Below are 56,626 nucleotides of genomic sequence, written 5' to 3'. Positions count from 1 at the left end.
TGCGCCAGCTCGCCAAGGTCGACGCGCAGGACTACTTCGAGCGCGGCATCGAACTGGCCATCGAGCAGAACGGGCTACTCTTTGAGCCCGTGGACATCTCCGACCTCTACGCCGTCGAGGTCGACTTCGCCGAGGACCTGGAGCGCGCGAACCTCTTCGTGTGACCGGGGCCCGCCCCGTCGGCCGGGATGTCCCCCGAGACCGAGGACACCCGTGAGCACAGCCCTGGCCGATCGTCCCCGGCGCACCGGGGCCGCCCGCTACCGCCAGACGCTGTGGCTGCTGACCAGCCGCGACCTCAAGGTCCGGTACTCGACGTCCGCGCTCGGCTACGTCTGGTCGATCCTCGATCCGCTGGTGATGGCGGGGATCTACTTCTTCGTCTTCCAGGTGGTCTTCCAGCGATCGGTCGGCGAAGACCCGTACATCGTCTTCCTGCTGAGCGGGCTCCTCCCGTGGATGTGGTTCAACGGAGCGGTCTCCGACAGCACCCGGGCCTTCATCCGCGAGGCGAAGCTGGTGCGGTCGACGAAGATCCCCCGGACGATCTGGGTGTTCCGCCTGGTCGGCTCGAAGGGGATCGAGTTCGCCCTGAGCCTGCCGGTGCTCGCCCTGTTCGCGGTCCTCGGCCGAGCCGAGCTGCACTGGCAGGTGGTGTTCCTGCCCCTCGCCATGGTCATGCAGACCGTGCTCGTCGCCGGAGTGGGGCTGATCGTCGCCCCCCTGGTCGTGTTCTTCCGCGACCTCGAGCGCGCGACCAAGCTCGCCCTCCGGTTCCTCTTCTACGCGTCCCCGATCATCTACGGCACCCGCGACCTGCCCGAGAGCCTGCACGTCCTCGCGGCCTTCAACCCGCTGAGCGGGATCTTCGGCCTCTACCGGTCCGCGTTCTTCCCCGAGCAGCTCGACCTGCTCGAGGTCCTCGTCGGAGGCGGCATGTGCCTGCTCCTCCTCGCCGTCGGCCTCGCGGTGTTCCGGGCCAGCGAGCGCGCCGTGCTGAAGGAGATCTGATGACTCCCCCCACCGGCGACCAGCCCGTGATCCGCGTCGAGGGCGTCGGCATCCGGTTCCGCCGCAACCGCCGCGGACGCCGCTCCTTCAAGGACCTCTTCTCCGACTCGAGCCGGCGGTCCCGCCCCGGCGAGTTCTGGGCCCTGCGCGACGTCTCGTTCGACGTCCGTGCGGGCGAGGCGATCGGGGTCGTGGGCCGCAACGGGCAGGGCAAGTCGACGCTGCTCAAGCTCGTGGCCGAGGTCATCCTCCCCGACACGGGGTCCGTCTCGGTCTCGGGAGGCGTCGCCCCCCTCATCGAGATCACCGGCGGCTTCGTCGCCGACCTCACCGTGCGCGAGAACGTGTACCTGACAGCGGGCCTGCACGGCATGCGCCGGGACGAGATCGACGAGCGCTTCGACGAGATCATCGACTTCGCCGAGATCGCCGCGTTCGTCGACACCCCCTACAAGCACCTCTCGAGCGGCATGAAGGTCCGGATCGCGTTCGCCGTCATCTCCCGGCTCGAGGAGCCCGTCATCCTCGTCGACGAGGTCCTCGCGGTGGGCGACAAGGCGTTCCGCGAGAAGTGCTACGGGCGGATCGAGCAGATGCTGGCCGACGGCCGCACGCTGTTCCTCGTGTCGCACAACGAGCGCGACCTCAAGCGCTTCTGCGCCCGGGGCCTCTACCTCGACAAGGGCGAGCTGGTGTTCGACGGCCCGCTCGACGAGGCCCTGGCCCGCTACTCCTCCGATCATCCTCCCCGGCCCGCGGCGTAGCATCCGGTGATGCCCGATCGCCACGTCTCGCCCCGTCCCGCCGAGGACGACATCGTCCGCATCGATCCCGCCACCGGGTCTCCCGAGCCGTACCGGGCCGCGTCGCAGGACGGCCAGGTCGTCGACTCGGCGTGGCTGCGCCGTCTCGACCGCCTCCTCGCCGTCCAGCGGCCCGTGGTCGTCAAGCACGTCGCGGCCCTGCGGCGCCGCCACCGCAAGGCCGACCCGGCCAAGCTCATCCGCATCCTCGAGCGCGAGTACCTGACGGCCGTCACGTCCGGCGGGGCGGCCGTCGGGGCGAGCGCGGTCATCCCCGGCGTCGGCTGGGGCATCTCCCTCGCCCTCTCCGGGGTGGAGACCGCGGGGTTCCTCGAGGCGAGCACCCTGTTCGCCCAGTCCGTCACCGAGGTGCACGGCATCGCCGTCACCGACCCGGAACGCGCCCGGGCACTCGTCATGACGATGATGATGGGCGCCCCCGGCGCCACCCTCGTCCGGCAGTTCGCCGGGGAGGCGCTGGGCACGGCCCCTGCCCGCAGCGCGTTCTGGGGCGAGCTGGTCACGCAGAAGCTCCCCAAGACGGCCATCAGCGGGCTGACCGACACCGTCCGCAAGCACTTCGTCCGGCGCTTCGCCGCGTCGCAGACCGCCACGGTCCTCGGCAGGGCCGTCCCGTTCGGGATCGGCGCGGTCGTCGGCGGCACCGGAAACCACCTGCTGGGGCGCAAGGTCGTCGCGAGCGCGAGGGACGCGTTCGGACCGGCTCCCGCCTCCTTCCCGGTCGAGCTCGGGGCCTGACGCACCTGCCGGCCCGACGGTCCGCCGCGACCTCGTCGTGCGGCGGGAGGTCGTTCCTCCCCCGACAGGGCGCAGTCCACAGGGCGGAGCGGGAAGGGTCGGGGGTCCGACCTACCGTCACGGCATGACCGTGACAGCTCCCACCGCCTACAGCGTCCCCTTCCGCCTCGACCGCTCGCGTGGGCCGCGGATCCTCCGCCTCGTCAACGACGGCAGCGAGACCGTGTCGTCCCTGAGGGTCACCCTGCTCGGCTCCGGCCTCCTGGTGCCCGTGAGCACCGGCACCCTGGCCCCCGGGCAGTCCCTGGCCCTGAGCGTCATCGGCCCCGAGCTCGTGGCGAGCTCGATCGCCGTCGTGCGGTGGTTCCGGCCGTCCCGGGAGGAGTACCTCTGGCGGTTCAGCTTCTGACGGCGCGGGCGCGACGCTCCGCCACGTAGTCGGCAGCCGAGAACGCCTCGAGCACGGGCGGCAGGTGGTCGCCCGACATGCCGCCGACCAGCACGGCCGGGTCGACGCCGAGCACCGCCGCGAGTCGCACGATCGTGTGGAGGACGGGGTTGCCGACGCCGCGCTCGATCTTGCCGTAGTTCGACACGTTCATCCCCGCGAGGTGGGCGACCTCGTCCTGGCTGAGCCCGAGGCGCTGACGCTCGCCGCGGACACGTTCACCGAAGAGCAGGGCGGCGGGAGACGAGGGATCGGGCATGCCTCATGGATACGCCCCTCAGCGATGCGGTGCCAGATTCCAGACGCCTGGATGCCACGGCCACGAGCGCTGCATGCCTCCGCCCTCGGCCGAGGACCGAGCCTAGGAGGCGGTCTCGCCGCCCGAGGACTCGGTGTCCGATGCGTCGATGTCCGTCGCATCGGCGCGCCGGGCGAAGTCGTCCCTCCGCTCGACGAGCCGCAGCACCGCCTCCTCGAACCGCCTCGTGGCGGCGCCGGGAGTCGTGTCGCCGAAGTACCGGCGGACCCAGTGCTCGAGGCGTCGACGAGCCTCCGGGTCGTCACGGACGCGGTCCACCACGTCGACGACGTCGCCGGCCTCCGCGGCCTCGAGCCACTCGGCGGCCCCGAGGTAGCCTCGTTCGTCGACGTCGGCCTCGGCGGACGCCGGCCTCGTCACGAGGAGGGGCCTGCCCGTCGCGAGGCGGTCGTAGATCATCGCCGAGACGTCGGTGATCGCGACGTCCGCCGTCGTGAGCTGCCAGCCGAGCTGCGGACTGGTGTCGTAGATGTGGCCTGCTCCGGGCGCCGCCGCGTTCGCGGCCTCGATCGCCGCCACGACGGCCTCGTGCGCGCGCCGGTAGTCACGGTCGACCACCCCGCTGCGAGGGTGCGGGCGGTAGACGAGCCGGTGGCGCCCCGACGCCAGCAGCGCCTCGGCCAGACGGACGCCGTGCGTCGCGATGGACCCGTAGGTGGCCGCCGGGCGATCGCCCTCCCAGGTCGGGGCGTAGAGCACGACGATGCGGTCGTCCGGCTCGAACGGGGGCGTCCCCGCAGCGTGGTCGGCCTGGGGCCGGCCGATGGGCACGGCACGACGGTCGAGGTCGTAGTCCCAGAGGGCGGCCTCGAGCCGTGCCCGGGCGGCGTCGCCCGCGATGAAGGCGTAGTCGTACGCCTTGAACTGGTTCGTGGTCATGTACATCTTGTCGCTCTCGCCGTGGTTGACGAAGACGTGCCACATGCGCCCGTAGCGCATCATCTGGAAGTTCTTGGCATTCTGGTTCACGTACAGGGTCATGGCCAGGGGCTGCGACCCGACGAAGTCCTCGAGGTCGACGACCTGACGGGCGTAGACGACGGGGACGGGCGACTCCTCCAGGAGGGCGAGCATGGCGCCGGGCGAGCGCGCGACGATGGCGACGGGGACGGTCTCGGCGAGATGGGCCAGCGGCCCGTACCACTGCCTGATCTGGTACATGTTGACCGCCGTGTCCGCGAAGTAGACGGCGACGCGGACCGTCCCGGGCGCCGGGCGCCGGCGGTCGTCGCCGAGACGCTCGAGCTGCCGGCGCTGACGCCGCGACTTCCAGGCACGCGAGGCCAGTCCCCTGGCGAGCGAGAGATCCCGTTTCAAGGGCACGGAGGGTCCTCCTGTGGTGCTGATGTCCCCGACGACCGTCGCGCACCGGGGTGTCCCAGGCTAGATCACCGGCGGTCGGCCGGACCTGGACATGCGCAGGACCGTTACCCAACCGATGGACCGACGGCCACCGGGAGACGTGCGCCAGCCCTCGGCCCAGCCGCCGAACCAGGCCCCGAGGCGGGCCGGCGTCGAGGCCCAGCGCAGCACCTGCACCGCCGTCCAGCTGCCGACGTACACGGGGACGAGCGGCCACGGCAGGTTCCGCTTGGCGAGCCACACCCGGTTGCGGGCGTTGAGCCGGTGGTACTCGGCGTGGCGCGCAGGGTCGATCGCGGGGTGGTGCGCCACGAGTCCGCCCTCGTAGCGGACCCGGAGGCCCTGCGCCCAGACTCGCCACGCGAGCTCGATGCCCTCGTGGGCGTAGAAGTAGGGCTCGCCCCAGCCCCCGCAGGCGTCGAAGACCCGGCGAGGCATCACCGTGGCGCCCTCCCAGACCGAGAAGACGTCGCTCGACACCGCAGGGTCGCCCTTGCGCAGCCGCGGGATCCAGCGGCGGGGCGAGGTGGCCCCGGAGGCGTCGACGACCCGGGGCTGGACGAGCCCCACGTCGCCCTCGTGCCGCATCAGCTCGATCGCGTCGGCGAGGAACGTCGGGGAGGGGATGCTCGCGTCGTCGTCGAGGAAGAACACCCACTCGCCCGACACGCGCTCGGCGCCGCGGTTGCGACCCGCGGGGATGCCGACGTTCTCGGGGAGCGTCAGGACCGACACGCCCTCGGGCACGGGGCCGGGGCCCCCGCCGTTCCCGACGCACACGACGTCGACCTCGACGCCGACCTGCGCGAGGACGCTCTCGAGGCCGCGGCGCAGGTCGGCGGGCCGGCGGCCCTGGGTCAGGCTGACGACCCCGACCCGAGGTGTCGACCCAGCCGCCTCGCCGCTCAGGAGCGGACCCTCTTCGACGCCATGATGGCCACGAAGTGGCCCACGAGGGCGACCACGGACAACGGCAGCAGCAGCGACACGAGCACGCGGTCCGCGAGGGGCTCGCCGACGACCAGCCCCACGAGGGCGGCGACGAAGGCGAGCATCGTCAGCTCGACGGAGTGGTAGAGCCGGTGGAACGGGACGAAGCGGGCGGCGGAGCGGAGCCGCGACAGGAGGCGCCCGCTGGGGACGGTCGCGCCGCCGCGCTTGTCCTCGAGGCGGGTCAGGCCGGCGTTGGCCCGGGCCACGTGCACCATGTCGTTGAGGGCCTTGTTGAGGACGATGACGAGCGCGAGCGCCGTGCCGAGCGTCGTCCAGAGCCAGTCGGCGGGCACGTCGAACGGCCAGCCGGCCGCCCGGACCCCGAGCGCCACGGGGATGAGGGCCTCGGTCGAGTAGTGCCCGACCTTGTCGAGGAACACCCCGGCCGGTGAGCTCGTCCCCCGCCACCGGGCGACCTCGCCGTCGCAGCAGTCGACCAGCATCTGCAGCTGGCCGAGGACGAGGGCGAGCATCGCGCCGCCGATGCCGGGCACGAGCAGCGCCGCGGCGGTGGCCCAGCCCGTGAGGATCATGAGCCCGGTGACGCCGTTCGCGGTGACGCTCGTCTTGAGCAGCCACCACGTGAGGTAGGGCGAGACGTCGCGCAGGTAGAGCGAGGCCGTCCAGTGCTCGGCGTTGGCACGGCTGCGGACCTCGGGCGGCTGGGCCACCCGTCGCAGCTCGGCGATGGACGTGGGACGCGAGGGCAGCGCGGTCATGGCGTGAGGCTATCTTCCCGTGTGCGCGGTGATGTTCCCCGTCAGGTCGAGGAACCCCGCCACGAAGCCGAGCCCCCAGCCGAAGTGGATGGAAGGCAAGACTACGAGAAACCACAGCCGCGTGCGGAGACCGTCGCCCCGGGCCACGAGGACGGCGGCCAGCACCACGAACGCGACGTAGAGACCCGGCACGACGAGCCCGAGCAGCGCCCAGGCCGCCGCCGTCCCCGTCAGCGCGCCGACGAGGCCCACCAGGCCGGCCAGCACGCCCAGGGCGACGCCCACCACCATCGCGGGCGGCACGAGGTAGCGGAGCGTGTTGGCCTTGGGGAACCGCCGCGCGAGCTCGCCCCGCCACAGCCCCGTGGCGACGAACTGCCGGGCGAGCTTGCGGAGGCTGGGTCGCGGACGGTACGTCACCACGAGCTCGGGCGTGAACCAGACGATGCCCCCGGTGGCGCGGAGGCGGCGGTTGAGCTCCCAGTCCTGGCCGCGCTTGACGCCCTCGTCGAACAGTCCGACCTCGAGGAGGCGGTGGCGCAGGAACACGCCCAGGTAGGCCGTCTCGGTCGGCCCCTCCGCACCTCCGACGTGGTGGGGGGTGCCGCCGAGCCCGACCCGGCTGCCGTACGCGCGGGCCACGGCCTTCTCGAAGGGCGTGCGCCCCTCCGCCAGCATGATGCCGCCCACGTTGTCGGCGCCGCTGCGGCGCAGCGCGTCGACGGCCAGCCGCGTGTAGTCCCGCGGGAGCACCGAGTGCGCGTCGACCCGCACCGTGATCGGGTGCACGCTGGCGCGGATGGCCACGTTCAGGCCCGCCGGCGTGGAGCCGACCGGGTTCGGCAGGGTGCGGATGCGGGGATCGGCGGCCGACATCGCCGCGACGACCTCGTTGGTGCCGTCGACGCTCGGGCCGAGGGCCAGGAGGACCTCGAACGGCCCCTCGTAGTCCTGGTCGACGAGGCTCTCGACCGCGGCACGGATCTCTCGCTCCTCGTTGAGCACGGGCATGACGTAGGACACGCCGGGCGCCGGGCTGTCGGGGAAGGTCATGGAGGTGCCTCGGGATGCGGCGCTGACGCGCTGACGGACGAGACCGGAGCCCCGCGGAGATCCTGCCGAGCCTACCAAGGCCGCAGGGCGGGCCGGGGCAGCAGGTGCCCCGGTCCGCCCTGAGGAGGAGCCGTGTCGTCCCCGAGGTCAGCTCGTGAGCGTGTCCAGGGTCACCTGGGCGGTCGCCTCCGCGCCGTCCCGCACGTACGTCAGCTCGGCCGTGGCGCCCCCGGCGAGGAACCGGACCTGGGCGGTCAGGTCGGTGCGGCTCGTGACCGCGATGCCGTTGAACTCGGTGACCACGTCGCCGGCACGCAGGCCGGCCTCCTGGGCCGCGCCTCCCTGGCTGATCTCGACGATGAGCGCTCCGACCCGGTCGGCGCCCTGCGCCGTGGCCGCGTCGTCGACGCTCGCGCCGAGGAGGCCGTGGGTGGCGCTCCCGTTCGCGATGATCTCCTTCGAGACCCGCTGCACGAGGGCGGAGGGGATGGAGAAGCCCACGCCGATGCTGCCCGAGGACGAGCCGGAGCTGGCGATCGCCACGTTCAGGCCGATCAGGTCTCCCTTGGCGTCGAGCAGCGCGCCGCCCGAGTTGCCGGGGTTGATCGACGCGTCCGTCTGGATGACCGGCAGCGAGATCACGCTGCTCGCCTGGTTCTGGGTGCTCCCGTCGCCGTTGTTGAACGAGAACGGGCCCTGGCCGTTGTTGTCGCCCTGGTCGCCCTGGTCGCTGCCGTCGCTCGGCGCGGCCGAGGACTGGACGGTGATGCTGCGGTTCAGGGTCGACACGATGCCGTCGGTCACGGTGTTCGAGAGCCCCAGGGGCGCCCCGATGGCCACGGCGGTGTCGCCCACGTTGAGCTTGGACGAGTCGGCGAACGTGATGGGCTTGAGGCCCGTGGCGTCGACCTTGAGGACGGCGAGGTCGACCGTGGGGTCGAGGCCCACGACCTCGGCGGGCAGGATGTTGCCGTCGCTGAGGGTGACGGTCACCGTGCCGGAGGCGCTCGCGCCGTCGAGGGTGACGACGTGCGTGTTGGTGACGATGTAGCCGTCGTCGGAGACGATGACGCCCGACCCCGTGCCGCCCGACGATCCGCTCGCGACGTTGATGGTGACGACGGACGGCGTGGCCTTGGCCGCGACGGCCGTGATGGCCGTGGCGTCGTCGTAGTCGTTGACCGTGAGCTCACGGGACGGGCCGCTCGAGGCGGTCGTGCCGCCGCGTCCGTCGGCGACCACTCCTCCCACGACCCCGCCGAGCGCGCCGCCCGCGATCAGGCCGACGGCGAGGGCGGCCGCGAGGACGCCCTTGCCGCCGCGGCGCTTCGTCGTCGTCGAGGGGGGAGGCGCCCAGGAGGCGGCACCCTGAGGAGCTCCGCCCGCGGCGGGCCGCCCGAAGGCGTCCGTCTGCGGCGACGACGCCTGCGCGTACTGCGACCCCTGCGGCGCCTGCTGGTACGACGAGGGCTGCTGGTAGGAACCAGGCTGCTGGTACGACGCAGGCTGCTGGTGGGCCGCGTGCTGCTGGTACGACGCAGGCTGCTGGTGGGCTGCGGGCTGCTGGTACGAGGCGGGCTGCTGGTACGAGGCGGGCTGCTGGTAGGACGCGGGCTGCTGGTACGAGGCCGGCTGCTGCTGGTGGGACGCGGGCTGCTGGTACGACGCCGGCTGCTGGGAGGACCCAGGCTGCTGGGGCGCGGCAGGGCGCCCGTTGGCCGAGCCGGCGCGCGCGGCCGCCTCGTCGGCGAGGGATCCCGGCGTGCTGCCCGGCAGGGGCGGTGCGCCGAACGTCACCGGGGGCTCCTGCCCGCGCGGAGCGGTGGCGGCCGTCTCGGGAAGGCCTGCGGAGTCCGGTCGGTCGGCCCGCGCCTCCTCGGCGGGGCCCCCGGTCGTCGGCGCCTCGTTCGTCGCGTCGGCGTCGTGGTCGTGGTCGGGACCGACGTGGTCGTCCGCGCCTCGGGGGGTCTCGTTCATGAGGGTGTGCTCCTTCCAAGCCCTGACAGCCTGGTCGCGCAAGCTGTGCAGCGCATAAGACCCGCCTGGGAGCGGGCTGCGGTCAGCTTATGCGTCCGCCGGTGAGGGTCGGCCTGCCCCCGCAGAGGTGACCGGTCGTGCGGGTACCGTGACAGCACCATGACTGCACCTGCCCCCTGGGAACGCGCCGCGCGCGGCGCCATGCTGCTCGACGGTGCCGGCCGCGCCGCGCCCACCGTCTTCGCCGAGATGTCCGCGCTGGCGGCCCGCACCGGGGCGATCAACCTCGGCCAGGGGTTCCCCGACGAGGACGGGCCCCGGGTCGTGCTCGACGCCGCCCACGCCGCCCTCGAAGCCGGCCTGAACCAGTACCCGCCCGGTCGCGGCAGGCCCGAGCTGCTCGAGGCCGTCGCCGAGCACCAGCGGCGTTTCTACGGCATCGAGCTCGACCCGGGACGCGAGGTGCTCGTCACGGCCGGCGCCACCGAGGCCCTGGCCGCGACGGTCCTCGCCCTCGTCGACGACGGTGACGAGGTCGTCACCCTCGAGCCGTTCTACGACGCCTACGGAGCCGTGATCGGCCTCGCCGGCGGGGTGCACCGCACCGTCCCGATGCGCGGGGCCGAGTTCGCGGTGGACCACGCCGAGCTTCGCGCGGCGTTCTCCGACCGCACGGCCCTCGTGATCGTGAACGACCCGCACAACCCGACGGGCACGGTGCTCGACGCGGCGACGAGGCAGCTCGTCGTCGACCTGGCGCGCCGCCACGACGCCGTCCTCGTCACGGACGAGGTGTACGAGCACCTGCTCTTCGACGGTGCCGCACACGTGCCGCTCTCGACCCTGCCGGGCGCCGCGGAGCGCACGCTGAGCATCTCCAGCGGCGGGAAGACCTTCAGCACGACGGGCTGGAAGATCGGCTGGCTCACCGGCCCCGAGCACCTCGTGTCGAAGGTGATGACGGTCAAGCAGTACCTGACGTTCGTGAACGGCTCGGTCTTCCAGCCCGCGATCGCCGTGGGGCTGGGCATGCCCGACGAGTGGTTCGCGGGGCTCGCCGCCGGCCTGCAGCGCAAGAGGGACGTGCTGGCTGACGGCCTCGCCGCCGCCGGCTTCTCGGTCGCGCCGTCCCGCGGCGGCTACTTCGTCGTCGCCGACGCCGCCCCGCTCGGCTTCCCGGACGCCGCCGACCTCTGCCGGCGACTGCCCGAGCTCGCCGGCGTCGTCGGCGTCCCCGTCAGCGCCTTCTGCCACGAGGAGGCGGCGGTCGAGCACGCGTCGCGCATCCGGTTCGCGTTCTGCAAGCGCACGGAGGTGCTCGAGCAGGCGGCTCGTCAGCTGGCGGCCCTGCGCGTCTGAGGCACGAGCGGGGCGCCTCCTCGGCTCACGGGGTCTTGCCGGCCGCACCGGCCGCGTCGCCCGCGCCGGCCGTGTCGCTGCGTGCCGTGGTGCGCTCGGCCAGCACGGCGCCGGCCTTCGCGAGCCACCGCTGCGGCTCCGCCCGCGAGGCGGCGGCTCCCCCGGCCAGGACGGACGTGTCGACGACGTCCACGAACCCGGCCGGGTCCGCTGCCACCTGGCCGGCCACCAGGGCGACCGGCACGTCGAGGGCACGAGCCGAGGAGGCGACCCATGAGACGAGCTTGCCTCCTGCCGTCTGCTCGTCGAACCGCCCCTCCCCGGTGACGACGAGGTCGGCCTCGGCGACCAGGCGGTCGAGCCCCACGGCCTCCGCGACGGCCTCCGCGCCGGAGACGACGGTCGCGCCCCAGACGAGGAGCCCGAAGCCCGTCCCGCCCGCGGCCCCGGCGCCCGGCCTCGACGGATCGGCGTCGACCAGCACGGCGAAGCCCTCGAGCGCGCGCTCGAGGGCGAGGACGTCGTCGGCAGTGGCGCCCTTCTGTGGACCGAACACAGCAGCAGCGCCGCGCGGTCCCAGCAACGGCGCCGTCACGTCGGACCAGATCTCGACACCGCCCGCGGGCAGGGGCCGGAGACCGGACAGGTCGACCCGCACGGCCGCGGCCAGCCCGTGCGACCCGTCGACCACGGGCTCGCCCAGGGAGTCGAGGAGGCGCGCGCCGAGCTCCGTGAGGAGCCCGGCGCCCCCGTCGGTCGACGCGCTGCCGCCCAGCCCGACGACGAGGCGCTGTGCACCTGCGTCGAGCGCGTCGGCGAGCACCCGGCCGAGGCCGCGCGTGTGGGCGTCGTGGGGCGCGGGTGCCGACATCAGCCCGAGGCCGCTCGACGACGCGAGCTCCGCCACGGCCGTGCCGTCGGGGAGCATCAGCCAGGACGCGGTGACGGCCCGACCGTCGGGGCCGGGCACGACGACCTCGTGACGTGTGCAGGTCGGGAGCACGGACTCGAGGGCGTCGAGGGTGCCCTCCCCGCCGTCGGCCAGGGGCAGCTCGGTCACGTGGTCGCCCGGCCGCACGGAGCGCCAGCCCTCGGCGACGGAGGCGGCCACGGCGGCGGCGCCCGCGGTCCCCTTGAAGGAGTCGGGCGCGACGACGACGGCGAGGCCTGGCACAGGGACATGCTGGCACACCGGGCGCCAGGCACGGGAGGGTCGGACACCGGGAACGACAGAAGCCCTGATCGACTGATCAGGGCTTCTGTCGTGGTGCGGCGTTGGTTGCGGGGGCAGGATTTGAACCTACGACCTCTGGGTTATGAGCCCAGCGAGCTACCGAACTGCTCCACCCCGCGGCACGAGAAGAAACTTATCACGGCAACTGACGCTCCACAAATCGAGGCCGCGCGAGGTGCTGTCGGGCGAGCCTGGTCACCCGCAGAGCGCCTGCGGAGACGGCGACGGCCGCCCCTCGACGAGTCGAGAGGCGGCCGTCGCCGTCAGGTCGTGACGTCACTGGCCGCTGGCGGCCACCGCGTCCTCGAGGGCGGTCTGGAGGCGCTGGTCGGCCTCCGCCGCCGCCACCAGGTCGTTCGACGCGTACGCCGCCGCACGGTCGTCCAGCGCGGACTGAGCGTCGGCCAGGGCCGCGTTCAGCGCCGAGTTGCCCGTGGCGGTGCCCGCGTCCGGAGCGGGCGTCGCCGTGCCCGGGTCGGTCGTCCCCGAGTCGGTGCCCGTGTCGCCGCCGGTGTCCGTCGACGTGCCGTCGTCCGTCTCGGGCACGGCGTCGTCTCCGGCCACCGCCCCGGAGTTGCCGCCGAACAGCGAGTCGAGCGCGCCGTTCAGGGTGTCCTCGAAGGCGATCTTCTCGCCGAACGAGACCAGCACCTTCTGCAGCACGGGGTACGACGTCTCGGAGTTCGACTTCACGTAGATCGGCTGCACGTAGAGCAGGCCGCCGCCGACGGGGAGCGTGAGCAGGTTGCCCCGCACGACGCTCGTGTCGCCCCGGGTGAGGAGCGCCAGCTGGTTCGCGACCGCCGTGTCGGTGTTGAAGTTGTTCTGCACCTGTCCGGGGCCGGGCACCGTGTCGGTCTTGGGCAGGGTCAGCAGCGAGAGCTTCCCGTAGTTCTCCGAGATCTCCCCCGGTGTCGAACCGGCGTCCGCGTTGGCCGCCAGGTAGCCGGTCAGCACGTTCCTCGCGTTCTCTCCCGACTGCTGCGGGATGTACGTCGAGTAGATGGAGAAGGCCGGGTCCTGGTCGGGAAGCTGGAGCGTCAGGTAGTACGGCGGCTGCAACGGCGGGCTGGCCGCGTTGCTCGTCGGCTCGTTGGGCGTGACCCACGCGTCGTCGCTCGAGTAGAACGAGTCCGCGTCGGTGACGTGGTACGTGCCGAGGATGGCGCGCTGCACCTTGAACATGTCCTGCGGGTAGCGGACGTGCTGCATGAGCTCGACGCTCATGTCGCTGAGCGGGCTGACCGTCGACGGGAAGATCTTCTCCCAGGTCTTGAGGATCGGGTCCTCGGTGTCCCAGGCGAAGAGGTCGACCGACCCGTCGTAGGCGTCGACCGTCGCCTTGACCGAGTTGCGGATGTAGTTGATCTCGTTCGACGCGTAGACGGGACGCTCGGTGTAGGTGTCGGCGATCGCGTCGGACAGGGCCTGCGGCTTCGAGTACGGGTACTCGCGCGTCGTCGTGTAGGCGTCGACGATCCACTTGACCTTGCCGTCGACCACAGCCGGGTAGGGCGCGCTGTCGATGGTCAGGTACGGAGCCACCTTCTGCACCCGCTGCGCCGGGTCACGGTCGTAGAGGATCTGCGAGCCGTCGTTGACGGCGTCGGACAGGAAGACCTGCTCGGACTGGAACTTGATGGCGTAGATGAGCTTCTTGAAGGCGCTGTCGAGCTTGGGCCCGCCGTCGCCGCTGAAGGTCGTCGTCTGGTTCGTGCCGTTGTCGTTGCTGCCCGAGGGGTAGTCGAGCTCGATGTCGTCGCCGCCCTCGCCGCCGACGATCGAGTAGGCGGGCGACTCCTGGCCGAAGTAGATCCGCGGCTCGTACTCGTCCGCGTCGCCGAGCGCGCCGTTGACGGGGATGCCCGACTCGAGGAACACGGGCTGGCCGTCGGCCGAGCGCTGGTTGCCGTAGGCCGCGACGACGCCGTAGCCGTGGGTGTAGACGAACGTCGTGTTGTAGGGCGTGGCCGAGCTGCCGAGCTGGTCGGTGTTGAGCTCGCGCACGGCGATCACCGTGTCCTGCGTCGCTCCGTCGATCGTGTAGCGGTCCACGGAGAGCTGCTCGGGGAAGCTGTAGTACTGACGGTACTGCTGCAGCTGGGCGAAGGCGTCGGTCACGAGGGCCGGGTCGATGATGCGGATGTTCGCGGTCGTGACCGCGTCGCCCGCCAGGGCGCCCGCCTCGGCGTCGGACACGGCGTCGTACGGCTGCTCCTCGACGTCGGAGACGCCGTACGCGTCCCGGGTGGCCTGGATGTTGCGGTCGATGTACGTCGACTCGACGGTGCGCTCGCTGGGCTCGACCTGGAAGCGCTGGACGATCCACGGGTAGATGCCGCCGACGATGATGCTGATGATGATCAACGCGGCGGTGCCGATGACCGACAGGCGCCAGCGGCCGATGATCGCGGTCACGACGAACAGCACGGCGACGACCGCCGCGGCGAGCGCGAGGATCTGCTTGCCGGGGATGCCGGCCGCGACGTCGGTGTAGGTGGCACCCGTGATGAGCTTGTTGGTGCCGTCGGAGAGCGTGGCGTACTGGTCGAGCCACAGGCTGACGCCCTGGAGCAGCAGGTAGACGGCGGCGGTCACGGCCAGCTGGATCCGCGCGACCCGCGAGATGCGGACGTCGCGGCCCGAGAAGCGGAGCGCTCCGTACAGGTAGCTCGTGGCGACCGCGGCGATGCCGCTGATCAGCACGACCGCCGACGCGAAGCCGACGACGCCTTGGTAGAAGGGCAGCTCGAACACGTAGAAGCCCACGTCGAGGCCGAACTGCGGATCGGTCTGGCCGAAGGGCGTCCGGTTGAGCCACTGGAGGGTCGTCTGCCAGTTGGTGGACGTGGCGATGCCGGCGAACAGACCGAGGACCACGGGGACGCCGATGACGACGACACGGCGCAGCGGCTCGATGACCTGCTGGTAGCGGTCGAGCTGCGAGTTGAGCTTGGCGTAGACCGGCCGGAACCGGAACGCGACCTCGATGCTCACCCACACCGGCACGGCCATGGCCACGAAGCCGACGAAGAACATCGCCGCCCCGGCCAGCCACTGGGTCGTCAGCACGTTGGCGAAGCCCAGCTGGTCGTACCAGAGGTAGTCCGTCAGCAGCGACGAGAAGATGAAGAAGGCGATGACCAGGGCGGCGAGGACCGCCACCGTCACCAGGACGGGCAATCGGGGCGAGCGTCGTACGGGTCGCGACGATGCAGGTGACGTCAAGTGGTTGCTCCTGGATCAGGGGACGTGGACGGCCATCCTACGGGGGCCGCTCCCGAACAGGCTGCGAGCCCGCCCATCGTCCTCGACACGTCCAAGAGGGAGCTGGACGCGCCTCCTCGTGCCTACTGTGCCGAGCAGGTGGGCAGGGCCCCGGTGTCGCCTCCGTCGGCCACGGTCTCGAGCGCCGTCACGGCGTCGTCGAGCGTCGCGACCGAGTAGACGTCGAGCCCGTCGGGCACGTGGCCGACGACCTCGTCGCAGTTCGAGCGGGGCGCGAGGAAGACGGTGGCGCCCGCGTCGAGCGCGCCGTAGAGCTTCTGGCGGATGCCGCCGATCGGGCCGACCGTGCCGGAGGCGGTGATCGTGCCCGTGCCCGCGACCCGCTCGCCGCCGTTGAGCTCGCCGGGCGTCGTCTTGTCGATGATGCCGAGGGCGAACATCATTCCGGCGCTGGGGCCGCCCACCTTGTCGAGGCGCAGGGTGACGTCGAAGGGGAACGTGTAGTCGACGCTCACCCCGACCCCCAGCAAGGAGGTGCCCTGCACCTCCTGGGGCGTGATCCGCTCGGTCTCGCGCTGCCCCGACCTCTCGACCACCACCTCCGCCGGGGACGTGGCCCCGTTGTCGGCCACGATCGAGCGCAGGGCGTCGACGTCGCCGTTCGTCGTCAGGTCCTGCCCGTTGACGCTCACGAGCACGTCGCCCTCCTCGAGCACGCCCTCGGACGGACCGCCGGGCGAGACCTGGCTCACCGACACCGTGCTGGGGACCTGGTACCCCTCGTGCACCAGGGCGGCCGCGACGGCGGACTTCTGGGAGTTCTGCATGTCGACGGCGTTCTGCTCGTCGACCTGCTCGTTCGAGACGCCGGAGGGGTAGATCGCCTCGACCGGCACGACGGCCCGGCTCGGGGAGAACCAGGAGCCGACGACCTCGATCCAGCTCGGGCGGACGGACTCGTTGCCCTGGACGCTCACGGTGAGGAGGTCGAGGGAGCCCGCCGTGGGGTAGGTCTCCGCACCGTCGACGGTGATCAGGGGGGCGTCCTCGCCCTCGTACTCGGCGGTGCCCAGGGTGTCGAAGACGGGGCCGGGCTGCTCGATCAGGTACGGCGACGGGATGAAGGTGAGCGCGAGGCCGGAGACGAGCGCGACGCCGAGGAGGGACCAGCCCAGACGGCCGGAACGGCGACCGGCCGTGGCGGCTCGGGTCGGGGGCGTGAACAAGGCCACGGGTGTTCCTCTCGCTGTTCGCCACGGGCGCAGCGAAGGACCCTGGGGCATCGGCCGGGATCCAGGCTGTTCCTGGGGCCACGAGCTAGCGTAGCCACCATGACCGATGATCCGCAGCGCGAGCCTGAGGACGAGTTCCGCGACATGCTCCGCCAGTTCCTGTCCGGCGACTCCGAGATCGATCCGTCGCAGCTCGCGGGTGCCGCGGGGCTGCCGAACGACCCGGCCTTCGTGGCCCAGCTGATGAGCCAGCTGCAGTCCGCCGTCGCCCGCAGCGGCGACGGCATCGACTGGTCGGTCGCGACCGACCAGGCCGCCTCGGTGGGCACGCAGTCCGCCGTCGCGACCAGCCCGGCCGACGAGCGGGCCCTCGAGCAGGCGTTCCACGTCGCGGCCCTCTGGCTCGACGACGTCACCTTCGTCTCCGAGCTCACGGTGGCGCCTCGCCTCCTCACGCGCGCCGAGTGGGCACGGCTCTCGATGCCGGTGTGGACCCAGCTCGCCGAGCCGGTCGCCGAGTCCATCGCCGACTCGCTCACGAACGTCCTCCGCGAGCAGGCCCCGGAAGAGATGCAGCAGCTGCTCGCCGGTGCCAGCCAGGTGATGCGCAGCGTCGGCGGCACGCTGTTCGCGATGCAGCTCGGCCAGGTCGTGGGCCAGCTCTCGACCGAGGTCGTGTCCGGCGGCGACGTCGGCATCCCCCTCCTCGACGACCAGCAGGCCGCGCTCGTGCCGCAGAACGTCGCCGCCTTCGGCGAGGGCCTCGACATCGAGACCGACCAGGTGCAGCTCTACCTCGCGGTGCGGGAGCTCGCCCACGCCCGGCTGTTCCGGCACGCTCGGTGGCTCCGCCTCCACCTCATCTCGTCGATCCGCGAGTTCGCCCAGGGCATCCGCATCGACACCGCCCGGCTCGAGGAGCTGGCGGTCGACTTCGACCCCTCCGACCCGGGCGAGCTGCGCGACGCGCTGGCGAGCGGTGCGCTGATCCCCCCGAAGACCGACGAACAGCTCGCCGCGCTCGGCCGGCTCGAGACGACCCTCGCCCTGATCGAGGGCTGGGTCGACGTGGTCACCGCCCAGGCCACCGCGCGCCTCCCCCGCTCCGCCGCGATCGCCGAGACGGTGCGCCGTCGCCGGGCCGCAGGCGGGCCGGCCGAGTCCGCGTTCTCCACGCTCGTGGGACTCGAGCTGCGACCCCGTCGACTGCGCGAGGCCGCGGCCATGTGGTCGGCCGTCTCGGAGGCGGTGGGCGCCGAGCAGCGCGACGCTCTCTGGTCGCACCCCGACATCGTGCCCACCAGCGCGGACGTCGACGACCCGCAGGCGCTTATCGCCCGGCTCACGTCGGACGAGCCGGCCTTCGACGACGTCGACCAGGCCATCGAGGACCTGCTGAACGACACCAGCGACGACCGTCCCCGCGAGGCTGAGGACGGCTCGGCCGACGAGCCCGGCTCCTCCCCCGCCCCCTGAGGTCCACGACGGCCCCGAGCTCCTGTGGACAACCCCGCGGGGCCGGACGGCGTGGTCCAGTCTCGTCAGGTGCCCCGCTCCTCGCCGCTCCGTCTCCCTGCCCGTGCTCCCGTCGTCTGGCGTGATCCGTCGTCGCTCCAGATCGGGGTGGAGCACGTGCACGCTGTCGTCGACCGCGTCACGGCGGGGCAGGCGGAGTTCCTGGCCGCCCTCTCGGCCGGCCTCGGGGCTGGCGGCATCTCGGCGGTGGTGGTCCAGGTGGGCTGCGACAGGTCCGAGGCCGACGACCTGGTGAGGCGGCTCGGGCCCGTCCTCCTCCCTGGCCCCTCGGCACAGCTCGCCCTCACGCCCCGCCCGGTCGTCCGGCTCGCGGGGCGCGGTGCCCTGGCCGACGAGGTGGGGCGCCTGCTCGAGTCCTGCGGCCTCGGCGTGCTCCTCGAGGACGGCGAGTCGGCCGCCTCGGCCGCCTCGACGCCGGGTCGGGTCGACGGGGCGCGGCAGCAGGTCGGCGTCGTCGTCGGCGGCCTCGCCCTCGACCCCGTCGTCGTGTCCGAGTGGCTGCGCCGGGACGTGCCGCACGTCCTCGTGCGCGTCGGCGACCGCTCGGTCCGCGTCGGTCCGGTCGTCGTCCCCGGGGTCACAGCCTGTGCGCGGTGCCTGCACCTCCACGACGGCGACCGCGACCGTGCGTGGCCGGCCGTCGCAGGGCAGCTGGCCGCGCTCCCCGTCGCCGCGCCTCCCCTGCTCGTCCTGCGGGACGCCGCGGTCCGGACCGTCCGCCGCGTCCTCGCGGCGACGACGTCCCCGGCCGGAGGCGACGGCGACGGCGAGCGCCGCGTCGGCGGCTCCCCGCCGGCAGAGGTCGTCCGCATCGACCTCGACACCTACGAGGTCAGCTCGTCGGTCGTGCGGCCCCATCCCGGCTGCGGGTGCGGAGCTCCTCCAGGAACCGGCTCGGTCGACGCTCGCCGCCCCGGCCCTGGCCGCTCGGCGCCCACGAGAGACGCAGTCGCTCCCGCGCCCGGGTGATGCCGACGTACAGCAGACGACGCTCTTCGTCGATCGCCTCGAGGCCCTGGGCGTAGCTGATCGGCACGAGACCCTCGCTGAGGCCGATCAGGTAGACGCTCCGCCACTCGAGGCCCTTGGCCGAGTGCAGCGTGGCGAGGGTGACCGCGGCCATCGTCGGCTCGTGCTGCCCGGCCTGCCTCGCCAGCAGCTCCTCGACGAACTGCACCAGGGTCGTCCCCTCCGGCGAGGCCTCGGCGAGGCCCATCAGGGCGTTCAGCGACTCCCAGCGGTCGCGGAGGGCGCCTCGCTGCTCCGGCGCCTCCTGCGTCCAGCCGAGGGAGCGCAGCACGTCGCTGACCGTCTTGAAGAGGGGCTCGCCGATGATGCTGACCGAGGCTCCCTTGAGCATCATCACCGCCTCCTTGACCTCGCGGAGGTCGAAGAACCGGGTGGCCCCGTGGATCCGCGTCGAGACTCCCACGTCGGCCAGGGCGCGCTCGAGGGCCGCGGCCTGGACGTTGACCCGGTAGAGCACCGCGATCTCCTCCGGCGCGACCCCGCTGCGGATCTCGTCGGCGATCGTCTGCGCGACGCCGCGGGCCTCGGCCATGTCGGTCGGGTACTGGACGACGGGCGGCACCGGCCCCGTCGACTCGACCGCCGGGTGGAGGTGCAGCGCGCCGGGCCGGCCCCGCATCAGCTGGTTCGCCGTGTCGACGATCTGGCGCGACGACCGGTAGTTCTGCTCGAGCCGGACCACGGTCGCGTCGTCGTAGCGCGAGCCGAAGCCCAGGAGGTAGTCGGCCGACGCCCCGGCGAACGAGTAGATCGTCTGGCTGGCGTCGCCCACGACGCAGAGGTCGTTGCGGTCGCCGAGCCAGAGCTCGAGCAGCTCCTGCTGCAGCGGGGAGACGTCCTGGTACTCGTCGACGACGAAGAAGCGGTATTGCTCACGGACCTGCTGCGCGACGCGGGGCTCGAGCTGCATCATGCCGACGGTCGCCAGGAGGACGTCCTCGAAGTCGAGCTGCCGGCGCTCGTCCTTGATGTCCTCGTAGGCACGGTGCAGATCGACGGCCTTCTCGACGGTGAGCGCCTGCGGCAGGTTCCGCGAGTGCGCCTTCACGGCGTACTGCTCCACCGTCAGCCGCGACACCTTGCGCCACTCGATCTCACCCGCCGTGTCGCGCAGCGACGCCGTGTCCAGCTTCAGGCCCACACGCTCGGCCGCGTGCGCCAGGAGCTTCCCCTTGCTGTCGATCAGCCGCGGCATCTGCCCGCCCATCGTCTGGGGCCAGAAGTACGACAGCTGCGACAGCGCTGAGGCGTGGAAGGTGCGAGCAGAGACCCCGCCCGCACCGAGCTGGCGGAGGCGCCCCCGGAGCTCGGCAGCAGCACGCGACGTGAACGTCAGGGCCATCACGCGCCCGGGCGCGTACACGCCGGTGGCGACCCCGTAGGCGATCCGGTGGGTGATCGCCCTGGTCTTGCCCGTGCCGGCCCCCGCCAGCAGGCAGACGGGGCCGAGCAGTCGCCTGGCCGCCTCGCGCTGCTGCTCGTCGAGGCCCGCGATGAGCGACGCGGCGTCGCTCACTGGTCGAGCTCGGCGCCGAACCAGTCCTCGATGATGGCGCGTGCGATGGAGGTGCGGCCGGGCAGGAGGACCTCGCCGAGCGAGGCGGCCAGCTCGTCGCGGCTGAACCAGCGCAGGTCGAGGATCTCGGCGCCGTCGGGCTCGAGGGTGCCCGGGTCGTCGACGTCGACGCGCGCCGTGAAGCCGAGCATGAGGCTGGCGGGGAACGGCCAGGGCTGCGACCCCACGTAGCGCGGGTCGACGACCTTGACGCCGCTCTCCTCGAAGATCTCGCGCTGGACCGCGTGCTCGAGGGACTCGCCCGGCTCGACGAAGCCCGCCAGCAGCGACCAGCGGTTGGACTCCCACAGCGCGTTCGAGCCGAGCAGGAGGCGGTCCTCGGCGTCGGTGACGCCCACGATGATCGCCGGGTCGGTCCGGGGGAAGACCTCGTGGCCGTCGTCGGCGTCGCGACCGACCCACCCGGCCTTGTCGCGGACGAGGGGACGGCCGGTACGGGGCGAGAACCGGTGCGAGTCGTGCCAGTTCGCGAGCGCCACGGCCTCGACGGCCAGGCCGGCGTCCCGGTCGCTCAGCCGGGTGCCGAACATGCGGACGCTGCCCCAGTCGTCGTCGGTCGCCGACAGCCGGGCCGAGGCCTCGTCGTCGAGCAGGGCCGCGACCAGGGGCGTGCCCACGGGCTCGGCCGCGTCGGGGTCGAGCGACCGTCCGAGGTAGAGGTAACCGGCCGCCTCGGGGACCTCGCTCGGGGGCAGGAGGGCGAGACGGTCGCCGCCCGCCATCAGCAGGCGGGTGCCCCACACGGGGAGCACGCGCGTGCCCTGCTCTGCGAGGAGCTCGGGGATCGCGTCGGGTCTCTCTCGCGTGAGGTAGTCGCGGTCGACCTGGTGTCGGGCGAGGGGCAGCCGGGACGTGAGCGGCGAGGACATCGGACGACCAATCATCGCGAGTTGACAGCGTGGCGAACGGCGGAGCACCGGACACTGCGGCCTACCCTGAGGGCATGGCCAGATCTCACCTCACTCTAGCCGCGTTGGCCACGGCCGCCGTCGCCGACCTCGACGTGCGCACGACCTCCCCGCACGGCTCCTCGACCGGCGACGTCGACTCCGCGCTGCTCACGACGGGGGCCGGTGACGAGCTCATCGTGCGCGTCCCCCGGTCGCAGCGTGCCGAGGCACAGCAGTCCGCCGACCTGGTCGCCCTCCGGGCCCTCAGCGCGGGCGTCCGCGGGCGTCTGCCCTTCGCCGTCCCGTCCTACCGGGGCCAGGCCCCCGTCGGCCGGACCCGCGGGATCGTCTACGACTTCATCGCGGGGACGCACCTCCGCACGGCCCAGGTGACCGGCGGCTCCGGCCTGCCCACGGCCCTCGGCCGAGGCGTGGCCGCGATCCACGCCCTGCCGACCAGCTTCGTCACCGACGCGGGGCTCACGAGCCACACGCCGTTCGAGGCGATGCGCTCGACGGCCTCGCTCGTCGACCGCGCCGCCTCCACCCGGCTGCTGCCCGCCGCGCTGCTCGAGCGGTGGGAGGCGGCGATCCAGGACCACGTGCTGTGGCAGTTCCAGCCCACCGTCGTCAACGGCTCCCTCGACGCGGCGTCCTTCCTCGTCCTGGACGGCGCCGTCACCGGGGTGCTGGGCTGGCACGACCTGCAGGTCGGCGACCCTGCCCGCGACCTCGCCTGGCTGCTCGGCGCCGGCCCCGAGGCCGTCGACTCCGCCTTCTCGGCCTACAACGACGCCCGGGGCACGAGCGACCACCAGCTCCGACGCCGCGCCACCCTCTACCGCGAGCTCGACACGGCGAAGTGGCTCCTGCACGGCACCGCCACGAAGAACACCGCCGTCGTCGACGACGCCGTCGGCATGATGGCCGCCCTGGTCGACCGGCTGCAGTCTCCCGACGGGGTGTCGATCTCGTCGGACTCGACGGCCGCGCTCGACCTCGACGGCGTCGAGGAGCTGCTCTCGACCACCGAGCGCCGGCACGGCTGAGACCCGGTCGGGCTGACGACCGGACCGGCGGAGACCCGGTCGCGCTGACCCTCGGCTCGACCGAGCTGCCCGTCGCGCCTGCGCCTGGGCGGCGGGCTACTCGGCCTGGCCTCCTGCCTCCACCGCGTCCCAGAGGGCCGTCAGCTCGTCCCTGTCCGCGATGTGCCGGGGCTCGACCACGACGTCGTCCGCCACGAAGTAGAAGGCCGCGTCGATGTCGTCCGCCGGCACGCCGCGGAACGCGGAGTACGCCTCGCGGTAGAGGGCGAGCTGCAGCTGCCGAAGCTCGAGGTCCGCGTCGTCCGTCGGGGCTCGACCGGTCTTCCAGTCGACCACCTGGAGGCGCCCCTCCCGCTCGAAGACGGCGTCGATCTTGCAGATGACCGTCCGCCGTCCGAGCGGCAGGTGGACCTCCAGCTCGACCTCGACCGGCTCGAGCCGTGCCCAGGGAGACCCCTCGAAGGTGGCCTGGAGCTCGACGAGACGGCGCGCGTCGTCGGGATCGACGAGTCCGTTCCCGCCGCGCTCCTCGTCGTCGTCGAGGTCGAGCTCGAGACCCCACGCGTCGAGCAGCTCGGCGCGGCCGGTCGGCCGGTAGCGCTGCTCGACCCACTCGTGGAACAGGGTGCCGAGGCGCGTCGCCCGGTAGGGGCGCTCCGGCAGCGGACGTCGGAGGGACGAGGCGACGCCGGAGGGGTCGCTCACGTAGTCCTTGAACCGGGACGCCGGGATGCGCTGCGGCAGGTCGATGCTGCCGGCCCGCCGGCGGACGGCCTCTCGCTCGAGCAGGAGCAGCTCGATGTCGTCGGCCCACGGCCCCACGTCCTCCCGCCGCCGGGCCGCCGCGTCGACCACCTCGCCGGTGCCGTCCTCCCCCGACTCGCGAGCTCGGAGGGTGCGCCCGACCCGTACGGCGGCGCGCTCGACCCGTGCGCGCCTCGGGCCCAGCGGGTCGACGGGCCAGACCAGCTCGCGCGACGACTGGGCGAGAGGGTCGGACTCGTCGTCGGGCTCGACCGGCACCGCCTCGGCCGGGACGAGGCCCGCCTCCACAAGCTCGGCCAGGTACCTGCTCGGCTGCCGCGGCTTCACGGTCGACGACCAGAACGACCCGCTGAGCAGCAGGGCCTCCTTCGCTCGGGTGAACGCGACGTACGCGAGGCGCCTCTCCTCGGCGAGGTGCCGACGCCGGAGGTCGTCCTTGAAGGCCGCGAGTCGCTGGTCGAACTCCTTCTGGTCGTCGACGGAGCGCCAGGCGAGGTCCGGCAGCTCGGCGGCGTCGCCGCGGAACTCGTAGGGCAGCTCGCCGAAGCCGAGCCAGCCGACGCCCTCGCGCGACGTGCCGGGCAGCTCGCCCTCGACGAGGCGCGGGACGGCGACGAGGTCCCACTCGAGGCCCTTGGAGCCGTGCACGGTGAGCAGCTGGACGGTGCCGGGCTCGCCGTCGTCCGACCTCGGCCCCATGTCGTCACGCCGCTCGGCCGCGGCCAGCCAGGAGAGGAAGCCGCCGAGGGCGGCGTTCTCGTCCGCCGCGACGTAGCCCGTCAGCTCGTCCTCGAAGGCCTGCAGCCACGCGCCGCCGTGGCCCTGCCCCGTGGCGGCCGCGACCTCGACGTCGAGCAGCATCTCCTGCTGCACCAGCGTCACGAGGTCGACAAGGTCGAGGCCCGTGCGCCCGCGCAGGAACGCCAGCTGCGAGCCCAGCCGCCGCATCCGGGCGAGGCCCTCGTCGCTCAGCCCGCGCAGTTGTCCGTGCCCGTCGGGCGCCGTGGCCACGAAGTCGAGCGCGTCGACCAGGGAGCCGTGCTCGCCCACGGCGACGGACGCGCGGAAGCCCGCGGCGACCTCGTCTCCCAGCACCTGCTGCGCGTGGTCGTGGGCGAACAGCCAGGAGGCGACGGACCGGAGCGCCGCGACGTCGTGCAGGCCGATCCGCCAGCGCGCACCCGTCATGAGCCGGATGAGCTCGGACCCGGCCGAGGGGTCGTGGAGCACCCGGAGGCAGGACACCAGGTCGACGACCTCGGGGCGCTGCAGGAGCCCGCCGACGCCGAGCACCCGGTAGGGCACCCCGCGCTCGGCGAGCGCCTCGACGAAGGCGGGCATCGTCTTCTTGGACCGGAAGAGCAGCGCCGCAGTGCGCGGCGACGGGACGCCGTCGACGACGGGCGGGTCGGCGAGCTCGCGGGCGAACCAGGCCGCGACCTGGTCCGCCTCGGCCGGCAGGGTCTGCTCGAAGAGCGTCTCGACCCGGCCGTCGGGGGCCGTGGGCCGGGCTCGCAGCTCGCCGACCGGCACCTCGGACGCCGCCGCCAGCTCGGCCACCACCACGTTGGCGGCGTCGAGCACGCCTCGGGAGTTGCGCCAGCTCGTCGAGAGGCTGTAGACGGCGTCGGGCTCGGCCCCGAAGTCGACGGGGAACCGGCCGAGGTTCGCCGCGGAGGCGCCCCGGAAGCCGTAGATGGACTGGTGCGGGTCGCCGACCGCCATCACGCCCGTGGAGGCGAACAGGCGCGACAGCAGGCGCGTCTGCACGACGCTCGTGTCCTGGTACTCGTCGAGGAGCACGACGCGGAAGCGCGCGCGCATCGCGTCGACGACCTCGGGGGCCGTGTCGCAGACGTCGAGCGCGAGCGCCACCTGGTCGGAGTACTCGACGAGGCCCCGACGCGCCTTCTCGTCGGCGAACTGCTCGGCGAGCGCCACGAGCGGCGGCAGCGCCGACACCGCGGCGACCGCGTCGGTGACCGACTTGTAGGCCGACCCCTTGGTCGAGGGCAGGCCCGCGAGGTCGAGGAACCGGTCGCTGAGACGCAGCACGTCGTCGCCGTCGGCCACGTTCTCGCTGAGGGCGTGGCTCAGCCGGAGCACCGCCTCCGTCAAGGAGTCGACGCTGCGTCCGAGCCCGGCGAGGCGCTCGTCGCGGCTCGCGACGACCAGCGACCGCGCCAGCTGCCAGGCCGAGGCCTCGCCGAGCACCTGCGACTCGGGTTCGCGACCCACGCGGAGGGCGTCGTCGCGGAACACCCCGTTGGCGAAGGCGTTGTACGTCGACACGGTGGGGACGTCGAACGGGTCGGGGTCGTCGCCCAGCAGCCCCGCCTCGCCGAGCTGGCGGATGCGCTTCTCGATGCGTTCGCCCAGCTCGCCGGCGGCCTTGCGCGTGAAGGTCAGGCCGAGCACCTGCGAGACCTCGACGTGGCCGTTGGCGAGCAGCCAGACGACCCTGTTGGCCATGGTCTCGGTCTTGCCGCTGCCGGCGCCCGCGACCACGAGGGCGGGCACGAGCGGCGCCTCGATGACGGCCTGCTGCTCGGGCGTCGGCTCGGGCAGGCCGAGGCGCACCGCGACGTCGACCGCCGACAGGCTCACGAGCTGACCTCGCCGACGACGTGGATGCGGCAGGAGCCACCGGTCCTGCCCTCGCAGTGCTCGTCGAGGCGGGCCAGGAAGACCTGCCCCGCCATGCCCTCGGCCGCGGTCTCGACGCGGCCGCGGAACTCCTGGAGCATCTCGGCGTCGAAGGCGGCCTGGGCGGGTTCCCGGTAGAGCTTGCCCCGCACGCCGGAGGACACGACGACGAGCTTCGCTCCGCCCGGCGGCGTCCCCTCCGGCACGCTCTCGACCGCGCCGTCGGCGAGGGCGAGCTGGTAGCTGCCGAGCTGCGGGTGGGCGGCGATGGCCGCCGACGACGTCGGCGCAGCTCGCCCGGTCTTGAGGTCGACGATGACCGCGGCGCCGTCGCGGGTGCGCTCGACCCGGTCGATCGAGCCACGGAGGCGCGCCGGGCCGGTGTCGAGGGTGAAGGTCGACTCCGCGCCGATCAGCTCGCCGCCCGACTGCGCGAAGTCGCGCAGGTAGGAGGCGAGGCTCTCGGTCATCTGCCGGGCTCGGCGCTTCTCGGCCTCGGCGATCCAGGGCGACTCGAAGTCGAGCTCGTCCCAGCGCTCCTCGACCGCGTCCCACAGGGCCTCGACGTCGGTGTCGAGCGCGTGCTCCATGACGGAGTGGAGGACCGTGCCGATGCCCATCGAGGCGTTGGGCGCCGATCCGCCGAACCGGTCGACGAACCAGTGCAGCGGGCACTCCTCGAACGAGCCGAGCTGGGAGGGCGAGACCGCGACGTGGGCCTCGGGCTCGGTGAGGTCGACCAGGGGTGCCGACGTGCTCGGCTCGGCGAGGCCGTACCACTCGCCCGGGTGCGCCCCGGCGACGCCGGCCGCGGCGAGACGGGCCAGGCCCGCCGTCGCCGACTCCGCGCGGCCCTGGTGGGTCGACTCGACCACGACGTGCCGGAGGTGACCCACGAGGCCGCGGAGCGAGAGCGGGTGCCCCCCGGACGGCGACGGCGCGTCGGTCGGCAGCAGCCGGAAGAAGACCGACGGCCCCTCGTCGTCGTCGGAGGTGCAGGAGAGGACGACCTGGCGACGCGCTCGCGAGACCGTGAGCGCGAACATGCGCAGCTCGTCGCTGAGCACCGCGGCACGGGCGTCGACCGGGGTCGGCCCCTGGTCGGGTCCCTCGCCCGCCTGCGCCGCGTCGACCAGGTCGTCGGGGCCGAGCAGGGCACCGCGCACCCGGAGGTTCGGCCACACGCCGTCCTGCAGGCGGGCTGCCACGACGACGTCGACCTCGAGGCCCACCGCGGCCGACGGGGTGCAGACGAGCACCGACTCGGCGGACGCCTGCGGCGAGAGGGTGTCCTCAGGCACCTCGGCGCCGAGCAAGGCGTCGAGGAACCCGACGGCGGGGGCCTCGGGGGTGCGCTCGACGAACCGCTTCGCGGCCGTGAACAGCGCGACCACCCCGTCGAGGTGTCGGTCGGCCTCGGCCGCCACGATGCCCCGGCCCGCGGCGCGGGCGCTCCACTCGCGCGCGAGGCCGCTTCTGTCCCACAGCCCCCAGAGGACTTCCTCGATGCTGGCGCCGGCCGCGGCCTCGCGACGGGCGCCGTCGAGGCTGGCCGCGAAGCGGCCCGCCCGGGCCGCCGGCCTCGAGTCGATCGTCGCGAAGCGTCCCGGCCCGGCGAGCGCCTCGACGAGGAGGGCGTCGGCGGAGCGCGTGCCTCCCCCCGCGAGCTCGTCCGCCCGCAGGGCGAGCCGGAGGCGGCGCAGGGACAGGGCGTCGAAGCCCGCGAGCGGGCCGAGCAGGAGCTCGGCCGCGAGGTCGGCCGTGAGCTCGTCGCGCCCGACGGCCACCGAGGCGGCCAGCAGGAGGTGTCGCGCCCCGTGCTCGTCGCGGACGGCACGTCCCGCTGCTGAGGTGCGCGTGGGGACGTCGGCCAGCTGGAGGCCGCGGGCGACGCCGGGCACCTGGCCGCCGCTGCGCACGACGACCATCATGCTCGACCACGGGACGCCGGAGACGAGGTGGTGCTCGCGGAGCACGCGCGCCACCGTCGAGAGCTCGTGGGCGGGGCTGTCGGCCTGGACGGAGAGCACCGGAGGGACGTCACGGCCAGGCTGCACGTCCGGACGAAGGCCCGGCGCGCCCTGAGCGCCCGGCACTCCCGCCGCGGGCCGCCCGGGCTCGGCGGCGTGCTGACGCCCGGCGCCGGCCGTGCCGATGCGCGCGGTGACCCGCTGCACGAGCTCCCGGAGCGGCGGGTCGTGCCGGTGCGCGGTCGACAGCCACAGCGTCCGCGCGTCGGGCAGGCCGAGCCGCTGCCCGAGCCGGCCGAGCACGTCGGGGCTGCCGCCGCGGAACGCGCTCGTGGCCAGGTCGGGATCGCCGAGCGCGATCACGGCGACCCCGCGGCGCGCCAGGGCGCGGAGCAGGGCGACCGTGGACTCGGTGGCCTCCTGGGCGTCGTCGACGAGCACGGCGCGGAGGCCGTCGACGACCGGCGCGGTCTCGCCGCGGTCGAGCGCCGCCACGGCCCAGTCGACGAGCTCGGCCGAGTCGAGTCGGCGGCCTGGCATGGCGTCGACGACGACGTGGTACTCGTCGACGAAGTCGGCGACGGCGGCCCACTCGGGCCGGTCGCGCGCCGCGGAGAGCCGACGCAGGTCGTCGGGCGAGAGGCCCTGCTCGGTCGCGCGCATCATCACCTCGCGCAGCTCGGTGCGGAACCCGCGCAGCACGCGGACGCGGGGGCCGAGGACGTCGGGCCACCGAGGGCCCGTGCCGTCGACCTCGTGGCCCTCGAGCATCGAGCGCACGACCGAGTCGTGGTCCCCGCCGGTCAGGAGCGCGGGCGGCTCGGCGCCGGCGAGACGGGCGGCGTGGCCGACCACGTCGAAGGCGAGGGACGAGACGGTGCGCGCGAGGGGGCCGGGGGTGGGCACGTCGAGCCGGGCGGCCAGGACGTCACGGAGGCGCGTGGCCGTCGTGCGGGACGGCGTCAGCGCCGTCACGGAGCCGGGCGCCCAGCCGCGCGTCTCGAGCCGGTCGGCGACGAACTCGACGAGGGCGGTCGTCTTGCCGGTGCCCGGGGCCCCGATCACCGCGGCGGAGACGCCGTCGGGCAGGTCGAGCACCGCCCGCTGGGACGCGTCGAGCTCGACCGCCGACCGCGTGTCGGTGCCCGAGACCGGGCGGAAGGAGGTCGTCACCATGCGCTCGACGCTAGCGGCTGCCGCCGACACCGAGGAGCGACGCGGGCCGGTGCCGCGACGCCGCTTGCGCTCTCGGTGAACGCGTCAGGCCGCACCGGGCCGGGTCGGATATCGTGACGACGTGGACATTCGCATCGGCATCACCAACAGCCCCCGTGAGATCAGCTTCGAGACGTCGCAGACCGCGGCCGAGGTCGAGGCGATCGTCGCCGACGCCCTCGACGGCAGCAAGACGTACGTCACCCTCGCCGGCTCGAAGGGCAAGACCTACCTCGTGCCCACCGCCTCCCTCGCCTACGTCGAGGTCGGCTCCGACGAGAACCGCCGCGTCGGCTTCGTCAGCTGACATGGAGCTCCTCTTCGTCGTGCTCGGCGGTGCGCTGCTGGGCTTCGTCGCCCACTTCGCCCTGCCGGCGCACGACACCCGCGGGGTGCTCCTGGCCCCTGCGGCCGCGGCGGCCGTGGCGGCCGTCGCCTGGGAGGTCCTCCTCCTGGCAGGCCTGAGAGCCGACGGCGGCTGGATCTGGGTCGTCGCCCTGCTGCTGGCGGGCGTGGTCGCGATCGTGGTCTGCCGCGTCGCGGCGACGGCGAGGAGACGCCGCGACGGCGACCTGCTCGCCCGCCTGATGCGGGGCTGACACCGCGCGCTGCCCCGCAGCGAGGTGTCGTCAGGCCGTGAGGCCGAGGGCGTCCATCCGGCGCGTGTGCGCCGCCACGAGCTCGGTGAAGACGGGCTCGAGCCGTTCGTCGTCGGCGGACTCGTGCGACGCGGAGATCGCCGCGCGGGCCACGAGCAGCGTGTCGCCGACGAGTCGGCGGCCCCACAGGGCCAGGCGCGACGCGAGCTGCGGGTCGTCCTCGATGGCCGCCGAGAGCTCCGCCACGATGGCGGACTCGTCGTCTCCCGCCTCCAGCACCCGCACGATCCGTTCGCGGTGGTCGGCGGTCAGTCCCGCCGCCAGTCGGACGAAGACGTCGTTCAGCAGGCCGGCGGCGACGTAGGAGGCGAGGATGGCCTCGTGCCAGTCGGCGCCCTCGGTGCGTCGACGGAACTCGTCCACGGCGTGGCGGTGAGGTTCCATCGAGACCGTCGGGTCGCCCCCGGTGCGCTCGATCTCGGCGAGCAGGCCCCGGTGCCGGTCGAGGGTGCTGCCGGCCACGCGGGCGGTCATCCGCTGCGCGCGCACGTGCGGGGCGGACTCCGCAGCACGGCCGAGGCCCTCGAAGAGGGACAGCTCGAGGTAGGCGGCCTGCCCGAGGTACACGTCGAGGTCGGGGGTGAAGTCGCCGAGCTCGACCCGGTTCACGGGCACGGCCTTGGAGGCGGGCCGCGGCCACTGGATGGACGGGACGCCGCGCTGAGACCTCCGGCCCTTCCATGACACCACGCCGCAAGCTTACGGGGTCCGGGGGTCGCGGCCGCACGACGGGCTAAACTGTCCGCGATCCGCCTACACATGAGACAGGGCAACTACGTGACTTTCACCGATCTTCAGATCGACCAGGACATGGTCGACGCACTGGCTGCGAAGGGGATCCTCGAACCGTTCCCCATCCAGACCCAGACCATCCCGCTCGCGCTCTCCGGCCAGGACATCATCGGCCAGGCCAAGACGGGCACCGGCAAGACCCTCGGCTTCGGCCTCCCCGTCGTCCAGCGCATCGGCCTCTCCCCCGAGCCCGGCGTCAAGGTGCTGGTCGTCGTCCCGACCCGAGAGCTCTGCGTCCAGGTCGCCGAGGACCTCGAGGTGGCCACGTCGAACCGCGACACCAAGGTCGTCAGCATCTACGGCGGCAAGGCCTACGAGGGCCAGGTCGAGCAGCTCAAGGCCGGCGCGCAGATCGTGGTGGGCACCCCCGGGCGCCTCCTCGACCTGGCCGGCCAGCGCCTCCTCGACCTCAAGGGCGTGCAGGAAGTGGTGCTCGACGAGGCCGACAAGATGCTCGACCTGGGCTTCCTCAGCGACATCGAGAAGATCTTCCAGCAGGTGCCGGCGACGCGCCACACCATGTTGTTCTCGGCGACGATGCCCGGCCCGATCGTGGCGCTGGCCCGCCGCTTCATGACGAAGCCGATCCACATCCGCGCCACCGACCCCGACGAGGGCCTGACGCAGGCGAACATCAAGCACGTCGTCTACCGCGCCCACTCGCTCGACAAGGACGAGGTCATCGCGCGCATCCTGCAGGCCGAGGGCCGCGGCAAGACCGTCGTCTTCACCCGCACCAAGCGCGCCGCCGCGAAGCTGGTCGAAGAGCTGAACGACCGCGGCTTCAACGCCGCCGCCGTGCACGGCGACCTCAACCAGGAGCAGCGCGAGCGCGCGATGGCGGCCTTCAAGGCCGGCAAGAAGGACATCCTGATCGCGACCGACGTCGCGGCGCGCGGCATCGACGTGAACGACGTGACGCACGTGATCAACCACACGGTCCCCGACGACCACGACACGTACCTGCACCGCGCCGGCCGGACGGGCCGCGCGGGCAAGACCGGCATCGCGGTCACGTTCGTCGACTGGGACGACCTGCACAAGTGGGCTCTCATCGACCGGGCCCTCGACATGGGCCAGCCCGAGCCCGTCGAGACCTACTCGTCGAGCCCGCACCTCTTCGAGGACCTCGACATCCCCGCCGGCACCAAGGGCCGCCTCAAGTCGGCCCCGAAGGCCGCCGTCGAGGGCGGCGCCGCCACGGCCCGCGAGCGCAACCCCGGCTCGCGCAGCCGGTCGCGCGGCGCCGAGGGCGACTCCGGTCGTCGCGGGAGCGAGCAGTCGTCGCGACGCGACCAGGCGCCCCGCCGTGACCAGGCTCCGGCCGAGGCCCCCACGGCTGCGCCCGCTGGCGACGGCGAGGCCCCTCGCCGACGCAGCCGCACGCGGCGTCGCCGCCCGGCCGGCGACGCCCCCGCGTCGNGGCGGACGGATCGATCGACCGCGTCCGCCGGCGCACCTCGGGACGATCAGCCCTCGACGGGCCGCCAGCCGGTCGCGGCGTCGACGATGCGCGCCAGCTGCTCGGGGTCGGTGCTGTTCTCGCCCAGCCGGTTGGGCTTGCCCGTCCCGTGGTAGTCGCTCGAGCCGGTCGTGATGAGGTCGTGCCGGGCCGCGAGCTCGCGCAGGCGCTCGGCGCCCGCCTCCGTGTTCTCGCGGTGCCGCACCTCGACGCCCAGCAGGCCCGCCTCGACGAGCTGCTCGAACGACCGCGCCGAGATGTTCGTGTCGCGTCCGCGCGTCGCCGGGTGGGCGATCACGGGGACGCCGCCGGCTGCACGGATGAGCCGGATCGCGTCGATCGGGCTGGGCGCCTCGTGCGGCTCGTAGTAGCCGGAGCGCCAGTGCAGGATGCCGGCGAACGCCGCGCTGCGGTCGGGCGCGAGGCCCGCGGCGACGAGGGCGTCGGCGATGTGGGGCCGTCCCAGGGTCGCGCCCGGCGTCGACTGGGCCAGGACGTCGGCCCAGCTCACGTCGTAGTCCGCCGCGATCCGCTCGACGATGCGCTCGGCGCGGTGCAGCCGGCTGTCGCGCAGGCGTGCCGTCTCGGCGACGAGCGCGGCGTCCTCGGGGTCGAACAGGTAGGCCAGCATGTGCACGCTGTTCATGCCGAGCCTCGTGCTCATCTCCATGCCCGGGACGAGCGTGAGGCCGGTGCCCGCGACGGCCCGGGTGGCCTCGGACCAGCCGGCCGTCGAGTCGTGGTCCGTGAGGGCCACGACGGCGAGGTCCGCGGAGACGGCCGCAGCCACGAGCTCGGCGGGGGTCTCCGTGCCGTCCGAGACGCTGCTGTGGGTGTGCAGGTCGATCGGGCGGTGGGGCATCCCCTCATCGTAGGCCGACACCGCTCCGGCCCGCCCGAGCGTCCTCCCTGCACAGGACGGGCGGTCGCCTATGCTCGGTCCCGCCATGATCCGTCGTCTCGTCGCCTTCGTCATCGTCCTCGCGGTCGCCGCCGCCCTGTTCGTCGTGCTCTGGCCGCAGCAGCTCGACCTCCAGCGGACGTGGCCCGTCGCCCAGCTGGTCTCGTTCCGCGGTGCGGCAGCGGCCGTCGCCGGCGTGCTGGCCGTGGTCCTCTTCGTCGTCGGGATCGCGGCTCGTCCGCTCCGGTCGATCGCCGCCTCCCTCGGGGTGCTGCTGCTCGTCTTCGGGGCCGTGTCGATCGGCGTGGCCGCCGCCAGGGGCATCGGCCGCGACGACTTCGTCGAGGCGCTGCCGACCGACCTGACGGTCGTGGTCTGGAACACCGAAGGAGGCGCGCCCGGCGCCGAGGCGATCGCCGCGTTGGCCGTCGAGGAGGGCGCGGAGATCGTGAGCCTTCCCGAGACGAGCGCCGAGACCGCGACAGCGGTGGCCGACGCCATGGCGGTGGCCGGGTTGCCGATGACCGTCAAGACCGTCGAGTACCCCGCCCAGGGCGGCTCGGAGCCGACGTCGTTGCTCATCGCGGCGGCCCTCGGCGAGTACACCGTCGCCCTGGCCGAGGACGGCACCGCCGTCGAGACGACGCCGCTCATGCCCTCGGTGGTCGCCACCCCGGCCTCGGGGACGGGGCCGACCATCGTCGCCGCCCACCCCGTCGCGCCGACGACCGCGCAGATGGACCCGTGGGAGGCGGGCCTCCGGTACCTCGCGGACGCCTGCACGGACGGGAACGTCATCATGGCGGGCGACTTCAACGCGACCCTCGACCACATGGCCGGCCTCGGGACCGCGGGCGGCGCTCTCGGCCGGTGCCGCGACGTCGGGGTGACGACCGCGAACGCCGGCCTGGGCACCTGGCCCACCGACCTCCCGCCGCTGCTCGGCACCCCCATCGACCACGTCCTCGCGACGCGTTCCTGGATGCCGACCGGCTACAAGGTCGTCACCGACCAGGACGAGGCCGGCAGCGACCACCGCCCCGTCGTCGCGCAGCTCACCATGACGGGCGCCTGACCCCGCACCGGGTTGGACGGCCCGCGACTTCGCGGGACAATGGCGGCATGGACGCACAGAAGGCACCCCGTGCCACCACGAACCGATCGACCACCCCCCGCTCGGACTCGTTCGAGGACTACATCTCGTCCCGGTGGGCCGATCGTGACGAGGTGATGCCGGCGGCGCGCGAGGAAGCCGCCTTCGCCGCCGCGCGCCGGGCTCGCCTCTCCGAGCTGCACCGGGGCGAGCGCCTCGTCGTCCCGGCCGGGCGCGCGAAGGTCCGCTCGAACGACTGCGACTACCCGTTCCGGGCGCACTCCGCCTTCGCGCACCTGACCGGCTGGGGCTCCGCCACCGTGCCCGGCTCGGTGCTCGTCCTGGAGCCCGCCGGCGACGGACACGAGGCCACGCTGTACTTCCGCGCCAGCGCCGGTCGCGAGTCGGACGAGTTCTACGCCGACCCCGAGATCGGGGAGTTCTGGACGGGACCTCGCCCCTCGCTCGCGCAGGTCGGTGCCGACCTCGACCTCGCCACCCGTGAGCTCGCCGAGCTCGACGCGGTCGTCGCCTCGTCGACCGGCGCCACCCTCGTGCTCCGCGAGGCCGACCCCGAGCTGACCGCGCGCGTCGACGCCGTCGTCGCGGCCGCCGTCGACTCCGCCGGCCCGGACGAGACGGGCACGGACGAGACGGACGCGGACGCGACCGACGCCGACCTGACGTCCGCCGCAGCCGTCGACGTCCTGGCCCGCGACGCGAGCGAGCTGCGCCTCGTCAAGGACGCGTGGGAGGTGGCGCAGATGCGGCAGGCGGTCGCCGTCACCGGCCGCGGCTTCTCGGACGTCATCGCGGACTTCGACGACATCGTCGCCCACCCCCGCGGCGAGCGCCTCGTCGAGGGCACCTTCAACCGCCGCGCCCGGGCCGACGGCAACACGGTGGGCTACGACACCATCGCGGCCTCCGGCGACCACGCCTGCGTGCTGCACTGGACCCGCAACGACGGCCCGGTCGCCGACGGCGACCTGATCCTGATCGACGCCGGCATCGAGCTCGACAGCCTCTACACCGCCGACATCACCCGGACGCTGCCGGTGTCGGGCCGCTTCAGCGACGTGCAGCGACTCGTCTACGAGGCCGTGCTCGAGGCCGCAGATGCCGCCTTCGCCATCGTGCGCCCCGGCATCGCGTTCCGCGAGATCCACGCCGCCGCGATGCAGGTCATCGCCGAGCGCACCGCCGAGTGGGGCTTCCTGCCCGTCAGCGCCGCGGAGAGCCTCGAGCCCGACCACCAGTACCACCGCCGCTACATGGTGCACGGCACGAGCCACCACCTCGGCATGGACGTGCACGACTGCGCAGCCGCGCGTCGCGACCTCTACCTCGACGGCGTCCTCGAGCCCGGCATGGTGTTCACCATCGAGCCCGGCCTGTACTTCCAGCCCGACGACCTCACCGTGCCCGAGGAGTTCCGCGGCGTCGGCGTCCGGATCGAGGACGACATCCTGGTGACGGCCGACGGTGCCGAGAACCTCTCGGTCGGCATCCCGCGCACGGTCGCGGACGTCGAGGCCTGGATCGCCCGCCCGTAGCACCGTTCCCACGGGGAGGCCCTCGGCCCCCACGGGAAGAGCCCCGGTCCCCCTCAGGGGGCCGGGGCTCTCGTGTGGCCGGAGCACGGGCCCCGCAGGAGGCGCGTGCCGTGCAGCTGCGTCAGTCGCGCCCGGTGCCGGGCCCCGACTCCGTGCCGTCCACGCCGTCAGCGCGTCCCGCGCCGTCCACGCCGTCGGTCCGGTCCACCTCGCCCGCGGGACCGGCGACGTCGTCGCCGCGCCGTCGGCTCGTCACGAGCACGACGACCACGGCCACGAGCGCCAGCACGACGATGCCGATCCCGATGCCCACGACGAGGCCGAGGTTCGACTGGTCCGGGTCGGCGGTCTGGGCGAGGGCCTCGCCGGTGGCGCCGTCGGTCGGGTCCGCCGAGGCCGACGGGACGGCTGCGCCCGTCGACTCCGCGCCTCCCGGCTCCTCCGAGGCCGTGGGCTGCCCCGCACCGGCCGCGCCCGCGCCCTCGTCCGAGCTGTCGCAGGCGGGCCGGGTGGCGGCTCCCTCGGCGACGCTCGCCCCGGCGGGCGGCGCCCAGGTGAAGGGCAGCGACGCCGACACGGTGTGGCCGTCAGCCGAGACGGCCTGGTACGTCATGGTGTAGTCGCCCGCCGCGCCGAGCGCGACCCCGGTGCTGAGGGTGGCCCCGCCGGTGGCCGAGCAGCCGTCCTCGAAGTGCCGCCCGGAGGCGTCGGTCACCTCGAGCACGTTCGACGAGCCGGTGCCCGACAGGTCGAGGATCACGTCGTTGAAGGTGATCGACGCCTCGGAGAGCTCGACGGTCTGCGTGCTGCCCTCGGCGGGCGTGCTGCTCACGACGTAGTCGTGCGCCGAGGCGGACGAGACCGGTGCGAGCGCGAGCAGGCCCGCCGCCCCGACGCCCAGGACGCCGACGACGAGGGCGGCACGGGACGGTCGCCGGCCGGCCGGCGCGCGACCGGGCAGGGGCGAGGAGGCGCGGATCACCGGCGCTCCCCCGCCCCGTCCGTGCCGGGTCGGGTCGCACCCGCGGCGCGAGGCCGTCGGGTCAGCGCCACGACGCTCACGACGAGCGCGACGGCGCCGAGCGCGAGACCGCCGATGCCGATGCCCACGGCGACCGAGTCCGAGGCGGAGCCGGCGTCGCCGGACGACGAGTCGTCGCCCGCGGCGACGGCGGCGCCGTCCGCACCGCCCGACATGTCGTGGCCGCCGTGCTCGTCGGCGGGCGGGGCGTCCTCGACGTAGAGCACCGGGGCCGGGAACTCCGGCTCCTCGCCCGAGGCCGGAGTCTCGTCCGCCCAGTCGACGACCGAGCCGTCCGAGTAGGTCTGGTGGGCGGGCAACGTGATCGAGCCGGTCTCCGGCACCGCTCCCGCGGAGATGACGAACTGCTGGAACTCCCCCGGGCCGACCTGGGTGCCGGGGTCGGCCGTCCAGGTGACCTCGGTGGGCGCCTCCGTCACGGTCGCGCCGTCGAGCTGGACGGGCTCGGGGAGGGTGCTCGTGGTGACGACCGTGGTCCAGCCGGGCAGCGGCTGGTAGGTGACCGACGTGAAGGGCGTGTCGGTCGGCAGGTCGACGGTGAGGCCGACGGTCCCGGCCGTGGCCGACTCGGTCGGCACCTTGAAGGTGAGGGTGGCGTACGAGCCGGGGTCGACCTGGGCCGGGTTCACGCGCACGTGCGCCGACGCCGCCAGGGGGGCGGCGAGCGTGAGCAGTGCCGCGGCGCCGAGGGCTGCGGCGACGCGCGCAGCGGCGGCCGGACGCGAGGAGGAGCGGGTGGTGGTCATGGTGGTGGTCCTGTCTGGCCGCGCGGCGGCGGCCGGTGTCGTCTGGTCCGGGCCTCGTCGTCGAGCGGACGGCGGGCCGGGCACCGGCGTCGGGAGTCGACGCCGGTGCGGTGGTCAGACGGGCAGGGGCGGACCGCGGAGGGGCCTCGCGCCGATCGCCCGGAGGGGCGGCGCACGCCGCCCCGGCAGGGCGAGGACGGGACGGAGGCGTGGGCCCGTGCTCACGGGCGGCACGGCCCCGGAGAGAGCACGACGGACGCGGGCGAGGCCGTGGACGGCCACCAGAGCCAGGCGCTCGAGGCAGTGGGCGCCCCAGCGCAGCCCGACCGCGGTGACGAGCGCGGCGGCCGCGTGCGCGGCCCACATCAGCCCGCCGGCCATCGCCATGTGGTGCCCGCCGGGCGCGGCGAGCACGTCGGACGCGCCGGCCGTGACGACCAGGGGCGAGTGGTGCCCGCCCACGGCCGAGGAGCCGGAGCCGGAGCCGGCGGCGGCGGCGCCCAGCGAGAACAGGAGGTGGAACGCGAGCTGGCTGGCGGCGACCGAGACGGCGAGACGGAGCAGCGAGGCCCGGCGGCCGGTCAACGCGATGCAGAGGGGCACCGAGAAGGCGAGCGCGAGCACCACCCCGAGCGTGCCGGGCTCGGCGCCACCGCCCGCGACGTGCGAGAAGGCGGCGACGACGACGGAGAAGCCGGCGGTCAGCCAGCCGCGGACGAACCGCGTCCATCTCGGGGCCATGGCGCTCTCTCGGGGTCGGGGACGGTCGCGCCAGTTTACCGGCGGCCGGGGTCGGCCACGGGCCGGGACGGGACAGGTCCGTCGACGCCGAGCGACCTCTCCCGCCGGTCGCGGCGGGGAGGCAGGCGAGGGCTGCAGATGCAGTCGCCGTCGCCGCTCTGGGACAGCGGGGTCACGGGTCGGCAACGATCCCGCACGACGGGTCGGGCGCCTCCTACGCTCGCCCCATGGGGCGGCTGAGCACGACCACGACGACCGGGGCGGTGCTCGTCGTGCTGCTGGTCACGGCGGGCTGCGCCCTCGACGCCACGGCGCCGCCTCGGCCCGTGGCCGAGGTCGTCGAGGGTCCCCCCGACTGCGCGCTGAGCACCGACGCCTGGATCGTGCCCGAGCCGGGCGCCGCGCCGTCGGCCCCGCCGCCTCCCCTGGCCGGGTCGGTGCCGGACGGCTTCACGCCGGTCTCCGCCGTGCGGTGCGCCTGGACGACGGACAGCGTCGACGACGCCGACGGCCGCTGGTCCGCACGCCTCGAGACGACCTGGACGGACGACCTCGACCGGCTGCTCGCCGCCCTCGCCCTGCCCGATGAGACCGGCGGCTCGGGCGTGTGCACCGCTGACATGGAGATCGTGCCCGACCTCTGGCTGACCTCGGCCGACGGACGGTCGATGCGCGCGGCCTGGCCGGTGACCCCGTGCGGCGGGACGCTGCCCGGCACGCACGACGTGCTCGACGCGCTCCCCGTCGAGGAGGAACGGCTCGTCCGCGTCTCGCTCGTCCAGAGCCGGGCGGCGCTCGACGCCGGCTGCAGCATGCAGGCCTCCCTGCCCTGGATGCTCGGCGTCGGGACCACGACCAGGATCGAGGGCCTGGAGCCCGACGACGTCGTGACCGACGACGCGGCCGGCACGACGACGGTGCCGGCCGTCCCCGCCCAGCCGATGGCGCCTCCTGCGCTGCCCGACCCGGCCGACCTCGACCGCGCCTGCGTGTACGCGGTCGACCCGCCGCTCCCGGAGCCCGCGGCGCCCACCGACAGCCCGTTCGGCACCGGCGCCGGGTCAGGGTCCGCGGCGGCGCCGGGGACGATCTCGAAGTCGGTCACGAGCGGGACGTTCACGCGGGTCGTGCCGCTCGCGGACGGAGTCGGGTCCCGGCTGGTGCTCGCCGCGGGGCAGCCGTCGACACCCGGGCTCGAGCAGTGCGACGCGACGACGACGTCGTTCGTGACGCTCCCCGACCACGCGGCGGGCGCTTCCTTGCCGTCGGACCCGCTGCTCACCGCCGAGCTGGACGGCTGCGGGCGGCTGCTGACGAGCGACGGAGGCGCGAGGCCCCTCCCCGAGGACCTCGCGGCGGCGCTGCGCGGCTGACCGGACCGGCGGGCGTGCCGGCCGACCGGACCGATCGACGAGCTGGTCGCCTCACCGCCCGGTCTGCGGCCCCGCGAGGATCTGCTGCGCGCGGTGGGTGAGCTCCGGGTCGACGACGATCTGGTAGCTGCGGGCGAGCACCTGGTGGGTCGAGGTGAAGTCGCGGCGGCGCCGGCTGATCGCGAAGCTGGCGAGTCCGTAGAGCATGCCGAAGCCGGCGCCGATCAGCGACGCCGCCAGGATCGTCGTGACGGAGGCGGTGTCGGGCGAGAAGAGGAGCATGACGGCCCCGAAGAAGACGCCGATCCAGAGGCCCGTGACGGCACCGGCCAGCGCCGCACGGCCGTAGGTCAGCCGGCCGGTGACCCGCTCGACCGTGGTGAGCTCGTTCCCGATGATCGCGAGCTGCGCGATGGGGAAGTCGGCGTGCGACAGGCGCTCGACGACGGCCTGGGCCTCGGGGTAGCTGGCGTACGTCCCGAGGACGTCGCCGCGGGGCAGGGTCGGGACGCTCGGCGCTCGGCGGCCCCAGGGGCTCGGGTTCGTCATGAGAGCAGTGAAACACGTCGGCATGGACGGCAGCACGCGGCGCGGTCGGGCTGAGCGACTAACTTGGAGGCGTGAGCGCCACCAGAGTCTTCGTCGCCCGTCTCGCCGGGTGCTCCGTCTTCGACCCCGCCGGCGACAAGGTCGGCAAGGTGAGGGACGTCCTCGTCGTCTACCGCCGTGAGGACCCGCCGCGGGTCGTCGGCCTGATCGTCGAGGTGCCCGGCAAGCGCCGCGTCTTCGTCAGCATCGGCCGGGTCACGAGCATCGGCTCGGGGCAGATCATCACGAGCGGCACGATCACCCTGCGTCGCTTCGAGCAGCGCGGGGGCGAGACCCGCGTCATCGCCGAGATGCTCGGCCGACGGGTCTCCCTGCGCCGGGACGGCGGCCGCGCCGTCGTCGAGGACGTCGCGATCGACGAGGTCAGCGAGGGCGACTGGGAGATCGGCCAGCTGTTCCTGCGCCGCCCGAAGACCACGCCGTCGCCCTTCGGCAAGGGCCCCACCGCGTTCGCCACGTGGGACGAGGTCGTGGAGGAGAACGAGCCCGGCGAGGCCCAGAGCGCCGAGCACCTCATCGCCGCCTACTCCGACCTCGTGCCCGCCGACCTCGCGAACACGCTGCTCGACCTGACCCCCGAGCGCCGCCTCGAGGTGGCCTCCGAGCTGTCCGACGACCGCCTGGCCGACGTGCTCGAGGAGCTGCCGGAGGACGAGCAGGTCGAGATCTTCTCCCAGCTCGACGACCAGCGCGCCGCGGGCGTGCTCGACCAGATGCAGCCCGACGACGCCGCCGACCTCATGTCCCAGCTCGGCGACGAGCGCAAGGAGCAGCTGCTCCAGCTGATGGAGCCGGAGGAGGCGGACGACGTCCGCATGCTGCTCAGCTACGACGCCGACACCGCCGGCGGCCTGATGACCACCGAGCCGGTGATCGTCTCCGCCGACGCGACGGTGGCCGAGGGCCTCGCCCTGATCCGGCGCCACGAGCTGGCGCCGGCGCTCGGGGCCGCCGTCTGCGTCACGCTGCCGCCGTACGAGCCGCCGACCGGCCGGTTCCTCGGCATGGTGCACTTCCAGCGGATGCTCCGCTACCCGCCCAACGAGCGCCTCGGCACGCTGCTCGACCAGCAGCTCGAACCGGTCCGCGTCGACGCGACCGCCCTCGAGGTGACGCGGGTCATGGCGACGTACAACCTCGTCAGCGTGCCCGTCGTCGACGCCGCCCACCGCCTCGTCGGGGTGGTGACCATCGACGACGTCCTGGACCACGTGCTGCCCGACGACTGGCGCAGCAACGACCAGGACAGACCGCTCAGCCGCTCCCGGGCGCGTGCCCGCCGCGCCCCCCTGACCACGACCCCGACGACTACCCCGAGGAGGACCACCGGTGGCACGCGATAACCGGAGCACCGTCCGACTCGACTCGCCCAAGGGCCTCCGCACCCGGGTGCTGCCGGGGCGGCGCCGTGCGGGGCGCGACCGCTTCGGCCGCGCCACGGAGGCGATCGCCCGGGCCATGGGCACGCCGCAGTTCCTGATCGCCCTGACGGCGTTCTGCGTGCTGTGGATGGTCTACAACACGACGGCGCCCGACTCGATCCGCTTCGACAGCGCCGCGATCGGCTTCACGGCGCTGACGCTGATCCTCTCGCTGCAGGCCTCGTACGCCGCGCCCCTGATCCTCCTCGCGCAGAACCGCCAGGACGACCGCGACCGCGTCCAGTTCGAGCAGGACCGCCAGCGGGCCGAGCGCAACCTCGCCGACACCGAGTACCTCGCCCGCGAGGTCGTGGCCCTGCGGATCGCGATCCGCGACATGGCCAGCAAGGACTTCATCCGGGCCGAGCTGAGGGGGCTGCTCGACGAGATGGACCGTCGGGACGAGGAGGCGGCTGCGGCGGCCACGACGGACGACGCGCCCCGTGGCTGACACCGCTGACGCGGGCACCCCCGCCGCTCGCGTGCGGACGGCGCTGGGATCGGTGCTCGACCCCGAGATCCGCCGACCGGTCACCGAGCTGGACATGATCGGCGACGTGTCGGTCGACGCTGCGGGCGCGGCGACGGTCTCGGTCAAGCTGACCATCGTGGGCTGCCCCGCGGCCGACACGATCGAGCGCGACGTGCGCGCCGCGACGGCCTCGGTCGACGGCGTCACGGACGTGACGGTCGCCGTCACCGTCATGACGAAGGAGGAGCGACACGCGCTCACCGAGAAGCTGCGGGCCGGACGGGGCGCCCGCGTGCAGCAGTTCGGGCCGGACTCGCTCACCCGCGTCATCGCGGTCACCAGCGGCAAGGGAGGCGTGGGCAAGTCGACCGTGACCGCCAACCTCGCCGTCGCGCTCGCGGCCCGCGGCCTGTCGGTCGGCATCGTCGACGCCGACGTCTACGGCTTCAGCATCCCGGGCCTGCTCGGCCTGGTCGGCCCGGACGGCGCCGCCGTCAAGCCCACGCAGGTCGACGACATGATCCTGCCCCCCGTGGCCCACGGGGTGAAGGTGATCTCGATCGGCATGTTCGTCGACGACTCCTCCGTCGCGGTGGCCTGGCGCGGACCGATGCTGCACCGCACCATCCAGCAGTTCCTCACGGACGTGTTCTTCGGCGACCTCGACGTGCTGCTGCTCGACCTGCCGCCCGGCACGGGCGACGTCGCGATCTCGGTCGGGCAGCTGCTGCCCCACGCCGAGGTGCTCGTCGTGACGACGCCGCAGCCCGCGGCGGCCGACGTCGCCGAGCGCAGCGGCGTCGTGGCCCGCCAGACCGGCCAGCGCCTCCTCGGGGTGGTCGAGAACATGGCCGGGCTCGCCCAGCCCGACGGCACCGTGCTCGAGCTGTTCGGCACCGGAGGCGGCGCCGAGACCGCACGCCGCCTCTCGGCCGGGCAGGAGGCCGACGTACCGCTGCTCGCCAGCGTGCCGCTGAGCCTCGGGCTGCGCGAGGGCGGCGACCTGGGGGCGCCCGTCGTCGTCGCGGCGCCCGACGACCCTGCGGCGCGGGTCATCGACGCGCTCGCGGGCACCCTCGCGGTGCGCCCGCGCAGCCTCGTCGGCCGCCGGCTGGGCCTCAGCGTCAGCTGACGGCGTCGCCTGACGGCATCCGTGTGCACGAGAGGCCCCCGTGCAGGTGCACGGGGGCCTCTCGGGTGTCTCGATCACTCGCCTCTCGCGGGCCGTCGCGCTCAGGAGGAGACGCGACCTGCCCGCCGACTCGTCATCGGTTCCAGCACGGACCGGCGGCGAGGGGAGGCGGCGACGAGCCGACTAGGACCAGCGGGTGAAGGTGCGGGTCGGGATGGCGCGGTAGCCGTCGCGGGCGACCGCGACGACGGATCCGACGATGCCGATGCTCGCGGCGACGGCCAGGACGATGATTCCGGTGAACATGTTCTTCTCTTTGTCTGCGCTGTCGCGCGGTGTGGGCAGGACGATCGACCGCCTCCTGGACCGGGTCGTGCAGGGCACGACGACAGGTCTCGTAGGCGGTCGGTCAGCCTCGTTGCGGATGCTCGGGACCAGGTCGACCGAGCGGAGAGGGCATGGGGTCCCTCTGATGACAAGGTCAAGTCTGCGCCCTCACAAAGGGAAGCACAACCATGGTTTTCTACCGTGACACCGTAGAATCGCTACATGGACGTCAAGAGGCTCGAACTGCTCCGGGAACTCGCCGAGCGGGGCAGCATCGCCGCCGTCGCCAAGGCGACGCACCGCACCCCCTCGGCCGTCTCGCAGCAGCTGAAGGTCCTCGAGAAGGAGGCCGGGGTCGCCCTGACCGAGCGGGTGGGCCGGGGCGTCGTCCTGACGGGCTCGGGCCGCGTCCTCGCCCAGACCGCCACCGACGTGGCCGTGGCCCTCGAGCGCGCCCAAGCCGTCTGGGCCGACTTCGTCGCGACGCCCCAGGGCGAGGTCACCCTCGCGACCTTCCCCACCGGCGGGCAGATGCTGCTGCCGGGCCTGCTCCGGACCATCGCCGAGACGCCGGGCCTCACGGTCGTGGCGACCGACCACGACCCGTCGATCCTCGAGTTCGCCGACCTCGCCGCCGACCACGACGTCGTCGTCGCGCACTCCCCGGACGGGCGCGCCTGGCGCGGGCGCGGGCTCGTGACGGTCCCGCTGCTCACGGAGCCCCTCGACGTGGCGCTGCCGGCCGACCACCGACTCGCGGGACGGGCCTCGCTGTCGCCGGGCGACCTCGAGGGCGAGACCTGGATCGGGGTCCCCACCGACTTCCCGTTCGAGTGGGTCTACCGCGAGATCGAGCGCGTCACGGGCAGCCCCGTGCGCGTCGCCCAGCGCTTCAGCGACACCAAGGTGACCGAGTCGCTGGTGGGCGCCGGCCTCGGCATCGCCGTACTGCCGCGGTTCACCGCGAAGGAGGCGCGGGACGACATGGTCCTGCTGCCCCTCGAGAGCATCCGAGCCGTCCGCTACGTCTCGGTGCTGATGCGTCGCGACCGGGCGGAGCGCCCGTCCGTCCGCCGCGTCGTCGACGCCCTGCGCGCAGAGGCCTCGCGGGTCGCCGCGCTGCACGGCGGGGTCTGACGCGGTGCTGCAGGGCCGGAGCTGCGCGACCGGCGGCGGGGCAGGGCTAGGTCGCCTCGGCGTCCCACGGGGGCACCTCGCCGACGGCGAGAGGCTCGGGCGCCGGCCGCGGGCCGCCGCCCGGGAGCCCGACCGACACGGCAGCCGCCGTCGCCGGGGCCATCGCGCCCGACACCGGCTTGGTGGCCGCCTCGGGGGCGTCGAGGAGGGCATCGCGGATGATGCGCCGCGGGTCGTACTGCCGCGGGTCGAGCTTCTGCCACTCGACCTCGTCGAACTCGGGCCCCATCTCGTCGCGCATGCGGGCCTTGGCGCCGTTCGCCATGTCGCGCAGGCTGCGGACGAGCTGGGCCAGCTTCGAGGCGTAGCCGGGCAGGCGCTCGGGGCCGAGGAGGAAGACGGCGAGCACGCCGATCACCAGGAGCTTGTCGAACGTCAGACCGAACAGGGACACGCATGCAGACTAACGTCTGCCCCCGACAGCCAGCCCCTAGGCTTGGGCACCGAGGAGTGAGTGTGTCGCAGATCGAATCGAGCTGGAAGTTCGCGGAAGAACTCGTGACGGAGAGCGGACCGCTGGCCGAGGCTCGGCAGCACTCGCTCGAGGTCGGGGTCGAGGCCGTCTCCCCCGCCGTCGGCGCGCAGCTGGCCGTCGCCACCGCCTCGTCGCGGGCCCGCAGCATCATCGAGATCGGCACCGGGGTCGGCGTCAGCGGCCTCTGGCTGCTCGCCGGTGCGCCCGACGCGACCCTCACCTCCATCGACCGTGAGATCGAGCACCAGCAGGCGGCGCGCGACGCCTACCTGCGCGGCGGCGTGCCCGCCGCCCGGGTGCGCCTGATCACCGGCCGGGCCGCCGAGGTGCTGCCCCGCATGAACGAGAACAGCTACGACGTGGTCTTCGTCGACGCCGATCCCGGCTCCGTCATCGAGTACGTCGAGCACGGACTCCGGATGGCCCGCCCCGGCGGCCTCGTGCTCGTCGCGCACGCGCTGTGGCACGGTGCGGTCGCCAACCCGGCCAGGCGCGACGCGACGACGACGGGATTCCGCACCCTGCTCACCGAGGTCTCGACCTCGCCCGCCGTGATCAGCTCGCTGTCGACGGCCGGCGACGGCCTCCTCCAGCTCGTCAAGCGCTGACGCCCCCGAGCCCGGCGCAGGGCGCCCTGCGCCGGGCGCCGGGAGCACCGCGTCCGGACGCACGCCGACGCCCCGCCGGCCTGGGGCCGACGGGGCGTCGAGGGTGATGCGGGAGGTCGTGCCTAGTCGCCGACGACGTTCGCCAGCGCGTCGTGGAGCTCTCGTGCTTCGTCGTCGTTGACCGACACCACGAGGCGGCCGCCACCTTCGAGCGGAACGCGCACGATGATGAGACGGCCCTCCTTCACGGCCTCCATAGGCCCGTCGCCGGTCCTCGGCTTCATGGCTGCCATCAGATAGTCCCCTTTCGCGAAGATTCAGATCCCATTATCTGTGATTCTGCGGCTGACACCTAAACAAGAGGAGGCGTCACCCGGCTCACGGGGGCGTCCAGTCGTACCCGTCCACCCACCAGCACCAGTCGATCCAGAGCCACTGGCCCGCCACGGCGAGCAGCACGATCCCGACTCGCCAGGCCCTCGAGCGCGGCAGGGCGAGCACGCCGAGCAGCGGGAACAGCGGCATCAGCAGGCGCCAGGTGCTCGACTGCGGGAAGAACACGGCGAGCAGGTAGAGCGCGTAGGCGAAGCTCCAGAGCCGCAGGTCGACGCCGAGTCGTCGTCCCCACGGGCCCAGCAGGAGCACTCCGAGGGCGATCACCGAGATCACCAGCAGAGCCACCCCCAGACCACCCGGGAACCACCAGTTCGCACCCTCGATCCAGGGCGTGAACGGCACCAGCGGGCCGTAGCCGATGTACGCCGAGCGCCAGGCGAGCTCCGTCTCGGTGTACGCGTCGAGCCTGCCGGTGACGAGTCCGGCGACCAGCAGCCAGCCGACCCCGAAGACCGCCGTCGCCACCGTGGCCACCCCCGCGGCGAGCATCTCGCGGCCGGGGAACGGGTCGTCGCGTCGACGCCACCAGCGGTAGACCGTGTGCAGGCCGAGCGCGAGGGCCAGCGGCAGGGCGCCCGGCCGCGTCAACGACATGACCAGCACCACCGGCAGCATCGCCACGTAGCGCCGCTGCAGGAGCAGCAGCAGGGCCGCACAGAGCAGGAACAGGAACATCGACTCGGCGTAGGCGACCTGCAGCAGCGGCGACAGCGGCGAGGCGCAGAACAGCACCACGCCGAAGAGCGCGGTGCCCTCGGGCAACACGTGCCGGAGCAGCTTGTAGAACAGGAGCGCCGTGCCGCCCGCGAAGACGGTCGACACGACCACGGCGAGGGTCGCGAAGGAGGCGCCGGTCAGCTCCGTCAGACCGCGCACGAGGAACGGGTAGGCCGGCATGAACGCCCACGCGTTCTCGGCGACGTGGCCTGTCTCGGTCAGGGGCAGCGTCGACGGGTACCCCACGGCCGCGATGATGTAGTACCAGTGGCCGTCCCAGATGCTGGCGAAGCTCGCGTAGTCCGGGCTCGCGAGCGTCCAGGCGTTGGCGCCTTGCCGCTGCGCGAAGTTGACCAGCAACACCGTGCTGACGACGCGCGACAGCACGAAGACCCCCAGCACGCGGGCCCACCACGGCAGCAGCCGCCCGCGGACGGTCAGCCAGCGACGCGCGTCGGAGCCGGGCCACGCCGGACGGCCCGACGACACCGGACGGGTCGACGACGACCGGGTCGACGACGCCGGGGACGGCCGCGTGGTCAGGCCGTCAGCCACGCCCGCAGTCCGCGCTCGTTGTCGAGGATCTGCTGGACCGGCACCCGCTCGTCGTCGTGATGGGCCAGCAGCGGGTCGCCGGGGCCGTAGTTGACCGCGGGCACGCCGAGGGCCGAGAAGCGGGCGACGTCGGTCCAGCCGTACTTCGGCTTCGCCTCGCCGCCGACGGCCTCGAGGAACTGCCGGGCCAGCGGGGCGTCGAGGCCGGGGCGGGCGCCCGGGGCGAGGTCGACGATCGTCACGTCGAAGCCGGCGAACAGCTCGCGGACGTGAGCGACGGCCTCGTCCGCGCTGCGGCTCGGCGCGAAGCGGTAGTTGACGTGCACCATGCACTCGTCGGGGATGACGTTGCCGGCCACGCCCCCCGTGATCCCGACGGCGTTGAGCCCCTCACGGTAGACGAGCCCGTCGACCTCGACCTCGCGCGCCTCGTACGCGGCCAGGACGTCCAGGATCGGGGCGGCCGCGTGGATGGCGTTCGAGCCGACCCACGAGCGCGCGCTGTGCGACCGGGCGCCGAAGGTCCGGATCTCTGCCCGCAGGTTGCCGTTGCAGCCGCCCTCGACCTCGCTGCGGGTCGGCTCGCCGAGGATGGCGAAGTCGGCCTCGAGGAGGTGCGGGTGCAGCCGTGCGAGCCGCCCCAGGCCGTTGAGGGCGTCCGACACCTCTTCGTGGTCGTACCAGACCCAGGTGACGTCGACCACGGGCTCCGTGAGCTCGACCGCGAGGCGGAGGTGGACGGCGCTGCCCGCCTTCATGTCGACGGTGCCGCGGCCCCACAGGTGCTCGACCCCGTCGTCGTCGGTCTCGAAGCGGGTGGGCAGGTTGTCGTTCAGCGGCACGGTGTCGATGTGCCCGGCGATGACCACGCGACTGTCGCGGCCGAGCTCCGTCCGGGCGACGATCGCGTCGCCGTCGCGGAACAGCGTGAGGTGGTCGTGCCCCTCGAGGGTCTGCCAGATCGAGTCGGCCACCGCCTGCTCGTTGCCGGAGACGGACTCGACGTCGCAGAGCTGGCGGGTGACGTCGACGGCGGACACGCTCAGGTCGAAGGGCGGCATGGACCCGAGTGTAGGGCCGGTGCCCGGCAGGTCGCCGGGCGGCGCCTCCCCGCCGCCCTACGATCGAGGGCATGACCACGGACACCCCCGCCGCCACCCACGCCCACGGGTACGGGCTCGCCACCGTCGCCCGCGACGGCAGCACGCTCGACACCTGGTTCCCCGCGCCGTCGCTCGGCCGGCTGCCCGCCGACCGCGACCCGGCCCTCGTGCCCGCCGAGATCGCGGACGCCGCCGGGCCCGACGCCCGCCGGGGCGTCGACCTCGTCCCCGTGACCGTCGAGATCGAGCTCGCCACGCCTCCGGCGTCCACGCCCGACGCCTACCTGCGGCTGCACCTCCTGAGCCACCTGCTCGTCGCGCCGAACACCATCGACCTCGACGGCGTCTTCGGCCACCTGCCCATCGTCGTCTGGACCAACGCCGGACCGGTGCACCCCGACGACTTCACCCGCCTCCGCCCGTCGCTGCAGCGCGCCGGCGTCGCGACGACGGGCATCGACAAGTTCCCGCGGATGCTCGACTACGTCACCCCCGACCGCGTGCGCATCGCCGACGCCTCGCGGGTGCGCCTCGGCGCCCACCTCTCGCCCGGCACCACCGTGATGCACGAGGGCTTCGTCAACTTCAACGCGGGCACGCTCGGCGCGTCGATGGTCGAGGGCCGCATCTCGCAGGGCGTCGTCGTCGGCGACGGGTCGGACATCGGAGGCGGCGCCTCCATCATGGGGACCCTGTCGGGAGGCGGCACCCAGCGCATCACCATCGGCGAGCGCGCGCTGCTCGGCGCCAACGCCGGCATCGGCATCGCGATCGGCGACGACACCGTCGTCGAGGCCGGCCTCTACGTCACGGCGGGCACCAAGGTCGTCGTCGTGGGCGGCACCCCGACGAACGACGGCAAGCAGCAGACGGTCAAGGCCGTCGAGCTCTCGGGCCGCCCGGGGCTGCTGTTCCGCCGCAACTCGGTGACCGGCGCCGTCGAGGTGCTGCCGCGCAAGGGCCACGGCATCACGCTCAACTCGCAGCTGCACGCGTAGCCGCGACGACAGGACGGGCGGGTCCGTCGTCCCCGGGTCGTCGTCGACGCCCGGTCACGACGGACCCGCCCGTCTGCGCTGCCGGTGCCGCGGCTAGCGCTGCGGCCAGTCGCGCTGGGTCTCGCCCAGGTACAGCTGCTGCGGGCGGCCGATCTTGGTCGCGGGGTCCTGGTTCATCTCGCGCCAGTGGGCGATCCAGCCCGGCAGACGACCGATGGCGAAGAGCACGGTGAACATGCGCGGCGGGAAGCCCATCGCCTTGTAGATCACGCCGGTGTAGAAGTCGACGTTGGGGTAGAGCTTGCGCTCGACGAAGTAGTCGTCGGCGAGGGCGATGTCCTCGAGCTCCATCGCGATGTCGAGCAGGTCGTCCTTGACGCCGAGGGCGGCGAGCACCTCGGTCGCGCTCTCCTTCACGAGTCGGGCACGGGGGTCGAAGTTCTTGTAGACCCGGTGGCCGAAGCCCATGAGCTTGACGCCGTCTTCCTTGTTCTTGACGCGCTCGACGAAGCGCTCGACGCCCTGGCCGCTGTCGCGGATCTCGGCGAGCATCGTGAGCACGGCCTCGTTCGCGCCGCCGTGCAGCGGGCCGTAGAGCGCGCTGATGCCGGCCGAGATCGACGAGAACATGTTCGCCTGCGTCGAGCCGACGAGGCGGACGGTCGACGTCGAGGCGTTCTGCTCGTGGTCCTCGTGCAGGATGAGGAGGCGTTCCAGCGCCTTCGACAGGACCGGGTTCACCTCGTACGGCTCGGCCATCGTGCCGAAGTTCAGCTTGAGGAAGTTGTCGACGAAGCTGAGCGAGTTGTCGGGGTAGAGGAACGCCTGGCCGAGGCTCTTCTTGTGCGCGTACGCCGCGATGACCGGCAGCTTCGCGAGCAGGCGGATGGTCTGCAGCTCGACCTGGGCAGGGTCGCTGACGCTCATCGACCCCTCGTAGAAGGTGCCGAGCGCGCCCACGGCGCTCGAGAGCACGGACATGGGGTGCGCGTTGTGCGGCAGCGCGTCGAAGAAGCGGCGGAGGTCTTCGTGCAGCAGGGTGTGGCGGCGGATGCGGGCGTCGAAGTCGGCCAGCTCGTCGGCGGTGGGCAGCTCGCCGTAGATGAGCAGCCACGCGGTCTCGAGGTAGGTCGAGTTCTCGGCCACCTGCTCGATCGGGTAGCCGCGGTAGCGCAGGATCCCCTCGTCACCGTCGATGTAGGTGATCTTCGAGCGGGTCGCGGACGTGTTCACGAACCCCGTGTCGAGGGTCGTGTAGCCGGTCTGCTTGGTGAAGCTCGAGATGTCGATCGACGAGGCACCCTGGGTGCTCGGCACGATCGGGAACTCGGCCGTCCCCCCCGGGAACTGCAGCGTGGCCTTCTGGGCGTCGTTGGCAGGATCAGTCACCCTGTCACCCTAGCGGTCAGCCCTGGAGGCGCTCCACGGCCGCGGCGATCCGCTCGTCCGTCGTCGTGAGGGCGACCCGCACGTGGCGCCCGCCGTCGACGCCGTAGAAGCTGCCGGGCGCGACGAGCACGCCGCGCTCGGCGAACCAGTCGACGCTCGTCCAGCAGTCCTCGTCGCGGGTCGCCCAGAGGTAGAGCCCGGCCTCGCTGTAGTCGATGCGGAAGCCCGCGGCCCCGAGGGCAGGGGCCAGGGCCGCGCGACGGGCCCGGTAGCGCTCCTTCTGCTCACGCACGTGCGCCTCGTCGCCGAGGGCTGCGCGCATGGCCTCCTGCACCGGGGCGGGCGGCATGAGGCCGGCGTGCTTGCGCACGGCCAGGAGCTGGCCGATCACGTGGTCACAGCCAGCCACGAAGCCGGCCCGGTAGCCCGCGAGGTTCGACTGCTTGCTGAGGGAGTAGACGCTGACGACGCCGCGCAGGTCGTCGCCGACGACCCTCCGGTCGAGGATGCAGGGCGTCGGCCTGTCGGCCCACTCGCCCTCCCAGCCGAGCTCGGCGTAGCACTCGTCGCCGGCGACGACGGCGCCGAGCTCGCGGCCGCGCGCCACGACCGCCCGCAGGTGCTCGTGGTCGAGGACGGCGCCGTCCGGGTTGCCGGGGCTGTTCACCCAGATCAGCCGAGTCGACCCAGGCCACTCGGCGGGGTCGTCGCTGGCCAGCACGTCGGCGCCCACGAGCGCCGCGCCGAGCGCGTAGGTCGGGTAGGCGGCGACCGGGTGCACGACGGTGTCGCCCGGGCCGAGGCCGAGCCAGAGGGCCATGCCCGCGATGAGCTCCTTGGAGCCGATGGTGGGCAGGACGTTCGCGTCCTGAAGGCCGGACACGCCCCTCCTGCGCTCGTACCACTCGGCGACGGCCGCCCGCAGCGCGGGGGTGCCGGCGACCTGCGGGTAGGCGTGGGCGTCGGTCGCGGCCGAGAGGGCCCTGGCGACGACCTCGGGGGTCGGGTCGACGGGCGAGCCGACCGAGAGGTCGACGATGCCACCCTCGTGCCGGCGGGCGACGGCGGCCGCCGCCGCGAGCGAGTCCCAGGGGAAGTCGGGCAGCGACAGCGCCACGATCGACCGGGGCCTAGGCCTGCGCGCCCTGCGGGGGCAGGGCGGAGATCACGGGGTGGTCGCCCGCGATGACCCCGACCTTCGCCGCGCCGCCGGGCGAGCCGATCTCGTCGAAGAACTCGACGTTGGCCTTGTAGTACTCGGCCCACTTGTCCGGCAGGTCGTCCTCGTAGTAGATCGCCTCGACGGGGCACACGGGCTCGCAGGCACCGCAGTCGACGCATTCGTCGGGGTGGATGTAGAGCGAGCGTTCGCCCTCGTAGATGCAGTCGACGGGGCACTCGTCGATGCAGGCACGGTCTTTGACATCCACACAGGGCAGTGCGATCACATACGTCACGTTCGGGGGGTTCCCTTCACCTCGGGCAGAGGGTCCAGCCTAGCGCGCCGTCGGCTGGGTGCCGGCGGAGGAGGCGGTGGGCGCGGAGTCGGACGCGGTCGACGAAGAGGCGGTCGACCCGTCGTCGGGCCCGGCGCCCCGCGGCGGCAGGGTCGGCCAAGCGATCACGACCATCGCGATCAGCAGGGGTCCGAAGGTCCACGCGTAGCCGGGGCCGTTCGCCGGCACGAGCGCCGAGCCGCCCGCACCCGGCTGGGACAGCAGCGCGGCGGCGCCGAGCAGGCCGAGCGCGACCGCGACCGCGACGACGCGGGAGCCGAAGAGGAGGCGCATGCCGGCCAGCAGCGCCGCGGCCATCACCAGCGACAGCACGAGGCCGGACCAGATCGGCGCGCCGGCGACGGTGACGGTGCCCTGGTGGGCGACCGTGCCGAGGGCTCCGAAGACGGCCCCCGCGGCGAGGGCGAGCACCGTGGTCGCCACCCGGCCGCCGGTGCTCATGTCGGCGAACTCGGAGGCGCCGGCGGGGCCGGACGCCCGGGAGTCGGGCTCCGGCACGAAGCGGAACGACTCGCTCGTGCCCACGGGCTGGACCGCGCCGTGGGGGAAGAGGATCCCCGCCGCGCCCCGGGGCAGGTCGACGACCTCGACCTGCGTCCGGTAGCGGCGCAGGGCGGCCAGGCGGCGTGCGGTCGAGGCACGGACGTCGACCGTGCGGACCGAGTCGTCGGCGGCGAGCGCCTCGGCCTCGGCGCCCGTGGCCTGTTCGGCACCCGCGACGACGGCGAAGAAGGGCACCTCGGCCAGGCGCGCGACGCGCACGGCGGCCCGGTTGGCCCGGACGTGGTCGGGGTGGTGGTAGCCGCCGTCCTCGTCGTAGCTGACGATCGCCGTCGGCCGGACGGACTCGACCACGGCCTGCAGGTCGGACACGATCTCGCCGAACTCGGCCGCGCAGAAGGCGGCGCCGTGCAGGTCGGGGGTCGGGCCGGCCACGCCGTCCGACCGCCACACCATGCCGCTGTCGCGGTACACCCGCGCCGGCAGCCCGTGGGTGCGCGCCTCGGGGTCGCCGAGGAACCGGTGGTCGCGGACGCCGAGGTCGCGCATCGCCTCCGCGATCTCGCCCTCGCGGTGCGCGGCGAGGGCGGCTTCGTCACCGCGGAGCCGGGCCAGGTCGTCGGGCATGACCTCGCCGAGCTCGCCGCGGGTGCAGGTGACGATCGTCACCTCGGCGCCGGCGTCGACGAGGGCGGCGATCGTGCCGCCCGTCGCGATCGTCTCGTCGTCCGGGTGCGCGTGCACGAAGAGGACCCGCTCGGCCCGCAGGGCGGAGGGCTGGCCGGGGCGGGCATCGCCCTGGCGGGCATCGGGGGCGGAGCCGAAGTACGTCATCACTGGACAGGATATGCCGCCCCGCACTATGGTCGGTCCGGCCCGGGAAGCTGGTGAGGTTAGCCTAACCAAACTACCCGGACCGGTCGCGGTCACCCCACCGCCGCACGCCCTCCTCTCGAAAGCCGTCGCCCGTGCTCGCCAACTACCTCATCGGACTCCGCGAGGGCCTCGAGGCCGCCCTCGTCGTGGGCATCCTCGTCGCCGCCGTCGTCAAGCTCGGCCGCCGGGACGTCCTCCCCCGTCTCTGGCTCGGCGTCGCCGCCGCCGTCGTCCTCTCGCTCGGCCTCGGCGCCGTGCTCACCTTCGGCGCGTACGGCCTGACGTTCCAGGCCCAGGAGGTCATCGGCGGCGGCCTCTCGGTCGTCGCCGTCGGGTTCGTCACCTGGATGGTCTTCTGGATGGCCCGGACGGCGCGCAGCATGCGCGGCGAACTCGAGTCGAGCCTCGACCGCGCGATCGCCGGCGGGGCCTGGGCGGTCGTCGCGCTCGCCTTCCTGTCGGTCGGGCGCGAGGGCATCGAGACCGCCCTGTTCGTCTGGGCGACGGTGCAGTCGACCGGAGGCGGCGAGGCGCCCGTCGTGGGCGCCCTGCTCGGCATCCTCACGGCCGTCGCGATCGAGGTCGCGATCTACCGCGGGGTCGTCCGCCTCGACCTGCGCCGCTTCTTCACGGTCACCGGGTACCTGCTCGTGCTCGTCGCGGCCGGGGTGCTCGCCTACGGGGTGGGAGACCTGCAGGAGGCGGGCGTGCTGCCGGGCCGCACCTCCCTCGCCTTCGACGTCAGCGCCGCCGTGCCCCCGACGAGCTGGTGGGGCACCCTGCTGCAGGGCCTCGTCAACTTCACCCCGACGCCGAGCTGGCTGCAGGCGGGCGCCTGGCTCGCCTACCTCGCCGTCGTCGTCCCGCTCTTCGCGCGCGCCACCCGTGGCCGTGCGCCCCGTCCGGCGGAGGCCTCCACCGCCTCCTCCGACTCCTCCCCCACCGACCGCCCCACCGCCCGCACGACCGCAGGAGCACCCCGATGACCCCTCGCCCCCTCGCCCTCGTCTCCGGCGCCGCGCTCGTCGCGCTCGCCCTGACCGGCTGCGTCGCGAACTCCCCCGGCGGTGCCGCCACGGCCGGAGCCACCGTCGTCACGGTCGACGGGAACGCCGACGCGTGCTCGCTCTCGGCCACCACGGCGCCGAGCGGCCCCGTCACGTTCACCGTGACGAACACGGGCGACGACAACACCGAGTTCGAGCTGCTCGCCTCCGACGGCCTGCGCATCATCAGCGAGAAGGAGAACATCGGGCCGGGCACCAGCGCCTCGATGACCGTCGCGGTGCAGCCCGGCGACTACGTCACGGCCTGCATCCCCGGCCTCGTCGGCGAGGGCGTCCGCGCGCCGTTCACCGTGACCGACTCGGGCGCCGACGTGACCCCCGTGGGGACCGAGAAGGAGCAGGTCGACGCCGCGGCCGCCGCGTACCTCGGGTACGTGAAGGACCAGGTCGGGCAGCTCGTCCCCGCGACCCAGGCGTTCCTCGACGCGTACACGACCGGCGACGACGACCTGGCACGCAGCCTCTACCCGACGGCCCGCGCGTACTACGAACGCATCGAGCCCGTCGCCGAGTCGTTCGGCGACCTCGATCCGAAGATCGACTTCCGCGAGGTGGACGTCGAGCCCGGCACCGAGTGGACCGGCTGGCACCGGATCGAGAAGGACCTCTGGCAGCCGACCGCGGACGAGAACGGCGGCGAGGCCTACACGCCCCTGACCGCTGACGAGCGCACCCGCTTCGCCGGCCTGCTCACCGCGGACACGGCCGAGCTGCAGTCGGCCGTGACGGCGAGCGGGTTCTCGATCAGCATCGACACGATCAGCAACGGCGCCGTCGGCCTGATGGACGAGGTCGCCACCGGCAAGATCACCGGCGAGGAGGAGATCTGGTCGCACACCGACCTCTGGGACTTCCAGGGCAACCTCGAGGGCGCCCGCGTCGCCTACGAGGGCGTGCGCGACATCGTCGCCGACAAGGACCCGGAGCTCGTGGACCGCATCGACTCGCGCCTCACGGCCCTCGAGGACCTGCTCTCGTCGTACGGCAGCCTCGAGGCCGGCTACCCCTCGTACACGGAGCTGACCGACGCCGACAAGAAGAAGCTCAGCGACGCTGTCAACGCCCTGAGCGAGCCCCTCAGCGAGCTCACCTCGACCCTGGTCGGCTGACGGGTGCGCGAGGGCGGACGATGACGGACGAGGAGGCGCGGCGCGCGACGAGCGAGACGGCTGCGGCCGGTGAGCCCACGGGTCCAGGCGGCGCGTCGCGCGGGCTCTCCCGCCGCGGACTGCTGGGCCTGATCGGCACCGGTGTCGGGGCGGGCGCCCTGGGCGTCGGGGTCGGGGTCGGCAGCGACCGGGCCCTGCAGGCGCACGCGCAGGGCACCTCCGGCGCCGCGGCCCGCTACCCCTTCGCCGGCCGCCACCAGTCGGGCATCACGACCGCGGCCCAGGACCGGCTGCACTTCGCCTCGTTCGACATGGCCGCCGGCACCACCCGGCGCGACCTCGTCGAGCTGCTGCAGGACTGGAGCGCCGCCGCCGCCCGCCTGACCCAGGGGCTCGACGTCAGCGAGACGGGCGCGACCGGAGGCTCGCCCCTCGCGCCGCCGGACGACACCGGGGAGGCGACGGGACTGCCCGCCGCCGGGCTCACGGTCACCATCGGCTTCGGCCCGACGCTCTTCACGGACGCGACCGGCGCCGACCGCTACGGCATCTCCTCACAGCGGCCCGCCGCGCTCGTCGACCTGCCGCACTTCTCGGGCGACCAGCTCGAGGAGGCACT

Annotated in this window: 50 protein-coding genes, 1 tRNA gene and 2 pseudogenes (2 of these 53 only partly in view); 24 read left to right on the top strand and 29 right to left on the bottom strand. The window is 73.5% G+C overall.

Going from position 1 to position 56,626, the window contains the following annotated elements; translation table 11 throughout:
• The 5 genes from IFT90_RS04795 to IFT90_RS04775 form a co-directional block, all read left to right on the top strand.
• Positions 1-164: the end of a phosphocholine cytidylyltransferase family protein gene (locus IFT90_RS04795; protein ID WP_314102750.1), read on the top strand. 547 nt of this gene lie to the left of the window's left edge; only the last 164 of its 711 coding nucleotides appear in the window; the start codon falls outside the window, past its left edge; the stop codon is at positions 162-164.
• Positions 165-213: 49 nt separating this feature from the next.
• Positions 214-1,011, top strand: a complete 798-nt coding sequence (locus tag IFT90_RS04790) for an ABC transporter permease (protein WP_192041175.1) — start codon at positions 214-216, stop codon at positions 1,009-1,011.
• A complete protein-coding gene (locus tag IFT90_RS04785; protein ID WP_192041174.1) occupies positions 1,011-1,775 on the top strand; it encodes an ABC transporter ATP-binding protein in 765 nt (254 codons plus the stop codon). Before IFT90_RS04790 ends, IFT90_RS04785 begins: the two co-directional genes overlap by 1 nt.
• A 9-nt stretch (positions 1,776-1,784) precedes the next feature.
• Complete coding sequence (locus IFT90_RS04780) at positions 1,785-2,573, top strand: hypothetical protein (protein ID WP_244644737.1); 789 nt, start codon at positions 1,785-1,787, stop codon at positions 2,571-2,573.
• 124 nt (positions 2,574-2,697) lie between these two features.
• Positions 2,698-2,982 (top strand): hypothetical protein, encoded by a 285-nt coding sequence (locus tag IFT90_RS04775; protein WP_192041173.1) that lies wholly within the window; start codon positions 2,698-2,700, stop codon positions 2,980-2,982.
• Here the strand turns inward: IFT90_RS04775 and IFT90_RS04770 are convergent.
• The 6 genes from IFT90_RS04770 to IFT90_RS04745 all read right to left on the bottom strand — a co-directional run bounded on the left by IFT90_RS04770 (position 2,972) and on the right by IFT90_RS04745 (position 9,444).
• Entirely contained in the window at positions 2,972-3,280 is a 309-nt protein-coding gene (locus IFT90_RS04770) for a helix-turn-helix domain-containing protein (protein ID WP_123548159.1), read from the bottom strand. The two genes, IFT90_RS04775 and IFT90_RS04770, sit on opposite strands and share 11 nt — an antisense overlap.
• 102 nt (positions 3,281-3,382) lie before the next feature.
• Entirely contained in the window at positions 3,383-4,663 is a 1,281-nt protein-coding gene (locus tag IFT90_RS04765; protein WP_371812100.1) for a CDP-glycerol glycerophosphotransferase family protein, read from the bottom strand.
• A gap of 60 nt (positions 4,664-4,723) precedes the next feature.
• On the bottom strand, positions 4,724-5,611 hold the full coding sequence (locus IFT90_RS04760; RefSeq protein ID WP_192041441.1) for a glycosyltransferase family 2 protein: 888 nt from the start codon (positions 5,609-5,611) through the stop codon (positions 4,724-4,726).
• Complete coding sequence (locus tag IFT90_RS04755; protein ID WP_192041172.1) at positions 5,608-6,414, bottom strand: CDP-alcohol phosphatidyltransferase family protein; 807 nt, start codon at positions 6,412-6,414, stop codon at positions 5,608-5,610. Before IFT90_RS04755 ends, IFT90_RS04760 begins: the two co-directional genes overlap by 4 nt.
• Positions 6,415-6,423: 9 nt before the next feature.
• On the bottom strand, positions 6,424-7,467 hold the full coding sequence (locus IFT90_RS04750; RefSeq protein ID WP_192041171.1) for a glycosyltransferase family 2 protein: 1,044 nt from the start codon (positions 7,465-7,467) through the stop codon (positions 6,424-6,426).
• A gap of 147 nt (positions 7,468-7,614) precedes the next feature.
• Positions 7,615-9,444 carry a S1C family serine protease gene (locus IFT90_RS04745; RefSeq protein ID WP_192041170.1) on the bottom strand — a complete coding sequence of 610 codons (1,830 nt, stop codon included), beginning with the start codon at positions 9,442-9,444 and terminating at the stop codon, positions 7,615-7,617.
• Positions 9,445-9,603: 159 nt separating this feature from the next.
• Here IFT90_RS04745 and IFT90_RS04740 point away from each other — a divergent pair, with 159 nt between their 5' ends.
• On the top strand, positions 9,604-10,803 hold the full coding sequence (locus tag IFT90_RS04740) for an aminotransferase class I/II-fold pyridoxal phosphate-dependent enzyme (protein WP_192041169.1): 1,200 nt from the start codon (positions 9,604-9,606) through the stop codon (positions 10,801-10,803).
• 25 nt (positions 10,804-10,828) lie between these two features.
• On the opposite strand, the gene IFT90_RS04735 is transcribed toward IFT90_RS04740, so the two are convergent.
• The 4 genes from IFT90_RS04735 to IFT90_RS04720 all read right to left on the bottom strand — a co-directional run bounded on the left by IFT90_RS04735 (position 10,829) and on the right by IFT90_RS04720 (position 16,497).
• Positions 10,829-11,977 carry a glycerate kinase gene (locus IFT90_RS04735; protein ID WP_192041168.1) on the bottom strand — a complete coding sequence of 383 codons (1,149 nt, stop codon included), beginning with the start codon at positions 11,975-11,977 and terminating at the stop codon, positions 10,829-10,831.
• A gap of 102 nt (positions 11,978-12,079) precedes the next feature.
• Positions 12,080-12,156 (bottom strand) — tRNA-Met (locus IFT90_RS04730).
• Between the two features lie 157 nt (positions 12,157-12,313).
• The gene (locus IFT90_RS04725) at positions 12,314-15,220 is read right to left on the bottom strand and encodes a UPF0182 family protein (protein ID WP_371741000.1); all 2,907 of its coding nucleotides are present in this window, start codon (positions 15,218-15,220) and stop codon (positions 12,314-12,316) included.
• A gap of 167 nt (positions 15,221-15,387) precedes the next feature.
• Positions 15,388-16,497, bottom strand: a complete 1,110-nt coding sequence (locus IFT90_RS04720; protein ID WP_371740999.1) for a PDZ domain-containing protein — start codon at positions 16,495-16,497, stop codon at positions 15,388-15,390.
• Positions 16,498-16,596: 99 nt separating this feature from the next.
• Between IFT90_RS04720 and IFT90_RS04715 the strand changes: the two genes are divergently transcribed.
• Positions 16,597-17,973 carry a zinc-dependent metalloprotease gene (locus IFT90_RS04715; protein ID WP_192041165.1) on the top strand — a complete coding sequence of 459 codons (1,377 nt, stop codon included), beginning with the start codon at positions 16,597-16,599 and terminating at the stop codon, positions 17,971-17,973.
• A gap of 24 nt (positions 17,974-17,997) precedes the next feature.
• Positions 17,998-18,867: pseudogene (locus IFT90_RS17510) on the top strand (hypothetical protein); the annotation flags it as partial.
• Here the strand turns inward: IFT90_RS17510 and IFT90_RS04710 are convergent.
• Together IFT90_RS04710 and nudC are read right to left on the bottom strand one after the other, a co-directional pair.
• The gene (locus IFT90_RS04710) at positions 18,866-20,578 is read right to left on the bottom strand and encodes a UvrD-helicase domain-containing protein (RefSeq protein ID WP_192041164.1); all 1,713 of its coding nucleotides are present in this window, start codon (positions 20,576-20,578) and stop codon (positions 18,866-18,868) included. The pseudogene IFT90_RS17510 and the gene IFT90_RS04710 sit on opposite strands and share 2 nt — an antisense overlap.
• A complete protein-coding gene (nudC, locus tag IFT90_RS04705) occupies positions 20,575-21,507 on the bottom strand; it encodes an NAD(+) diphosphatase (RefSeq protein WP_192041163.1) in 933 nt (310 codons plus the stop codon). The genes IFT90_RS04710 and nudC overlap by 4 nt, the downstream gene beginning before the upstream one ends.
• A 74-nt stretch (positions 21,508-21,581) precedes the next feature.
• Here nudC and IFT90_RS04700 point away from each other — a divergent pair, with 74 nt between their 5' ends.
• The gene (locus IFT90_RS04700) at positions 21,582-22,577 is read left to right on the top strand and encodes a phosphotransferase (protein ID WP_192041162.1); all 996 of its coding nucleotides are present in this window, start codon (positions 21,582-21,584) and stop codon (positions 22,575-22,577) included.
• A gap of 96 nt (positions 22,578-22,673) precedes the next feature.
• Here IFT90_RS04700 and IFT90_RS04695 read toward each other — a convergent pair whose 3' ends face one another.
• Together IFT90_RS04695 and IFT90_RS04690 are read right to left on the bottom strand one after the other, a co-directional pair.
• Positions 22,674-25,949: a UvrD-helicase domain-containing protein gene (locus IFT90_RS04695; RefSeq protein WP_371740998.1), complete on the bottom strand. Its 3,276-nt coding sequence runs from the start codon at positions 25,947-25,949 to the stop codon at positions 22,674-22,676.
• Positions 25,946-29,134, bottom strand: coding sequence for an ATP-dependent DNA helicase (locus IFT90_RS04690; RefSeq protein WP_192041161.1), 3,189 nt, complete (start codon positions 29,132-29,134; stop codon positions 25,946-25,948). The genes IFT90_RS04695 and IFT90_RS04690 overlap by 4 nt, the downstream gene beginning before the upstream one ends.
• Positions 29,135-29,255: 121 nt before the next feature.
• On the opposite strand from IFT90_RS04690, the gene IFT90_RS04685 reads away from it, so the two are divergent.
• The gene (locus IFT90_RS04685; RefSeq protein WP_123548145.1) at positions 29,256-29,480 is read left to right on the top strand and encodes a DUF3107 domain-containing protein; all 225 of its coding nucleotides are present in this window, start codon (positions 29,256-29,258) and stop codon (positions 29,478-29,480) included.
• 1 nt (position 29,481) lies between these two features.
• Positions 29,482-29,772: a hypothetical protein gene (locus tag IFT90_RS04680; protein WP_192041160.1), complete on the top strand. Its 291-nt coding sequence runs from the start codon at positions 29,482-29,484 to the stop codon at positions 29,770-29,772.
• A 30-nt stretch (positions 29,773-29,802) separates the two neighbouring features.
• On the opposite strand, the gene IFT90_RS04675 is transcribed toward IFT90_RS04680, so the two are convergent.
• Positions 29,803-30,522: a ferritin-like fold-containing protein gene (locus IFT90_RS04675; protein WP_233569128.1), complete on the bottom strand. Its 720-nt coding sequence runs from the start codon at positions 30,520-30,522 to the stop codon at positions 29,803-29,805.
• An 87-nt stretch (positions 30,523-30,609) separates the two neighbouring features.
• Here IFT90_RS04675 and IFT90_RS04670 point away from each other — a divergent pair.
• Positions 30,610-32,046, top strand: a pseudogene (locus IFT90_RS04670) (DEAD/DEAH box helicase); the annotation flags it as partial.
• A gap of 47 nt (positions 32,047-32,093) precedes the next feature.
• Here IFT90_RS04670 and IFT90_RS04665 read toward each other — a convergent pair.
• Positions 32,094-32,948 carry a PHP domain-containing protein gene (locus IFT90_RS04665; protein ID WP_192041159.1) on the bottom strand — a complete coding sequence of 285 codons (855 nt, stop codon included), beginning with the start codon at positions 32,946-32,948 and terminating at the stop codon, positions 32,094-32,096.
• Between the two features lie 85 nt (positions 32,949-33,033).
• Between IFT90_RS04665 and IFT90_RS04660 the strand changes: the two genes are divergently transcribed.
• Complete coding sequence (locus IFT90_RS04660; protein WP_192041158.1) at positions 33,034-34,062, top strand: endonuclease/exonuclease/phosphatase family protein; 1,029 nt, start codon at positions 33,034-33,036, stop codon at positions 34,060-34,062.
• 47 nt (positions 34,063-34,109) lie between these two features.
• Positions 34,110-35,636 (top strand): aminopeptidase P family protein, encoded by a 1,527-nt coding sequence (locus IFT90_RS04655; protein WP_192041157.1) that lies wholly within the window; start codon positions 34,110-34,112, stop codon positions 35,634-35,636.
• 121 nt (positions 35,637-35,757) lie between these two features.
• Here the strand turns inward: IFT90_RS04655 and IFT90_RS04650 are convergent, their stop codons facing one another.
• The 3 genes from IFT90_RS04650 to IFT90_RS04640 all read right to left on the bottom strand — a co-directional run bounded on the left by IFT90_RS04650 (position 35,758) and on the right by IFT90_RS04640 (position 38,165).
• A complete protein-coding gene (locus IFT90_RS04650; protein WP_371812098.1) occupies positions 35,758-36,618 on the bottom strand; it encodes a copper resistance protein CopC in 861 nt (286 codons plus the stop codon).
• Complete coding sequence (locus tag IFT90_RS04645) at positions 36,615-37,424, bottom strand: YcnI family protein (protein WP_192041156.1); 810 nt, start codon at positions 37,422-37,424, stop codon at positions 36,615-36,617. The genes IFT90_RS04650 and IFT90_RS04645 overlap by 4 nt, the downstream gene beginning before the upstream one ends.
• 114 nt (positions 37,425-37,538) lie before the next feature.
• Positions 37,539-38,165 (bottom strand): hypothetical protein, encoded by a 627-nt coding sequence (locus IFT90_RS04640; protein WP_192041155.1) that lies wholly within the window; start codon positions 38,163-38,165, stop codon positions 37,539-37,541.
• Between the two features lie 227 nt (positions 38,166-38,392).
• Here IFT90_RS04640 and IFT90_RS04635 point away from each other — a divergent pair, with 227 nt between their 5' ends.
• The gene (locus tag IFT90_RS04635) at positions 38,393-39,538 is read left to right on the top strand and encodes a hypothetical protein (protein WP_192041154.1); all 1,146 of its coding nucleotides are present in this window, start codon (positions 38,393-38,395) and stop codon (positions 39,536-39,538) included.
• Between the two features lie 51 nt (positions 39,539-39,589).
• On the opposite strand, the gene IFT90_RS04630 is transcribed toward IFT90_RS04635, so the two are convergent.
• Positions 39,590-40,087 carry a general stress protein gene (locus IFT90_RS04630; protein WP_192041153.1) on the bottom strand — a complete coding sequence of 166 codons (498 nt, stop codon included), beginning with the start codon at positions 40,085-40,087 and terminating at the stop codon, positions 39,590-39,592.
• 71 nt (positions 40,088-40,158) lie between these two features.
• Here IFT90_RS04630 and IFT90_RS04625 point away from each other — a divergent pair, with 71 nt between their 5' ends.
• The 3 genes from IFT90_RS04625 to IFT90_RS04615 are packed head-to-tail and all read left to right on the top strand — an operon-like array spanning position 40,159 to position 43,172.
• Complete coding sequence (locus tag IFT90_RS04625; protein WP_133738542.1) at positions 40,159-41,490, top strand: magnesium transporter MgtE N-terminal domain-containing protein; 1,332 nt, start codon at positions 40,159-40,161, stop codon at positions 41,488-41,490.
• The gene (locus IFT90_RS04620) at positions 41,477-42,019 is read left to right on the top strand and encodes a DUF1003 domain-containing protein (protein WP_192041152.1); all 543 of its coding nucleotides are present in this window, start codon (positions 41,477-41,479) and stop codon (positions 42,017-42,019) included. Before IFT90_RS04625 ends, IFT90_RS04620 begins: the two co-directional genes overlap by 14 nt.
• Positions 42,012-43,172 carry a P-loop NTPase gene (locus tag IFT90_RS04615; RefSeq protein WP_192041151.1) on the top strand — a complete coding sequence of 387 codons (1,161 nt, stop codon included), beginning with the start codon at positions 42,012-42,014 and terminating at the stop codon, positions 43,170-43,172. The genes IFT90_RS04620 and IFT90_RS04615 overlap by 8 nt, the downstream gene beginning before the upstream one ends.
• A 183-nt stretch (positions 43,173-43,355) precedes the next feature.
• Here IFT90_RS04615 and IFT90_RS17275 read toward each other — a convergent pair whose 3' ends face one another.
• On the bottom strand, positions 43,356-43,478 hold the full coding sequence (locus tag IFT90_RS17275; protein WP_255416193.1) for a hypothetical protein: 123 nt from the start codon (positions 43,476-43,478) through the stop codon (positions 43,356-43,358).
• 243 nt (positions 43,479-43,721) lie between these two features.
• Between IFT90_RS17275 and IFT90_RS04610 the strand changes: the two genes are divergently transcribed.
• Entirely contained in the window at positions 43,722-44,636 is a 915-nt protein-coding gene (locus tag IFT90_RS04610) for a LysR family transcriptional regulator (RefSeq protein ID WP_123548134.1), read from the top strand.
• 46 nt (positions 44,637-44,682) lie between these two features.
• Here the strand turns inward: IFT90_RS04610 and IFT90_RS04605 are convergent, their stop codons facing one another.
• On the bottom strand, positions 44,683-45,084 hold the full coding sequence (locus IFT90_RS04605) for a Sec-independent protein translocase TatB (RefSeq protein WP_123548342.1): 402 nt from the start codon (positions 45,082-45,084) through the stop codon (positions 44,683-44,685).
• A 68-nt stretch (positions 45,085-45,152) separates the two neighbouring features.
• Here IFT90_RS04605 and IFT90_RS04600 point away from each other — a divergent pair, with 68 nt between their 5' ends.
• Positions 45,153-45,779: an O-methyltransferase gene (locus IFT90_RS04600; protein WP_166644796.1), complete on the top strand. Its 627-nt coding sequence runs from the start codon at positions 45,153-45,155 to the stop codon at positions 45,777-45,779.
• Between the two features lie 122 nt (positions 45,780-45,901).
• Here IFT90_RS04600 and IFT90_RS04595 read toward each other — a convergent pair whose 3' ends face one another.
• From IFT90_RS04595 to dapE, 3 genes are all read right to left on the bottom strand, one after another.
• Positions 45,902-46,072 (bottom strand): DUF3117 domain-containing protein, encoded by a 171-nt coding sequence (locus IFT90_RS04595; RefSeq protein WP_123548132.1) that lies wholly within the window; start codon positions 46,070-46,072, stop codon positions 45,902-45,904.
• A gap of 85 nt (positions 46,073-46,157) precedes the next feature.
• Positions 46,158-47,447 carry a hypothetical protein gene (locus IFT90_RS04590; protein WP_371812097.1) on the bottom strand — a complete coding sequence of 430 codons (1,290 nt, stop codon included), beginning with the start codon at positions 47,445-47,447 and terminating at the stop codon, positions 46,158-46,160.
• A complete protein-coding gene (gene dapE, locus IFT90_RS04585) occupies positions 47,432-48,508 on the bottom strand; it encodes a succinyl-diaminopimelate desuccinylase (RefSeq protein ID WP_192041150.1) in 1,077 nt (358 codons plus the stop codon). The genes IFT90_RS04590 and dapE overlap by 16 nt, the downstream gene beginning before the upstream one ends.
• Positions 48,509-48,579: 71 nt before the next feature.
• Between dapE and dapD the strand changes: the two genes are divergently transcribed.
• Entirely contained in the window at positions 48,580-49,548 is a 969-nt protein-coding gene (gene dapD / locus IFT90_RS04580) for a 2,3,4,5-tetrahydropyridine-2,6-dicarboxylate N-succinyltransferase (protein ID WP_192041149.1), read from the top strand.
• 93 nt (positions 49,549-49,641) lie between these two features.
• On the opposite strand, the gene IFT90_RS04575 is transcribed toward dapD, so the two are convergent.
• The 4 genes from IFT90_RS04575 to IFT90_RS04560 are packed head-to-tail and all read right to left on the bottom strand — an operon-like array spanning position 49,642 to position 53,789.
• Complete coding sequence (locus tag IFT90_RS04575) at positions 49,642-50,937, bottom strand: citrate synthase (RefSeq protein WP_123548129.1); 1,296 nt, start codon at positions 50,935-50,937, stop codon at positions 49,642-49,644.
• A 16-nt stretch (positions 50,938-50,953) separates the two neighbouring features.
• Positions 50,954-52,057, bottom strand: a complete 1,104-nt coding sequence (gene dapC / locus IFT90_RS04570) for a succinyldiaminopimelate transaminase (protein WP_371812142.1) — start codon at positions 52,055-52,057, stop codon at positions 50,954-50,956.
• A 10-nt stretch (positions 52,058-52,067) separates the two neighbouring features.
• Positions 52,068-52,394: a ferredoxin gene (fdxA, locus tag IFT90_RS04565; protein ID WP_123548127.1), complete on the bottom strand. Its 327-nt coding sequence runs from the start codon at positions 52,392-52,394 to the stop codon at positions 52,068-52,070.
• A gap of 39 nt (positions 52,395-52,433) precedes the next feature.
• Complete coding sequence (locus IFT90_RS04560) at positions 52,434-53,789, bottom strand: PIG-L family deacetylase (RefSeq protein WP_192041147.1); 1,356 nt, start codon at positions 53,787-53,789, stop codon at positions 52,434-52,436.
• A gap of 134 nt (positions 53,790-53,923) precedes the next feature.
• Between IFT90_RS04560 and efeU the strand changes: the two genes are divergently transcribed.
• The 3 genes in view from efeU to efeB are tightly spaced (at most 20 nt apart) and all read left to right on the top strand, a layout consistent with a single transcriptional unit that may run on beyond the window.
• Positions 53,924-54,817, top strand: a complete 894-nt coding sequence (gene efeU / locus IFT90_RS04555) for an iron uptake transporter permease EfeU (RefSeq protein ID WP_192041146.1) — start codon at positions 53,924-53,926, stop codon at positions 54,815-54,817.
• A complete protein-coding gene (efeO, locus tag IFT90_RS04550) occupies positions 54,814-56,007 on the top strand; it encodes an iron uptake system protein EfeO (RefSeq protein ID WP_192041145.1) in 1,194 nt (397 codons plus the stop codon). The genes efeU and efeO overlap by 4 nt, the downstream gene beginning before the upstream one ends.
• A 20-nt stretch (positions 56,008-56,027) precedes the next feature.
• Positions 56,028-56,626, top strand: partial view of an iron uptake transporter deferrochelatase/peroxidase subunit gene (gene efeB, locus IFT90_RS04545; RefSeq protein WP_192041144.1) — the 5' portion only. It continues 751 nt past the right edge of the window; the window shows 599 of its 1,350 coding nt (coding positions 1-599); the start codon lies at positions 56,028-56,030; the stop codon falls past the right edge of the window.

Origin of the sequence: Frigoribacterium sp. CFBP 8766, from assembly GCF_014841435.1 — a bacterium.
Taxonomy (GTDB): Bacteria; Actinomycetota; Actinomycetes; order Actinomycetales; family Microbacteriaceae; genus Frigoribacterium.
The sequence above is the reverse complement of the archived record's forward strand: the minus strand, read 5'-3'. Positions and strand labels throughout refer to the sequence as shown.

Bases quoted from the DNA above. Each gene is read 5' to 3' on its own strand.
- IFT90_RS04645 (WP_192041156.1), bottom strand. From the start codon at position 37,424: ATGACCACCACCCGCTCCTCCTCGCGTCCGGCCGCCGCTGCGCGCGTC.
- efeO (WP_192041145.1), top strand. From the start codon at position 54,814: ATGACCCCTCGCCCCCTCGCCCTCGTCTCCGGCGCCGCGCTCGTCGCG.
- IFT90_RS17275 (WP_255416193.1), bottom strand. From the start codon at position 43,478: ATGTTCACCGGAATCATCGTCCTGGCCGTCGCCGCGAGCATCGGCATC.
- IFT90_RS04700 (WP_192041162.1), top strand. From the start codon at position 21,582: ATGGCCAGATCTCACCTCACTCTAGCCGCGTTGGCCACGGCCGCCGTC.
- dapD (WP_192041149.1), top strand. From the start codon at position 48,580: ATGACCACGGACACCCCCGCCGCCACCCACGCCCACGGGTACGGGCTC.
- IFT90_RS04780 (WP_244644737.1), top strand. From the start codon at position 1,785: ATGCCCGATCGCCACGTCTCGCCCCGTCCCGCCGAGGACGACATCGTC.
- IFT90_RS04665 (WP_192041159.1), bottom strand. From the start codon at position 32,948: ATGCCCCACCGCCCGATCGACCTGCACACCCACAGCAGCGTCTCGGAC.
- IFT90_RS04560 (WP_192041147.1), bottom strand. From the start codon at position 53,789: ATGACGTACTTCGGCTCCGCCCCCGATGCCCGCCAGGGCGATGCCCGC.
- IFT90_RS04595 (WP_123548132.1), bottom strand. From the start codon at position 46,072: ATGGCAGCCATGAAGCCGAGGACCGGCGACGGGCCTATGGAGGCCGTG.
- IFT90_RS04755 (WP_192041172.1), bottom strand. From the start codon at position 6,414: ATGACCGCGCTGCCCTCGCGTCCCACGTCCATCGCCGAGCTGCGACGG.
- IFT90_RS04660 (WP_192041158.1), top strand. From the start codon at position 33,034: ATGATCCGTCGTCTCGTCGCCTTCGTCATCGTCCTCGCGGTCGCCGCC.
- IFT90_RS04785 (WP_192041174.1), top strand. From the start codon at position 1,011: ATGACTCCCCCCACCGGCGACCAGCCCGTGATCCGCGTCGAGGGCGTC.
- IFT90_RS04750 (WP_192041171.1), bottom strand. From the start codon at position 7,467: ATGACCTTCCCCGACAGCCCGGCGCCCGGCGTGTCCTACGTCATGCCC.
- IFT90_RS04740 (WP_192041169.1), top strand. From the start codon at position 9,604: ATGACTGCACCTGCCCCCTGGGAACGCGCCGCGCGCGGCGCCATGCTG.
- IFT90_RS04635 (WP_192041154.1), top strand. From the start codon at position 38,393: ATGGGGCGGCTGAGCACGACCACGACGACCGGGGCGGTGCTCGTCGTG.
- IFT90_RS04640 (WP_192041155.1), bottom strand. From the start codon at position 38,165: ATGGCCCCGAGATGGACGCGGTTCGTCCGCGGCTGGCTGACCGCCGGC.
- nudC (WP_192041163.1), bottom strand. From the start codon at position 21,507: ATGTCCTCGCCGCTCACGTCCCGGCTGCCCCTCGCCCGACACCAGGTC.
- IFT90_RS04775 (WP_192041173.1), top strand. From the start codon at position 2,698: ATGACCGTGACAGCTCCCACCGCCTACAGCGTCCCCTTCCGCCTCGAC.
- IFT90_RS04630 (WP_192041153.1), bottom strand. From the start codon at position 40,087: ATGACGAACCCGAGCCCCTGGGGCCGCCGAGCGCCGAGCGTCCCGACC.
- IFT90_RS04690 (WP_192041161.1), bottom strand. From the start codon at position 29,134: ATGGTGACGACCTCCTTCCGCCCGGTCTCGGGCACCGACACGCGGTCG.
- IFT90_RS04655 (WP_192041157.1), top strand. From the start codon at position 34,110: ATGGACGCACAGAAGGCACCCCGTGCCACCACGAACCGATCGACCACC.
- IFT90_RS04745 (WP_192041170.1), bottom strand. From the start codon at position 9,444: ATGAACGAGACCCCCCGAGGCGCGGACGACCACGTCGGTCCCGACCAC.
- IFT90_RS04715 (WP_192041165.1), top strand. From the start codon at position 16,597: ATGACCGATGATCCGCAGCGCGAGCCTGAGGACGAGTTCCGCGACATG.
- IFT90_RS04770 (WP_123548159.1), bottom strand. From the start codon at position 3,280: ATGCCCGATCCCTCGTCTCCCGCCGCCCTGCTCTTCGGTGAACGTGTC.
- IFT90_RS04680 (WP_192041160.1), top strand. From the start codon at position 29,482: ATGGAGCTCCTCTTCGTCGTGCTCGGCGGTGCGCTGCTGGGCTTCGTC.
- dapE (WP_192041150.1), bottom strand. From the start codon at position 48,508: ATGCCGCCCTTCGACCTGAGCGTGTCCGCCGTCGACGTCACCCGCCAG.
- IFT90_RS04610 (WP_123548134.1), top strand. From the start codon at position 43,722: ATGGACGTCAAGAGGCTCGAACTGCTCCGGGAACTCGCCGAGCGGGGC.